Source organism: Streptomyces tagetis, assembly GCF_018069565.1.
Classification (GTDB): domain Bacteria; phylum Actinomycetota; class Actinomycetes; order Streptomycetales; family Streptomycetaceae; genus Streptomyces; species Streptomyces tagetis.
The window spans coordinates 1-45,934 of record NZ_JAGPNL010000015.1; the positions used below are offsets into that span (position 1 = coordinate 1).

Here is a 45,934-nt window from a genome sequence, read left to right on the forward strand (position 1 = left end):
TGTCGGGGTATCAACATATCTGGCGTTGACTTTTGGCACGCTGTTGAGTTCTCAAGGAACGGACGCTTCCTTTGTACTCACCCGAGACACTGTCTCCGGCTTTCCTCCGGGCGCTTTCCCTTCAGTCTTGCGTTTCCGACTCTATCAGATCTTCCCGACCCGATTTCCTCGGTGCTTTCCAGGTTCCCGCTTTCGCGTTTCCCTTTCCGGCGGACCCGACTTTAGCAGAGATTCTGCGCCGGGATTTCCCGCCCCTCGGACTCGACTCCGAGCCACGCAGTGGCCGGGTGTCCGTCGGAGCGGAGCTGTAAACGTACTGGAGCGGGTCGCCCCGATGCAAATCGAGGCGACCCGCTCCAGGTTCGCGCAGGCCGGAGCCCGACGGCGCGTCAGACCTCCACGACCACAGGGAGGATCATCGGCCGGCGCCGGTAGCGGTCGGAGACCCACTTGCCCAGCGTGCGGCGCACGAGCTGCTGGAGCTGGTGCGGTTCGACGACGCCGTCCTGGGCCGAGCGCTCCAGCACTTCCGTGATCTTGGGGAGCACGTCGGTGAAGGCGGAGTCCTCGATGCCGGAGCCGCGGGCGTGGACGTGCGGTCCCCCCGTGATCTTTCCGGTGGAGGAGTCGATGACGACGAAGACCGAGATGATGCCCTCGTCGCCGAGGATCTTGCGGTCCTTGAGGGCCGGCTCGCCCACGTCGCCGACGGAGAGGCCGTCGACGTAGACGTATCCCGCCTGGACCTTGCCCGTGATCTTCGCCTTGCCCTCGACGAGGTCGACGACGACGCCGTCCTCGGCGATGACGATGCGGTCGTGCGGGACGCCGGTCATGGCGCCCAGTTCGGCGTTGGCCCGCAGGTGGCGCCATTCGCCGTGGACCGGCATCAGGTTCTTCGGCCGGCAGATGTTGTAGAAGTACAGCAGCTCGCCGGCGGAGGCGTGGCCCGAGACGTGGACCTTGGCGTTGCCCTTGTGGACGACGTTGGCGCCCCAGCGGGTCAGGCCGTTGATGACGCGGTAGACCGCGTTCTCGTTGCCGGGGATGAGGGACGAGGCCAGGATCACCGTGTCGCCGTCGACGATGCGGATCTGGTGGTCCCGGTTGGCCATGCGGGAGAGCGCGGCCATCGGTTCGCCCTGCGAGCCGGTGCAGACCAGGACGACCTCGCTGTCCGGCAGGTCGTCGAGGGTCTTGACGTCGACGACCAGGCCCGGCGGCACCTTCAGGTACCCGAGGTCCCGGGCGATGCCCATGTTGCGGACCATCGAGCGGCCGACGAAGGCGACCCGGCGGCCGTACTCGTAGGCGGCGTCCAGGATCTGCTGGATGCGGTGGACGTGGCTGGCGAAGCTGGCCACGATGATCCGCTTGCCGGCGCCGGCGAAGACCTGGCGCAGCACGTTGGAGATGTCCCGCTCGTGCGCGGTGAAGCCGGGGACCTCGGCGTTGGTGGAGTCGCTGAGCAGGAGGTCGATGCCCTCCTCGCTCAGCCGCGCGAACGCGTGCAGGTCGGTGAGGCGGTTGTCCAGCGGGAGCTGGTCCATCTTGAAGTCGCCGGTGTGCACGACCATGCCCGCCGGGGTGCGGATGGCGACGGCCAGCGCGTCCGGGATGGAGTGGTTGACCGCGATGAACTCGCAGTCGAAGGGGCCGATGCGTTCACGGTTCCCCTCCGCCACCTCCAGGGTGTACGGGCGGATGCGGTGCTCCTGGAGCTTCGCCTCGATGAGCGCGAGGGTCAGCTTCGAGCCGATCAGCGGGATGTCCGGCTTCTCGCGCAGGAGATAGGGGACACCGCCGATGTGGTCCTCGTGACCGTGGGTGAGGACGATGCCCTCGATGTCGTCGAGGCGGTCACGGATGGACGTGAAGTCCGGCAGGATCAGGTCGATTCCGGGCTGCTCCTCCTCGGGGAAGAGCACTCCGCAGTCGACGATCAGCAGACGGCCGCCGTATTCGAAGACCGTCATGTTGCGGCCGATCTCGCCGAGGCCGCCGAGTGGGGTGACCCGCAGGCCGCCTTCGGTGAGCGGCGGCGGCGGGCCCAGTTCGGGATGCGGATGACTCAAAAGACTCTCCTCACCACACACGCCACGTACCGGTGGGGCACGTGGCGCGCGTGACGTTCGTGCAGATGCAGGGGTCCGATGGGACGCAGGTACCGGTGACCTGCCTGTTCAGTTGTGGGGCCGGGAAGCCGGCCGGTCGTGCGGATGGTGCGAAGTCTGTGGTCAGAGCTGTACCCCGCCGGCGACAAGATCGATCTTGAGCTGTTCGGTCTCCTCCGGCGTGAGCCCGACCATCGGCGCGCGCAGCGGACCGGCGGGCAGCCCCAGCAGGGCGAGCGCGGCCTTGGTGGTCATGACGCCCTGCGTGCGGAACATGCCGGTGAAGACCGGCAGCAGCTTCTGGTGGATCTCCAGTGCCTTCTGTACGTCACCGGCGACGTGCGCGTCCACCATGGCGCGCAGTTCCGGGGTGACGACGTGGCCGACGACGGAGACGAAGCCGATCGCGCCCACGGAGAGCAGCGGCAGGTTCAGCATGTCGTCGCCGGAGTACCAGGCGAGGCCGGAGCGGGCGATGGCCCAGCTCGCGCGGCCCAGGTCGCCCTTGGCGTCCTTGTTGGCGACGATGCGCGGGTGCTCGGCCAGCCGGACCAGCGTCTCGGTGTTGATGGGGACGCCGCTGCGGCCGGGGATGTCGTAGAGCATCACGGGCAGGCCGGCGGAGTCGGCGATGGCCGTGAAGTGCAGGTACAAACCCTCTTGCGGGGGCTTGTTGTAGTACGGGGTGACGACCAGCAGGCCGTGTGCGCCGGCGTTCTCGGCGGCGCGGGCCAGTTCGACGCTGTGCTGGGTGTTGTTCGTGCCGACTCCGGCCACGACGTGCGCCCGGTCTCCCACCGCCTCCACGACGGCCCGTACGAGGTCGGCCTTCTCCGCGTCGCTGGTGGTCGGGGACTCGCCGGTGGTGCCGTTGACGATCAGGCCGTCGTTGCCTGCGTCGACCAGATGGGCGGCGAGCCGCTGCGCGCCGTCGAGGTCGAGTGCGCCGTCCGCCGTGAAGGGCGTGACCATGGCGGTGAGGACCCGCCCGAAGGGGGTCTGCGGAGTGGAGGTCGGAGCCATGGGTTACACGCTACTCGTTGCTCAGGGCGAGGTCTGCCCTCGGGGGATGTGGCGGGTTGGTCTCAGGGTGGAGCCCGGCACTGCCTGCTCGGGGGTTCAAGCAGTGCCGGGTCCCTTTGATCAGGCTAGATGAACTTCTCTAAATGCCGCAATACGGACACCTCGCACGGCTGATACGCACATGTGTGCCCGGCCGGCGAAGCCGCGGGTCAGGGCGCGATCCGCCCGTTGGCGTTGAACGCCGCGTGGGTGAGCGGCATCAGCCGGGCCCACTCGGCCTCCATGCGCTCGCCGACCATCTCGATCTCGCGCTGCGGGAACGAGGGGACCTGGGCCAGCTCGTGCTGGGTGCGCAGGCCGAGGAAGTGCATGAGCGAGCGCGCGTTGCAGGTGGCGTACATCGAGGAGTACAGGCCGACCGGGAGCACCGAGCGGGCGACCTCGCGGGCGACGCCGCCGGCGAGCATCGTCCGGTAGGTCCGGTACGCCTGGAGGTACGACTCCTCCATCGACCGGCTCACCAGCTCGTGCTGCTCGGCGGTGCCCTCGACGAAGACGTACTTGCCGGGGCGGCCCTGCTGGACCAGCTTGCGCGAGGTGTCCGGCACGTAGAAGACCGGCTGGAGCTCGCGGTAGCGGCCGGACTCCTCGTTGTAGGACCAGCCGACGCGGTGCCGCATGAACTCGCGGAAGACGAAGATCGGGGCACTGATGAGGAAGGTCATCGAGTTGTGCTCGAAGGGGCTGCCGTGCCGGTCCCGCATGAGGTAGTTGATCAGGCCCTTGGAGCGCTCGGGGTCCTTGTCCAGCTCGGCCAGGGACTGCTCTCCGAGGGTCGAGACGCGGGCGGCGAACAGGACGTCGGAGTCGGTCGCGCTGTTCTTGACCAGCTCGACGGTGACGTCGCTGCGAAGGTCGATCTTGAAATCGTCGGGGGGCGTGTCGGTCACGGGTGCGGGGCCTTCCCATCTGGTCGCTTGGGACTGCCACTCTACGGGCCGCGGAAAGGGGCGTTCACGCGCGTGCCGCGATGAAGCCGGTGAAACCGGGCACTTTCCACGACGCTCGTTCGTTTGTGTCAGTGACAGTGATTCGCTCGATTCGCTCGATTTCCCGGAAGGGAGACGCACCGATGCTCCGCCGGCGCGAACCGGTCCCCTTCGCCTTCGTGGCCGAAGCCGACAGGTTCCGCAGCAATGTCACTCCCCCGCCGCGTGAGCGGCCCTCCGCCGGCCAGTTGGCCGGGCGCTGGCTGCTGGGCCTGACCGTCGTGGCCGGACTCGTGGGGTCCCTGGTGATCGGGATGCCCGCACTCTCCGCCGACCAGCCCTCGCCGCGGCACCAGCAGACACAGGCGACCGACGGCCGCTGATCCGGCACCCGGCCGGTCCTCACTCCATCCGGGGCCCCGGGTGGTGACCCGGTACGCAGGTCGATAACCTCACCGGGCACAGCCCACGCCATGGAACGAGTGAGGACCAGCCGTGCCCCTGCCCTTCCTGACGGCCGATCGCGCTTTCGACGCGGCCGACGACGTCGCGCTGCCGTACGACGACCGCGACCACTGGCGCCGGCCCTACCGGCCGGGGCCGTGGCGGGTCGGCGCGGCGGCGCTGATGCTGTTGCTCGCCTCGTTCGTGCTCTTCGCCGCGGTCATCATCGGGGCGACGGGCACCCTCTCCTCCGCCGGGGTCGTCTTCGGCCTGGCGGCCGTGGTGATCGCGGGCGCGCTGCGGCTGCTGCGCATGGGCGCCTGGGTGAGCGCGAACGGGGTGCGCCAGGTCGGCTTCCTCACCACCCGCACGCTCAACTGGCAGCAGGTCGCCAGCGTCCGCACGGTGCAGCAGCCGGTGCGCTGGCTGGGGCTGCCGCGGACGGTGCAGGGCCAGGCCCTGCTGCTGGTGAGGCAGGGCCGGTCGGCAGACCCGACGCAGCCGCTGATGACCACGCACAACGCCGACTTCCTCCAGCGGGAGGACGCCTTCGACCGGGCCGCCGACGCCGTGGAGGCGTGGGCCGACGAGTACCGGCGGGGCTGAGCACGCACAGCGTCCCGGTGGCCCGGTCCCGCGCAGGCGGGGCCGGGCCACCGGTCGTTCTCCTCGCGGTCAGGCCGCCTCGGCCCGGCGCCCCTGGTGCAGGGCGATGGCGCGCTGCATCGCCTTGCGGGCGCGCGGGGTGTCGCGGGCGTCCTGGTAGGCGACGGCGAGCCGGAACCAGCTCCGCCAGTCCTCGGGGGCGTCCTCGGTCTCGGCCTTGCGCCGGGCGAAGACCTCGTCCGCCGAGTCCCGGTCGATACGGCCGCTCGGGGTGCGCCGCAGCTCGTCGACGGGGAGTCCGCCCTCGGCGTCGAGTTCGGCGGCGAGCTGGTTGGCCCGGCGGACGAACTGGGTGTTCTTCCACAGGAACCACACGCCGATCCCGGGCAGGATCAGCACCGCGACGCCGAAGGTCACGGTCAGCGGTGTGCCGGTGGTGATGAGCAGTACGCCGCGGCTGCCGACCAGGACGAAGTAGAAGACGAGGACGGCGGCCGTGACGGCATAGGTGATCTTCGCGCGCATGGCTGTCAGCGGCTCGTCCCGGTGGTCCGTGCGGTGCCGGTCATGCGTCCAGGTCCAGGAAGTGCTCCAGGCCGATGGTGAGGCCCGGGGCGGCGGGCACCCGGCGGGCGCCGAGCAGGATGCCCGGCATGAAGCTGCTGTGGTGCAGCGAGTCGTGGCGGACGGTGAGGGTCTCGCCCTCGCCGCCGAGCAGGACCTCCTGGTGGGCGAGGAGCCCGCGCAGCCGCACGGCGTGTACCGGGACACCGTCGACGTCCGCGCCGCGGGCGCCCTCCAGGGCGGTGACGGTGGCGTCGGGGGCCGGGGCGCTGCCGGCGCGGCGGCGGGCCTCGGCGATGAGCTGGGCGGTGCGCGTGGCGGTGCCGCTGGGGGCGTCGACCTTGTTCGGGTGGTGCAGCTCGACGACTTCGACGGACTCGAACCAGGGGGCGGCGATCTGCGCGAACTTCATGGTCAGCACGGCGCCGATGGAGAAGTTCGGCGCGATGAGGACGCCCGTTCGCGGGGACTGGGCGAGCCATCCGCGGAGCTGTGCGAGGCGTTCGTCGGTCCAGCCGGTGGTGCCGACGACGGCGTGGATGCCGTGGCGCACGCAGAAGTCGAGGTTGCCCATGACCGAGGCCGGGGTGGTCAGCTCGACGGCGACCTGGGCGCCGGTCTCGGCCAGCGTCTCCAGCTTGTCGCCGCGTCCGAGGGCGGCGACCAGTTCCATGTCCTCGGCGGCCTCCACCGCCCGTACCGCCTCGGAGCCGATACGGCCCTGGGCGCCGAGGACCGCCACGCGCAGCTTGCTCATCTTCTTGGTTCCTTACCGGAGAGTGTTCAGGCGACGGCGTCGTGCAGCCGGGACGCCTGCTTGTCCTTCAGCGGGCCGATGACCGACAGCGAGGGCCGCTGTCCCAGGACGTCCCGGGCGACGGCGCGGACGTCGTCCGGCGTGACCGAGGCTATCCGGGCCAGCATGTCGTCGACGGACATCTGCTCGCCCCAGCACAGTTCGCTCTTGCCGATACGGTTCATCAGCGCGCCCGTGTCCTCCAGTCCGAGGACGGTGGAGCCGCGGAGCTGGCCGACGGCCCGGTCGATCTCCTCGTCGGGCAGTCCGTGCTCGGCGACCCGGTCCAGTTCGTCCCGGCAGATCTTGAGCACGTCGTGCACCTGGGAGGGCCGGCACCCCGCGTAGACGCCGAAGAGCCCGCAGTCGGCGAAGCCGGAGGTGTACGAGTAGACGCTGTAGGCGAGGCCGCGCTTCTCCCGGACCTCCTGGAAGAGGCGGGAGGACATGCCGCCGCCGAGGGCGGCGTTGAGGACGCCGAGGGCCCAGCGGCGCTCGTCGGTGCGGGCGAGGCCGGGCATGCCGAGGATGACGTGGGCCTGCTCGGTCTTGCGGCCGATCACCTCGACGCGGCCGGTGGCGCGGACGCCGCGCCGGCCGGAGCGCGGGGCGATGGGCTCGGCCACCGCGTCCTTGAAGGCGCCGGCCCCCTCGAAGGCGGCGCGGACCTGGCGGACGACCTTGGCGTGGTCGACGTTGCCGGCGCAGGCGACGACCAGGTGGGTCGGGTCGTAGTGCTTGCGGTAGAAGCGGCGGATGCGGTCGGCGGTGAGCGCGTTGACCGTGTCGACGGTGCCGAGGACGGGGCGGCCGAGGGCGCTGTCGCCGAACATGGTGTGCGCGAACAGGTCGTGCACGCAGTCGCCCGGGTCGTCCTCGGTCATGGCGATCTCTTCGAGGATGGCGCCCCGCTCGACGTCGACGTCCTCTTCGCGGATGAGGGAGCCGGTCAGCATGTCGCAGACCACGTCGATGGCGAGCGGCAGGTCGGTGTCGAGCACGCGCGCGTAGTAGCACGTGTACTCCTTGGCCGTGAACGCGTTGATCTCCCCGCCGACGGCGTCGAGGGCGGCGGAGATGTCCAGGGCCGACCGGCGCGAGGTGCCCTTGAAGAGCAGGTGCTCCAGGTAGTGGGTGGCGCCGTTGAGGGCCGGGGTCTCGTCGCGGGAGCCGACGTGCGCCCAGATGCCGAAGGTCGCCGAGCGGACCGAGGGCAGGGTCTCGGTGACGATGCGCAGACCGCCGGGGAGTGTGGTCTTGCGGACGGTGCCGATGCCGTTCTCTCCCTTGATCAGGGTTTGGGTACGGGCGACGGCCCGCGCCTCCGGGGAGGTGCGGGCCGTCGTCCTGGCGCTACGGGACGTCACTTGTCGGTGTCGTCCTTCTTGTCCTCGGCGGACTCGTCCTCGCCCTCGATCACGGGGATCAGGGAGAGCTTGCCGCGGGAGTCGATCTCGGCGATCTCGACCTGGACCTTGTGGCCCACGCCGAGCACGTCCTCGACGTTCTCCACGCGCTTGCCGCCGGCCAGCTTGCGGATCTGCGAGATGTGCAGCAGACCGTCCTTGCCGGGCAGCAGGGAGACGAAGGCGCCGAAGGTCGTGGTCTTGACGACCGTGCCCAGGTACCGCTCGCCGACCTCGGGCATCGTCGGGTTGGCGATGCCGTTGATCGTGGTGCGGGCGGCCTCGGCGGCGGGACCGTCGGCGGCGCCGATGTAGATCGTGCCGTCGTCCTCGATGGTGATCTCGGCGCCGGTGTCCTCCTGGATCTGGTTGATCATCTTGCCCTTGGGGCCGATGACCTCGCCGATCTTGTCGACCGGGATCTTCACGGTGATGATCCGCGGCGCGTTGGGGGACATCTCGTCCGGCGTGTCGATCGCTTCCATCATCACGTCGAGGATGTGGAGGCGGGCGTCGCGGGCCTGCTTGAGGGCGGCGGCCAGGACGGAGGCGGGGATGCCGTCCAGCTTGGTGTCGAGCTGGAGGGCGGTGACGAACTCCTTGGTGCCGGCGACCTTGAAGTCCATGTCGCCGAAGGCGTCCTCGGCACCGAGGATGTCGGTCAGGGTGACGTAGTGCGTCTCGCCGTCGATCTCCTGGGAGATCAGGCCCATGGCGATGCCGGCGACCGGGGCCTTGAGGGGCACACCGGCGTTGAGCAGCGACATGGTGGAGGCGCAGACCGAGCCCATGGAGGTCGAGCCGTTGGAGCTGAGCGCCTCGGAGACCTGGCGGATCGCGTAGGGGAACTCCTCGCGGGTCGGCAGGACCGGGATCAGGGCGCGCTCGGCGAGGGCGCCGTGGCCGATCTCGCGGCGCTTGGGGGAGCCGACGCGGCCGGTCTCGCCGGTGGAGTACGGCGGGAAGTTGTAGTTGTGCATGTAGCGCTTGCGCGTCACCGGGGAAAGGGTGTCGAGCTGCTGCTCCATGCGGAGCATGTTGAGGGTGGTGACGCCCAGGATCTGCGTCTCGCCCCGCTCGAAGAGGGCCGAGCCGTGCACCCGCGGGATGGCCTCGACCTCGGCGGCCAGGGTGCGGATGTCGGTGACACCGCGGCCGTCGATGCGCTTCTTCTCCTTGATGACGCGCTCGCGGACCAGGCTCTTGGTCAGCGAGCGGTACGCGGCGGAGATCTCCTTCTCGCGGCCCTCGAACTCCGGCAGGAGCTTCTCGGCGGCCAGCGCCTTGACGCGGTCCAGCTCCGTCTCGCGCTCCTGCTTGCCGGCGATGGTGAGCGCCTGGGCCAGCTCGGGGCGGACGGCGCCGGTCAGCGCCTCCAGGACGTCGTCCTGGTAGTCCAGGAAGACCGGGAACTCGCCGGTCGGCTTGGCGGCCTTCGCGGCGAGGTCGGCCTGGGCCCGGCAGAGCACCTTGATGAAGGGCTTCGCGGCGTCCAGACCGGCGGCGACGACCTCCTCGGTGGGGGCGTCGGCGCCGCCCTCGACCAGCTTGATGGTCTTCTCGGTGGCCTCGGCCTCGACCATCATGATCGCGACGTCGCCGTCCTCCAGGGTGCGGCCCGCGACCACCATGTCGAAGACGGCGTCCTCGAGCTCGGTGTGGGTCGGGAACGCCACCCACTGGCCGCTGATCAGCGCGACGCGGACGCCGCCGATCGGGCCGGAGAAGGGCAGGCCGGCGAGCTGCGTCGACGCGGAGGCGGCGTTGATCGCCACGACGTCGTACAGGTGGTCGGGGTTGAGCGCCATGATCGTGGCGACGACCTGGATCTCGTTGCGCAGGCCCTTCTTGAAGGAGGGGCGCAGCGGGCGGTCGATCAGGCGGCAGGTGAGGATCGCGTCCTCGGAGGGGCGGCCCTCGCGGCGGAAGAAGCTGCCGGGGATCTTGCCGGCGGCGTACATCCGCTCCTCGACGTCCACCGTGAGGGGGAAGAAGTCGAGCTGGTCCTTGGGGTTCTTGGAGGCGGTGGTGGCCGACAGCACCATGGTGTCGTCGTCCAGGTAGGCCACGGCGGAGCCGGCGGCCTGCCGGGCCAGGCGGCCGGTCTCGAAGCGGATGGTGCGGGTGCCGAAGGCGCCATTGTCGATGACGGCCTCGGTGTAGTGGGTCTCGTTCTCCACTAGTGTTTTCTCCTCGTCTTCGTCCCCGTGCCCGTGTGGCGGGGGGACGGTTGCGGAGAAGCGCTCCGTGCGGTGCGGGCCGGTCTTCGATCGAAGCACCCGGGGTGTGTCCCGGGGGCCACTACCGAGGACCGGCGGCGGCTAGGCGCGCTTCTCCTCGTCTCGTTCGTCCGCGTGGGTCTTCCGCCCGGTCCGGGCGGTGCGCCCCACGCTGTCTCGTACATCGTGTGCTACCAGACTACAAAGCCGCGGTGACACCGCGCACGTACGGCAAAGGGAGCGGCCCCCGAACGATGGGAACCGCTCCCTTCACGGTGTGCTAGCGGGCGCCCGCCGCACCGCGGCGGATGCCGAGGCGGTCGACCAGCGCGCGGAAGCGCTGGATGTCCTTCTTGGCGAGGTACTGCAGCAGCCGGCGGCGCTGGCCGACCAGGATGAGCAGACCACGGCGGGAGTGGTGGTCGTGCTTGTGGGTCTTGAGGTGCTCCGTCAGGTCGGAGATCCGACGGGACAGCAGCGCGACCTGGACCTCGGGGGAGCCGGTGTCGCCCTCCTTGGTACCGAACTCGGTGATGATCTGCTTCTTCACTGCGGCGTCGAGCGACACGCGTACTCCTCAGGTCTGGGAAAGGGCCTTCGAGTGCCCCCGGTCTGCGTCTCGGGGGATCTTCCGTGACTCGGAAGGCGGGGCTCGCCGGGCGCGGCCTCCTGAGGCTCGGGCAGAGACTCGGGGGGTGCGTACACAAACGGCCGTCACACAGCGTACCAGCCTGGAAGGGCCCTTCCGCCGGGAAGGCCGCGTGGATCACCGTCGCAGGTGAACGCGGGGGCGTTCCCCTTTTCTCCCGGTCCCGGGGCGGGGCCGGCCGGTACTGTGAGCGCCGACCGTTTGTACCGGGCGAAAGGACCCCGCCTCCATGGCTGATGTGCCGGACCAGGACCTCAAGGCGCGCAAGGACCGGGAGCGCGACGAGTTGTACGCCCTGGACATCTCGGGTGTCGAGTGGCACTGCGCGCCGGGTACGGAGCAGGAGGAGGAGCGCGTCGAGATCGCGTACCTGCCGGACGGCGCGGTCGCCATGCGGTCCTCCCTCGACCCGGAGACCGTACTGCGGTACACGGAGGCGGAGTGGCGGGCGTTCGTGCTCGGTGCCCGGGACGGGGAGTTCGATCTGGAGCCGGCGCCGCGCCGGCAGGACGGCGCCGCCGCCGAGTGAGACGCGGGCCGCCCGGGACGCGATCGTCCCGGGCGGCCCGGTCCCGCCGGTCTCACCGGCCCTGCCGGCCCCGCCGGCTCGTCAGCTCGTCAGCTCGTCATCGAGCGTACGGACGTGTACACGTCGAAGACGGCGAGGGCCAGCGGAACCAGCGTGAGCAGGACGAACCCCTCGGCGATCTCCAGGAAGCGGCCCCAGAACGGGGTCAGCCCGCTGCGCGAGGCCATCAGGCCGACCGCGGTGACCAGGGCCGCCGCCGCGGCGATGGCCGCCAGCAGCCACACCGTCCGGATGTCGAGGTCGGTCCGGTCGCCCGCCAGGGCCTGCTTCAGCAGGCTGTCCGGCGTGTGGATGGCCAGGCCGAGGCCGAGCGCGACCAGCGAGCCGAGCCCCGCGGCCAGCACGGTGGCGACCTGCGCGGTGTAGCGGAAGAGCTGCGCGCGCATCAGCAGGGCGATGCCGGTGGCCAGGGCCAGCAGCCGCGTCCAGAGCCCGTCGGAGAAGCCGAGCACCAGCGCGGAGCCGACCGCGAGCAGCGAGCAGCCGCCGACCAGGCCGACGAGCAGTTCGTGGCCGCGGCGGGCCTGCGCCTCCACGCGCACGGCGTCCACCGGCTCGTGGGGCTCGGGATCGGCGCCGTACGCGCCCCGCGCGCCGCCGGTGGGCGCCTCGAAGCCGATGGGCAGCCGCGCGAAGCGCAGGGACAGACCCGGCAGGAAGGCCAGGGCGCCGACCGCGACCGGCGCGCACAGCGCGGCGATCTCCGCCGGACCCCAGTCACCCAGGAGCGCCGCGAACGCGGCGACCAGGCCGACGCCCGAGGCGGTCACGAAGGCGACGAACGGGCCGTCGGCGCGCGGCGAGCACAGGGCGAGGACCACCGAGGCCACCAGCACGGCCGCGCAGGCCAGCAGGAACTGGAGCCTGCCCACCCCCTGGCCGTCGGACAGCGACAGCAGGCCGGAACCGGCCACCCCCACGTTGGGCAGCGCGCCGAGGCCGAGCGCGACGGCCGCGGCCCGGTCGTCGTAGACGCGGGCGCGCACGCAGCCGAGGACGACCAGCAGCAGCCCGGCGACGCCGGCGAGGACGCCGGGCAGCCCGTGCATGTCGTGGCGCGGGTCGGCCGTCCAGGCGACGAAGGCGAGCAGCGCGGAGAGGACGCCGCCGGCGGTCAGGCCCGCGGCGCGGGTGAGGTCGCCGCGCCACAGGGAGCGGTCCCGGTTCACCGCGGAGGCGACCGCGTCGGACACGTCGTCGAAGACGGCCGGCGGCAGCGACTCGGAGAACGGGCGCAGCGTGAGGAGTTCGCCGTCGAGGATGCGCTGCGCCGCGAAGGAGCGGGCGCTGTCGAGGACGGTGCCGTCCCGGCGGACGAGGTGGTAACCGACCGGGGCGCCCTCGGCGGCGGTCTGCCGGGCGAGCCGGAGGATCTCGGGATGGACGTCGGCGACCGGGACGTCGTCGGGCAGTGCCACGTCGATCCGGCTGTCCGGCGCGACGATGGTGACCCGGCAGAAGCCGAGCCCCGTCATGGCGCCGGACGGGGCGGCCCGGCCGGGTCCGCCCGGGGCCGTGGCCGCCGTGGAGGCCGTCGTGCTCACCTGCTGCTCCCCCTCGGTGCTGATGCTGTGTCCGCGGCGTGAGGGTCCCGCGCCTGTTTCCCGGTGCCCTGCGGCACGGTGTCGTGCGGGCCGGCGCGGGACCGTCCGGCCGGGCCCGGCGCCGCCGTGCCGCGCCGCACCTCGCGCCTGTCCTCGGTCCGCGGAGTCCGCGTGTGCTCACGCGGACCTCCGGCACCCTACCGCCCGTCGGCCGGCGGTGAGGTCAGTAGGATCACGCGGCGGCCCCCGTCCGCCTGACACGGGGTGGCGGACGGATAACCCCGCGGGTCCGCATGGGGATTGGTGAGCAGTGAGCCAGATCGTCGTGAAGCGTCCGCCCAGGGCGCTGCCACGGGACGTTCCCTCGGGAGAGGTCGTCGTCCAGCCGCCGCCCGAGCTGCCGAAGGGGCGTCAGGAGAGCGTGCTGATGCAGCTCCTGCCGACGCTCGGCATGGGCGGCTCGGTCGTCTTCTTCTTCACCAGCGGACAGCCCTTCATGCGCGTGATGGGCATGGTGATGATCGCCTCGACGATCGTCATGTCGATCGCCATGGTGGTCCGCTTCCGCCGCGGCTCCCAGGGCCAGATCGCCGATCTGCGCCGGGACTACCTGAGCTACCTGGCGCAGACCCGCCGGACCACGCTGGAGACGGCGCGGGCGCAGCGGGACGCGCAGTATTACCTGCACCCCTCGCCCGAGCAGTTGTGGGCGCTGGTCGCCGAGGGCTCCCGGGTGTGGGAACGGCGGCCGGGCGACGAGGACTTCGCGCAGGTCCGGATCGGCCTGGGCCCGCAGGACCTCGCCACGCCGCTGATCGCCCCCGAGACGGGCCCAGTGGACCAGTTGGAGCCGCTCACGGCCGGTGCGATGCAGCGCTTCGTCGCCGTCCACGGCACCCTGGACGATCTGCCGATGGCCGTCTCGCTGCGTGCCTTCTCCCACGTCACGATCGGCGGCGACCCGGACTCCGTCCGTTCCTGCGCCCGCGCGCTGACCTGTTCGCTGGCCGCGCTGCACTCCCCCGAGGACCTGATCGTCGCGGTCGCCGTGGGCCGGGACGCGGGCGGGCACTGGGAGTGGGCCAAGTGGCTGCCGCACGTGCAGCTCCCGGGCGTCGCGGACGGTGCCGGAGCGCGCCGGCTGATCGGCGCCGACCCGCGTGAGCTGGAGGACCTGCTGTCCGCGCGGCTGACCGGGCGGCCCCGCTTCCACCCCAACGCCGCTCCCCTGCCGGACACTCCGCACCTCGTCGTCGTCCTCGACGGGGTCTCGCTCGCGCCGGACTCGCTGCTGGCGACGCCCGAGGGCCTCCAGGGGGTCACCCTGGTCGAACTGGCCGAGGGGGAACCGGCCGGTGCCCGCGGCGACCTGTCGGTCCTCGTCCACCCCCGGTCGCTGCACCTGGAGTCGGCCGACGGATTCGGTTACGAGGGCACGCCCGACGTCCTGTCGTACGAGTCCGCGGAGGCGCTGGCCCGCCAACTGGCGCCGCTGCGCATGGCCTCGGGCGGCGACGACGACGAACCGCTGCTGGCCAACCTGGAGTTCACCGACCTGCTGAACCTGGGCGACGCCGCCTCCGTCGACACCCGGCGCACCTGGCGCACCCGTTCGCAGGCGGAGCGGCTGCGGGTGCCGATCGGCGTCGGCGAGGACGGGCGGCCGGTGATGCTCGACATCAAGGAGGCGGCCCAGGAGGGCATGGGCCCGCACGGACTGTGCGTGGGCGCCACCGGTTCCGGCAAGTCGGAGCTGCTGCGCACGCTGGTGCTCGGCCTCGCGGTCACCCACTCCTCCGAGACGCTCAACTTCGTCCTGGCCGACTTCAAGGGCGGCGCCACCTTCGCGGGCATGGCGCAGATGCCGCACGTGGCGGCCGTGATCACCAACCTGGCCGACGACCTGACCCTCGTCGACCGCATGGGCGACTCCATCCGGGGCGAGCTGAACCGCCGCCAGGAGATGCTGCGCGACGCGGGCAACTACGCCAACATCCACGACTACGAGAAGGCCCGCGCGGCCGGCGCCCCGCTCCAGCCCATCCCGTCGCTGCTGCTGGTCATCGACGAGTTCAGCGAACTCCTCACGGCCAAGCCGGACTTCATCGACATGTTCGTGCAGATCGGCCGCATCGGCCGCTCGCTCGGGGTGCATCTGCTGCTCGCCTCGCAGCGGCTGGAGGAGGGCCGGCTGCGCGGTCTGGAGACCTACCTGTCGTACCGGGTCGGCCTGCGCACCTTCTCGGCGGCCGAGTCGCGGGCGGCGCTGGGCGTGCCGGACGCCTACGAGCTGCCGAACGTCCCCGGGTCCGGGTTCCTGAAGTTCGGCACCGGAGAGATGATCCGCTTCAAGGCCGCGTACGTCTCCGGCGTCTACCGCTCCGGTTCGCGCCGCTCCGGCGCGGGGGACGGGCCGCTGCCGCTGGACCGGCGGCCGGTGCTGTTCACGGCGGCCGAGGTGCCGGTGCGGTACGTGCCGGTGCCGCGGCAGGAGACGGGCGCCGAAGAGGTCGACGACGCGCTGGCCGACACCGTGCTGGACGTCGTCGTGCGCCGGCTGGAGGCCCAGGGACCGGCCGCCCACCAGGTGTGGCTGCCGCCGCTGGACAGCCCGCCGTCGCTGGACGGCCTGCTGCCGGGGCTGACCGCCGTGGAGGGCCGGGGGCTCACCCAGCCCGGGTACGAGGGCGCCGGGCGGCTCGTGGTGCCGGTCGGCATCGTCGACAAGCCGTACGAGCAGCGCCGCGACCCGCTGTGGGTGGACTTCTCCGGCGCCGCCGGGCACATGCAGCTCCTGGGCGGCCCGCAGTCCGGCAAGTCGACGCTGCTGCGCTCGCTGATCTGCTCCTTCGCACTCACCCACACCCCGCACGAAGTGCAGTTCTACGGGCTGGACTTCGGCGGTGGCGGCATGGCCGCGGTGGCCGGGCTGCCGCACGTCGGCGGCGTCGCCTCGCGGCTGGACCCGGAGAAGGTGCGGCGCACCGTCGCCGAGGTCTACGGCGTCCTGACCCGCCGCGAGGAGTACTTCCGGTCGTCGGGCATCTCGTCCATCGCCGAGTTCCGCACCCGGCGGGCGCGGGGCGACATCTCGGTCACCGACCAGCCGTGGGGCGACGTCTTCCTCGTCATCGACGGCTGGGCCAACTTCCGTACCGAGTACGAGGGTCTCGACCAGGTGGTGCACGACATCGCCGCCCGGGGCCTCGGCTACGGCATCCACCTGATCCTGTCCGCCTCCCGTTCCATGGAGGTGCGCTCGGCGCTCAAGGACAGCCTGCTGAACCGGCTGGAGCTGCGGCTCGGCGACACGATGGACTCCGAGCTGGACCGCAAGGTGGCCGCCAACGTCCCGACCGGGGTGCCCGGACGGGGTCTGGCCCCGCAGAAGCTGCACTTCATGGCGGCCGTGCCGCGCATCGACGGCCTGACCTCCGACACCGACCTCGCGGACGCCACCGCCTCGCTCGCGGCCGAGGTGACCCGGCACTGGCAGGCGCCGGGGGCGCCGGCCGTACGGCTGCTGCCGCGCGAGTTCCCGGCGGAGCAGTTGCCGCCGGGCGACCGCTTCCCGAAGCAGGGGGTCGCCTTCGCGCTCGACGAGGACAACCTGGAGCCGGTCTTCGTCGACTTCGACCAGGACCCGTTCTTCCTGGTCTTCGGCGAGAGCGAGTCCGGCAAGTCGAACCTGCTGCGGCTGCTCATCACGCAGTTGACGACGCGGTACCCGGGCGAGGAGTGCAAGCTCTTCGTCGTCGACAACCGGCGGTCCCTGCTGGGCGTCACCCCCGACACCCACCTCGCCGAGTACATCCCCATGTCCAACGCCATGGAGCACCACATGGTGGCCCTGGCCGACCTGATGAAGCGCCGCACGCCGACAGCGGACGTGACGGCGCGTCAGCTCCGGGAGCGGAGCTGGTGGCAGGGCCCGACGGTGTACGTGGTCATCGACGACTTCGACCTCGTCTCCACGTCGAGCGGCAATCCGCTCAGCGGGCTGACGGAACTGCTGCCGTTCGCCCGGGACGTGGGCGTCCGCTTCATCATCGCCCGCTCCTCCGCGGGCGCGAGCCGGGCCTCGTACGAGGCGTTCATGCAGCGCATCAAGGAACTGGGCGCGCAGGGCGTCGTCCTGGCGGGCGACCGCGGCGAGGGCGACGTGCTCGGCGGGGTGCGTCCGCGTCCGATGCCTCCCGGGCGGGGCGTGTTCGTGTCCCGCCGCCGGGGCCGCCCGCTGGTGCAGACGGCGCTCATGCCGGAGGACGGCCTGTGAGGCCCGGGGCCGCCGGGGCGGCCCGTTGACCACGGACGCGCTCCGCGACCGGGCCGGCGCGGGCTGACTCCCGGCGGCACGAACACGCCATGCCACCGCCCGCCGTGGCATGGCGCCGGCCGGTGCACGGGCGTACGCCGTCCGAACTCATCGCCGCCCGGGGATGGCCGAGTTGTTACTGTGGCGGGTGCACGCCAACCAAGTGGACGGGGGCAGGGAGCATGGCGGAGCCGGTGGTGGGACCGTACGGCGCAGGGGCCGGGCAGCCGGTCGGGGTGAGGCTGAATCAGTACCCCGTGGAGCCCGGCGGCTCACCGGGGCCCCTGGGCGGTGGCCCGGCGGATCTCGCGTCCAGCCCCGCGCAGAAGAAGGCGGCGGCCAAGGCCATCAAGGAGCACCTCGAACCGGAGACGCAGAAGGCCGGTGCCACGGCGGACGAGTCGACCGGTGCCGCGGTCAAGGCGTTCGCCCCGAAGGACGGCGAGGGCTGGGTCACCTCCTCGGCGCTGAAGAAGGCGCACAAGACCTGGGGCGAGCAGGTGCAGAACCTGATGAACCGGCTCGGTGGCGAGAAGGAAGCCCTGCAGAACACCAACATCCTTCTCCAGAACACCGACTTCGGCGTCGGTCAGGGTGTACGCCAGTCCTCCAGCCTCGACGGCTACTGAGACGCACGCCGGGGCGTCGCCCGGCACGCCACCGTTTCGACCACGCGCACGCACCACGGGGAACCATGCCGACGTACCACGAGATCATGACGACGGACCTGGCCACGCTCACCACGGCGGCCGAGGACTGGGACGACATGGCCAAGGAGTTCCAGAAGCAGGAGAAGGCCTACAAGCGGGACGTGCATGGCATCACGACGGGGCCGCTCTGGCTGGGGCTCAGCGCGGACACCGCCAACCGCCGCTTCGACATCACCCTCAAGGAGTACCAGAGCGCCCAGACCGAGGCGAAGGCCATCGCCTCACTGCTCCGCGACGCCCACACCCAGTTCACCGACCTGCGCGGCAGGCTCACCAGCGCCCGCCAGGACGCCGTCGAAGCCGGGCTGAAGGTCTCCGACCAGGGTGTCGTGGCGTTCGACACGGCGCGGCTCTCCGAAGGCGCCCGCACCGCCTACCACCACGACCCGGACTACCAGGACAGCGTGCGCAAGAGCGTCTCGTCCTGGCAGAGCCGCATAGACCAACTGGTCAAGGACGTGACGGACGCCGACAAGGGCGTCGACATCGCCTTCACCGCCGTCGTCGTCGACACCGACCCCACCGACGGCACCCTCTACGGCTTCAACGGCCGGGCCTACGACGACATCGAGAAGTACGAGGCGGAGAACGCCCTGGACATCGCCGCCCGGCTCGCGGACGGCAAGAAGGTCCCCGCTGCCGAACTCGTCGAGCTGGAACGGGCCTTCCGCGACAACGCCGACGACGAGGTGTTCAGCCGGACCCTGTTGAAGCGCCTCGGCCCGGACGGCACCATCAGGCTCGGCAACGAGCTGAACGAACTCGCCCTCGACGGCAAGGACAAGGCCCGGTACCTGGCGTTGCAGAGCGGGCTCGCCGACACCGTCGCCAGGGCCACCCAGGTGCCCGGCTCGGTCGCCGACGCGCCCCCCGGATCGCAGAAGTTCAAGGACTGGGCAGGGAGTGAGGACGGCCGGTTCTACCGCGAGTGGACCGAGAGCCTCGACACGTACGGCACCAAGAACTACGGCTCCAACACCCAGCCGCTCTACGGCTATCAGTCCTTCGTCGCGCTGATGCAGCACGCCGACGCCACCTTCGACGACCAGTTCCTCTACCAGCTCGGCGACGACCTCATGGCCGCCGAGAAGAAGCAGTCCGGCATCTTCACCGAGTGGGGCGCCGGCCACGAGGGCATCCGGGCGGACGCCGTCGACGGACTCCTCTCCGTGATGAGCAGGAACCCCGACGCGGCCACCGCCTTCTTCGACCCCGCCGGAAACGGCTCGGGCTCCGACCACGTCGGCAACGACCACCTGAAGTACCTGCTCCACGAGCGGGAGTGGCCCCGGCACAGCACGGTCGCCGGTCCCACGGTCATCACCATGGACGACCCGCTGAGCAAGGCCGGGCTGGGCGCCGCGCTGGAGGCGGCGACCACCGGCCGGGAACCGGACTCCGAGGGCGCCTCCTTCGGCCGGCACAGCGAGGCCCAGAGCCGGGTGATGCAGGAGACGATCACCCAGCTCGACAAGGACGCCAAGGGCGACTCCCTCCCGCAGAACCTGAAGGTGCCGCTCGGCCGCGCCCTCGCCGACTACACGGCCGACACCCACGCCATCCTCAGCGGCACCGAGCCGAGCAGCCCCGAGGGGCTCTCCGCCATCAACGCCGACGGCGACGAGTCCGGCATCACCAATAGCAAGCACAGCCTCCTGCGGGTCATGCGCGGGGTCTCCGACGCCGCCTACGGGACCACACCCGACGGCGAGCCCGTCCTCGTCTACGACATGCTGTACGAGAACGAGAAGCTCTACTCCGCGCAGTACCTGGACACCGCCCGGGACGCGCCCGCCGAGCAACAGGCCAACGTCGTCGGCGACTGGGACAACAAGGCCCGCCACGTCGGCCAGGTGTACGGCGCCATGACCGCCATCGGCTCCGACATGGTCCTCGACGACCGGGACACCAAGATCGGCAACCTCAACGACACGATGCGCTACACCTACCACGGTGTCGGCGGCCTCTTCACCCAGATCCCCATCGTCGGCGACCCGGTCCAGCGCATGATCGACGCGGCGACCTACGAGTACTCCAAGGACGTGACGGCCGCCGCCGAGGACGTGGCCCGCGCCGCCGACAGCACGTCCACGTCGGCCGGCATCGGCGGCACCAAGTCCCTCGTCGACGCCTGGGGCACCACGCACGGCGTCGACGGGACCGAGGCCCACGAGCACGCCAGGGGCGAGGCGGAGCAGAGCTTCATCACCGGGCGCGAGGACGCGTACTCCGCCCTGCGCACGAGGAAGTGAGATGACGAACGGACCTCGCCGGGCCGGACTCGGACGAAAGATCATCGCCCCCGTCCTGGCGGTCGCCGTGCTGGCCGGGGGCGTGCACCTGTGGGCGGACACGAACCTCTTCGGCGACGACGACCTGTGCGGAGGGCTGGTCTCCGCCGACGCGGCCGAGGCCGCGCTGCCCGGCGCCGGGCGCCTCTCCGACCGGGGGCTGAACGGCGGCTCGAAGGCCGACGAGGCCGCCTTCACCTGCGTCGTGGAGTCCTCGTCCCTGCTCCCCTGGGCGCAGGACGGGTACCTGCGGATCTCGGGGAGCCGCGCGCGCGGCGACTTCCCCTTCACCTCCGCGGGCCGGACGGGCGCGGCCTCCGTCTCCTTCTTCTCCGGCGGCGCCACCGGCGCGGTCGCAGACGGCCACGGCTGGGTCCTGCTGCCCGAGGAGTGCACCACGGCCGACGGTCCCGCCGTCGTCGACGCGGACGCCCCGAAGGACTCGGAGGCCGCGCCGCTCGCCCGGCTCCTGACCGAGGTCGCCAACAGGGCCGCCGAACGGGCGGGCTGCGCCGGGAAGACGCCCCTGACCGCGCCCAACGCGCTCGCCGCCGCCCCGGAACCGCGCCCGGTCGGCGAGGGTTCCGTGTGCGGCCTGGACGGCCTGCCCTTCCCCGGGACGCCGGACCAGGCCCGTACCGCGCAGGAGACCGTCCAGGACACCGACGGCCCCCTCTGGGCCTGCGAGGTCACCGGCCAGGCCACCTTCACGGTGACCCGGGAACCCCGCCTCCTGGCCGGCATCCTCGCCTCGCCGGGGCTCCGGGAGCGGCCGGACGTGGGCGGCCTGAAGGTCTCCGGCTTCGACGCGAACCACGTCGTCGCGGAGTGCGGGGGCACACCCACCTACTTCTCCATGGAGACCCACCCGGGCTACACCACCGCCTTCGGGAAGCCCGGCACCCCGAAGAGCCGGGAGCTGCACGCCGACTTCGTCAGGCTCGCCGGTGAACGGTTCGGCTGCACCAGGTCCTGATCCCCCGAGCACCGAGGACACGACACGTGAGACACCCACGACACCGGCCGACGCCGGCCGCCGCCGTACTGACCGCGGTGGCCGCGGCCGTGCTGCTCACCGGCTGCCAGGGCGGGGGCGGCGCGGCACCACTGACCCTGAAGGGGCTGACCGAGACCGCCGACAAGGTCCCCGACGGCGGCACGGACACCTGCCCGCTCCCCTACGATCTGGCCGCGGCGGCGAAGGAGGCCGGCGTCGACGCCACGACCGGCCCCGGGTCCGTACGCGACACTGACGAACCCGCCGCCACCGGCGAGGGCGGCACGCGCGCCAAGCCCGGCGAACCGCTGGCCGAGAACCCGGGCGCGCTGGTGAGCTGCACCTTCCACCTCGGCGACGAGGACATACGGGTCCACACCCTCGCCACCCGCGACCCGAGCGGCGTCGCCCCGCTGGCGCCGGTGATCGTGTCCCTGACCGCCTCGTCCGTCGACGACCAGACCGGCTACATCGAGAAGGTCGCGGCTGCCGACCCCGGCGAGGTCCTCGTCACCGACAGCGGCAACGTCGCCGCCGTCCGCCTCGAACCCGACGGCGAGGGATACGCCGCCCTCCTGGTCGGCGCCGGGGAAGCGGGGCGTACCTCCCTGGACCGCGACGCGATCGGCGACCTCACGGAGGCGCTGGCGCGGCAGGTGGGGTAGGCGTACGGCACGGCAGGCAGGCAGGCAGGCGGCACAGGAACAGGGTGGACACCTCCCGTGCGTGTCCACCCTGTTCCGTGTCTCTGCGCGCCTGCCCGCTCGCCTGTCGCGGTGTTGCGGGCTCGCGGTGTTGCGGGCTCGCGGTGTTGCGGGCTCTCCGTGTCGCGGGCTACAGGAAGTAGCTGGCGCCCTTCAGGTCGCCACCGCGGTAGTCACCGCCGGCGAGACCGACGCGCTGGCCGATGCTGACCAGGGCCTGGTGGATGCCGGTGGCGTGGCTGTCCCACTCCTTGGTCTTCTTCGTGAACTCCTCGTACGCTTCACCGCCCCAGCCCGCGGCGGCGTCGAGCACGGCCTTCTTCAGCTCCTCCAGGTCGTCTTCCAGCTTCTTGGCCTGGTCGCCGAGTTCGGTGGCGAGGGCGTCCATCGTGCCGTAGGTGACGGCCAGTTCGTCGTAGTGCGGCTGAGCCATGTCGTCTTCCTCGTTTCCCTGCCGTGCGGCAGACGGTTTTCGGTGGCGTGCGCGGGGCTCGTCAGTAGCCGTTGAGCGCCGACGTCTTGCCGCCCAGGTCCTCGACGGTGATCTTGGTGACGTCCGCCTCGATCTGGTCCTCCAGCTTCCGCTTGTCGGCCTTGTTGAGCTGGATGCCTTCGAGGAAGTCGTCGAGCATCTTGCCGATCGACGCCATGTGACGGTTGATCTCCGTCTGCTTCTTGTCGAAGGCGATGGCGCCCTGACCCGTCCAGCTCTTCTCGATCATGTCGATGGTGGCCTGGAGGCGGGCCAGCGATTCCCGGATCGAGTCGTAGCGGTCGATGACGTTCGTCTGGAGCTTCTGTACCTGGGCCTCATAGAGCTTGCGCCCGTCATTCGCCATGTCGGCAATCCCTTTCGTGAGTGCGGTGCCGCCTTGTGTCACCGCGTGGGGGTGGGGGTCGGTTCCGGTTTCCGCCGGGGAATCGCTACGTGCGCCGCCGGGAGCGGACCACGGCGAAGGCGCCGCCGCCGATCACCAGCACCGCCGCGGCGACGCCGACGACGACCCCGAGCGCCGTACTGCCGAGGGAGTCGGCCTCCGCCGCGACCGCCTCGCCGCCCGGGGAACCCTTGGACGACTCGGCGGCCGAGGGCGCCGGGGAGGGCGTGGCGGGGGTACCGGACTCGGCCGTCAGGACACCGGCCTTGTTCTCCCGTGCCAGCGGGTCGGTGTCCGCCGGCCCGGGTTCGTAGTCGGCCTTCTCCAGCACCTTGCGGGGCCGGATCAGCCCGTACCCGAGATACGTACTGGGGTCGTCCCGCGCCCAGTCACGCCCGGCGGTGTCGATGAGACTGCCGAGCACCTGATACGCCGTCCAGTCGGGATGAGCGGACCAGACCAGGGCGGCGGAGGCGGAGGCGACGGCGGTGGCCACACTCGTTCCCTCACTCGGACAGTAGCCGCGGAAGGTCTCGTCACACCAGGTCGGCACGTCGAGTCCGGGCGCCGCCAGATCCACGTAGTTGCCGTACTCCGAGAACTTTCCGACCTTACCGTTCTTGTCCGACGCCGCGACACCGACAACGTACGGATAGGCGGCCGGGAAACCGATGTAGTTGTACTCCTCCGCGTCATTGCCTGTACCGGCGAACATCAACTTGCCCTTTTCATGGGCATATTGGATCGCCTCGCGAATGTCGTCGTAGTTGAGGTCGATAGTGAAGGACATGTTGATGATCTTCACGTCACTGTCGGCTACCGCTTTGATGACCGCCGACAGGTCAGGGGCCTTCTTGGCCTCCGCCTTGTCGAGCCCCGTCATGGAGACCCGGTACGGAACGATCTTGGCATCAGGGGCGAGCCCCTTCACCGTGCCCCCGGCACCCGTACCCGCGATCAGTTCGGCCATGGCGGTACCGTGGCCGAGGTAATCGTCGGTGGCCTTGTAGTTGAGGGCCTTCGGCACCTCTTCGGTGAGCACCTGCCCCTTCAGGGACTCTGTGGTGTGATTGACGCCCGAATCGACAACGGCGACCTTCACGCCCTTGCCCGTGCTCACCTTCCACATCTCTTCGGCCTTCATCGCCGACAGGTACCACTGCTGGGACTGTGTGTCCGCGACCGCGCCGGGGGCCAGACCCGCCGACAGGACGGCCACGGCGCCGAGCACGGAACAGGCGCGTGCGGCCCGTCTCTTCACGTGTCCCGGAGAGGGCACGGCCCACCTGACGCGTCGGCTGGAACCTGACATGCTTGCCTCTGCTCTCGCTTCTGTCGGGTCAGTCGGTCGCCGACGCATCGCCGCGCTGTTCGTCTCGGCGCGAACGCCGCCTGTCGGAACCCTTCTTCTTCTTGCTCGCTGCACCACGAGTGCTTCCAGGCGCCCCGATCACCCCGTCGGAGCCGGGGACGGCACGCCGAGACGACTGCTTGCCGTCCGAGGGGGTCGGTGCTCCGATCACCCCGCGCTGGGTGGGCCTCTGTCCGGTCGTTCGGGGCGCCGGGGCACCTCCGCCGCCGCCGATGACCGTGCCGCGAGGCAGCTTGGAGCCACCGCCGCCGGCCGTCGGCCCGCTGATGGGGCGGCCTCCGACCACGCCTTGAGGACCACGTCCTGAGCCGGAACCGGCGGGACCGGACGGCGACGCGCCCATGGGGCCTACGGGACCACGCGCGCCACCTCCGATCGGTCCGGGCGCAGGTGCCGCGGGCTTCGGTACCCCGCCGACGATGCCGCGCCCCATGGGGCCCGTACCCGTCTGACTTGGCATGGCCGTACGCCCCACGGGACCGACCGGTCCCGTTCCGCGGCTTCCCACCGGACCCGCGGGACCCGCGCCGCGTCCTCCGGCCGGGCCCGGGGCGGCGCCACGCGGAACCTGACCCACCGGGCCGGGCCCACCGCGTCCCTGAGCGGATGGGGGCATCCTCAGGGCGGACGTCCCACCGGGACCTCCGGCCCGCCGGCCGGCCCCACGCAGGGACGGCGGAACCATGCCGGGGGTCATGGGCGGCACAGGGCCTGCCGGCGCGGCGGGGCCGGACGTGGGCGGTGTGACGGTGTTGGGCCGCACCGCTTCCTGAGGGGGAAGCGTGCCGACACTGTCGATCTCCATGCCGACCGGGCGCGAGGCAGGAAGGTCCACGTTCTTGTGTGCCGCCAAGGGCTGGGTCGGGGTCTCCCCCCTCGTCCCGGCCGCGACCGCCCCGTGAACCACCCGATCAGTGGCGGTACCCGACTCGCCCAGTGGTGTGTCCGATGCACCACCGACGGTGGGCCTGACAGGGGCGATAGAAGGCGGCGACCCCGGGGGCACCCCCGCATCCGGCATCTTCGGAAACACCGGCTCCTCCGTGCCGCGCATCGTGCCGGCCGAGACGGTGTAGAAGGACGCCAGGCGGTACATCTGGTTGATGGCTTCCTGCCGGTGGCCCTCCGCCTTCACCGCCGCCGTGTACTCGTCGTTGGTCTCGACCTGCTTGGCCTCCGGGATGTCGGAGACCTTCTTCGGGTCGGACCGGCTGTCGCGCGGGGGCATGGACTTGCGGACGGAGGCCAGGCCCGAACCGGCGGCCATGACCTGGGTGCCGATGGTCTCCGCGTAACCCGCCACCTGCTTGGCCGTCTCGACGAGGCTGTCACCCCACGTACGGAACGCGGTGTGGGCCTCGCCTTTCCAGTCGATCTCACCGAGGTTCTGCCGCAGTTCCTCGGCCGCCTCGTCGATGGCTTCCTTGGCATCCACCAAAGCTTTGCCGGCCGACTCCAGGAGTTCCGGGTTGGCGGACTCCACGATGTCGACCATGGCGTTGAGGTCGTAGCCCTCGAAGCTGGTGGAGCCGAAGTGGATGCCGCGCAGTGGCGTGAAGGGACCGATGATCTTGGTCACCGTCATCGCGGCGTCCAGCACGCCGTTCTGCGACAGGGCTTCCTGCCGCTGTTCCTGGTAAGGGTCGGGCTTGCCGTTCTCCTCGCTCATCAGTACCCCGCATCGGTCTGGTCGGCCTTGTTGCGACGCTCTTCGACGAGACCCAGCATCACCTCACGTGCCTGGTTGACCTCGGCTCGGATTTGATGGAACCGGTCGCGCTGTTCCAACTCCAGGTTGTCGAAAGTCACGTCCACGCCGTGGACGGCGATCTGCATGGCCTCCAGTTGGAGGCCGAGCGACTTGGAGAGCGCCGTGATGCGCTCGTGGACGCGCTCGTACTCCAGGTGGAGCAGCTTGCCCTCCGGGAAGGCGCCGCTGCCGAAGGCGGACTCCGCCAGGCGGTGGGTACCGACCTTGGACGCGCCGCCCGCCGAGTCCTCGAAGGTGGTCAGCAGGTCGTCCACGCGCTTCTTGAACGTCGACAGTGCCATCATGCCGCGTCGTACGTCCGCGGCGCGGCCCCCCATCTCTGCAGGAAGCACTACGCTTTCCTCCCCGTTTTCCCCGATGTCCCCGTTGACGGCCGGTCCCGCTCGCCGCGCCGGCCGTCCCCGACGGCCCGGCGACGGTGAACCCGCCGAAGTACCAGCCTAGTAAGGGACGCCCATCGCCCCAAGCGACTTGAGCGGCCGTCATGTCGCAGGACCGTCCCAAGGTGGTGGACGTTCCTCCCGTCTTCACCCGGTCGGTGCGGTTTACACCGGGGACTCCTGGTGCCCCGTCGGTGACGGAGCGGTGTTTCTCACACCTTCGTGTCGGCCGGCGGCGCGTCGGTCACGCGGTGGCGTCGGCGTGCGTCCCGGACGGCGACCGCGGTGCCGCCGAGTCCGGCGACCAGGACGGCCGCGCCGACGGTCACGTAGGTGGCCAGGCGGGTGTTGCGCTCGTCGGGGGTCTCGCCGAGCGGGAGCGGGGCGGCAGCGGGGGCCTCGGCGTCGGACAGGCCCTCTTCGGGCCGGGGCGATTCGAGCGGCTGGTCGTCCTCGGTGAGGGCGCGGACCGGGTCGACCACGCCCCAGCCGACGAGGCGGTCGTGACCGGCGAAGGTGCGCTCCGCGGTCTGCTGGATCTGGGTGACGATCTGGCGGGCGGTCCAGCGGGGGTGCTTGGCCTTGATGAGGGCGGCGACACCGGCGACGTAGGGCGCGGAGAAGCTGGTGCCGTTGTCGGAACAGTGGCCGCCCCGGGGCACGGTGGAGATCATGTCGACGCCCGGCGCGGCGACGTCGACGAAGTCGCCGGACTGCGAGAAGGAGGCGCGTTCGTTGTTGCGGTCGGAGGCGGCGACGGCGAGGACGCCCTCGAAGGAGGCGGGGTAGGTCTTCTTGACGTTGCCGCCGAGTCCGTCGTTGCCCGCGGAGGCGACGACGACGACGTTCTTGTCGAGGGCTTCCCGGACCGCGGCTTCCAGATCGGGTGCGGGCGTGGTGGCGCCCACGGTGTCCTGGGAGATGTTGATGACGTGCGCTCCGGCCTTGACCGCGTGGCGGATGGCGTCGGCGAGGGTACTGGTGTCCCCGTTGCCGTCCGCGTCGTTCTGCTGGATGGGGACGATGGTCGCCTCGGGGGCGAGGCCGACGAAGCCGGTCCTGGCGTCGGGCCGGGCGGCGATGATGCCGGCGACCTTGGTGCCGTGGCCGACGGTGTCGGTGGTGCCGTTCTCGTCGCCCCGCTCGATGGGGTCGCCCTTGCGGTCCTTGACGGGCAGGAGGTTGCGGCCGCTCTTGACGTCGACGGCGTTCTTCAGTTGCGGGTGTTTCACGTCGACGCCGGTGTCGATGACGGCGACGCGGACGCCCTTGCCCTTGGACTGGCTCCACAGCGCGTCGAGCTGGACCCGCTGGAGGGCCCAAGGGCGCCCGGGGTAGACGGCGTTGGGGTACTCGCACTGGTCGGTGAAGGCGTCGTCGGCGGCGGCCGGGGGCGCGAGGGCCAGGGTGGCCGCCGCCGTCAGCAGTGTCGCGGCGGCTGCCGCCGGGAGGGCGCGGAGGCGCGGGTGCGGCATGGTGGCGCCCTCCGTCAGGAGCCCTGCGGCTGGCGGGCCGCGGCGGTGGACAGTCGGGGGCCGGTGGGGAGGAACGCGGACCAGGCGGCGGGGACCGGCGCGGGCCGTACGTCGGCGTAGCCGAGGCGGGTCTGGGCCTGCTGGGCCTCCTGCTCCAGGTTCTTGCGCTCCTCCTCGGACATGCCGATCCCGGCGTCGTCGGTGGCGCTGTCGGCGTTGGACTGGAGGACGTAGCGCAGGCCGGTGTCGGTGACGAGGAAGACCGGGCCGGCGCTGGTCTCGGTGCCCTGGAACTGGCGGTAGAGCTGGCCGGAGCCGGGCGTGACGTAGGCGCTGGAGGAGCCCGCGGGCAGGGCGGCGGGGAAGTCGGTGCCGGCCCAGGTGCTGAGGGTGGTGGCGCCGTTGCCGCCGACGCCGCGCAGGACGTTGCAGACGGTGTTGCGGCTGCCCTTGGCGGCCGACGCCTCGTTGACGGCCTCGGGGGTGCCGTCCGGCCAGTCGTGCTCGGTGCCGAAGGGCTTGCCCGGGACGATCGCGCCGGGGCTGGTCTCCAGCGCCTGCCCGGCCTGGCCGACCTGGGCCAGGTCCTTGCTGAACAGCAGGAGTTGGGCGACGAACGCGGAGACCGGCGCGACCCGGCCCTCCAGGACGACGTAGTACTGCTCCCTGTTGTTGTCGAACGCCTTGAGGACGGTGCCGATCCGGTCGGCGGACTCGTCGAGCCCGCCGGGGGCGCCGGCCGGTGCGCCGGGGGTGCCGTCGATGACGGGGAAGGTGACCGGGTCGCCCCGGTGGAGGGTGGCCAGCCACTCGCGGGAGACCCGCTGGGGCTCGCGCCCGGAGCCGACCACCGTGCGCAGCAGCAGTTCGAGGTCGTCGCCGGTGTCCGCCTTGTCGACCTGGTACGCCGTGCCGCCCGCGTCGACGATGTGGCGCTTGCCGTCGGGGTCGGCGACGTAGAGGAGTTCGCCACCGGACAGCTTGTCCTTGCCCTCGGTCAGCTCGCGTTCGCGGTCGGCGAGGACCAGGGCGGCCTTCTGCACGGAACGGCCTCCCGCGCTGGGGCGTTCGCAGACCACCCAGCGCTTGGCGGAGCCCGCCTCCCGCGCGGTGGGCAGGCGGTCGGGGGCGTAGGGGATGCCGATGGTGACGCCGTGCCGGATCTTGCCGCTGTCGAGGAGGGATTCTCCGACGGTGACGACGTCGCCCTTGCCGGGGTCGAGGAGGAGCTTGGCGGAGGCCATGTTGAGCACCGGGTGCAGTTGGACCTCGTCGCCGGTCTTGAGGACGACGTACCGGGTGGTCGACTCGCTGGCGATGATCACCTTCTCGTTGGGGGTGTCCCAGCCCTTGGGCGCCGTGGGTTTGAACATGCCCCAGGCGCCGAAGACGGCCATCACGATCACGCCGATGACCAGTCCGGGCACGACGCCGCGCAGGGGGCGCGGCGCTCCCTCCTCCGAGCCGTGCGGGGACGACTGGACGAATGCCGCGAGCAGTCGGCGCTTCGCGAAGGTGTAGGCGTTGAGCTGATCCCGCCGAGATGCCATTGGTGCGTGTCTCTCCCCGTGTCCCGCACGTGTCCGGCCCGTTGGGCGTCCGGGCGGTCCGGAGGACGTCCGTCCCCCGCCCGCCGTCGTCGGACGCGGCCCCTACTATGCCTGGTGCGGTGAACGGGTAGGGTGCGTGGGCTCTCCGAGGCCCGGTGCGGTGCGCCGATCGCCGTGAATCGTGAGCGAATTGGGGGGATGGAGTGATGGCTTCCGGGTCGCGGACGCGGGGTCACGACCGGACGTCGGACGGGGACCGGACCACGGACCGGGGCCGGACACGGGGTTCTGCCGCCGGGCCCCGGGCCGACGGCGCGCAGGCGGCTCCGCGAGGCGACGGCCCGCACCTGACGGTGCGTTCGGGCCGGCCGGGCTCCTTCCGACTGCGACGGATCGTCCTGGTGGAGCTGGCCGCCGCCGTCCTCCTGGTCGGCTGGGCCGCCGGTCCGCTGGCGCTGGTGCCCGCCGCCGTCGTCGCCGTCGTCCTGGTCCTGGTGGCCTTCGTGCGCCGCCGGGGCCGTTCCGTGCCGGAGTGGGTGGCCACGGCGCGGTCACTGCGCGCCCGGCGCAAGCGCGCCGCCTCGCTGGTGGTCCCGCCTGGCACCGAGCCGGGGCTCGCCCCGGCCGTGGAGTGCGACCCGAGCCTGCGGACGTACGCGTACGGCGGCCGGGAGCGGCGGCCGGTCGGCATCGTCGGCGACGGGACCTTCGTCACCGCCGTGGTGCAGGTGGAGGCCGATGCCACGGCCCTGCGCGCCGAGCGCGGCCGGCGTCCGCTGCCGCTGGCCCTGGTGCGGGACGCGCTCGACGTGGACGGCATCCGGCTGGAGTCGGCGCAGGTCGTGCTGCACACGCAGCCGGCGCCCGCGCTGCACCTGCCGCGCCAGTCCGTCGCCGTCAGCAACTACGCGCCGCTCCAGGAGCAGACCGGTGCCCCGGCGGTGCGGATCACCTGGATCGCGCTGAAGTTCGACCCGGAACTGTGCCCGGAGGCGGTGGCGGCCCGGGGCGGCGGCCTGCCCGGCGCGCAGAAGTGCGTGGTGCGCGCCGCCGACCACCTCGCCAGCCGGCTCACCGGCGCCGGGTTCCGGGCCACGGTCCTGGACGAGGAGGAGCTGACGTCGGCCATCGCCACCTCGGCCTGTGCCAACCCGCTGGTGACCGCCGAGGCGGGCCGGGCCGGGCGGCACGAGCGGCGCACCGAGGAGTCCGGCCGGAGCTGGCGCTGCGACAACCGCCGGCACACCACGTACTGGGTCCGCCGGTGGCCCTCGCTCGGCGGCCCGTCCGGGCTGACGCTGCCTCAGTTCGTCGCCCGGGTCACGGCGGTCCCGGCCCTCGCCACCACCGTCAGCCTCACCCTCGCGCACGCGGACCGGCGGGAGATGTCGCTCCGCGGCCACCTGCGGGTCACCGGGCGCAGCGCCGAGGAACTGACCGAGGCGCGGCGCGCGTTGGAGGCCGCGGCGCGGGAGGCGGGGGCGGCGCTGACCCGCCTCGACCGCGAGCAACTGCCCGGCGTCCTCGCCACTTTGCCCCTCGGAGGTGTCCGGTGACCGCTGTGACGACACATCCCGCCGACGGCCCGGACGCGCCGGACGCCGACAGCCGCCCGGCGGGTCGGGAACGCGGCCGGCCGCGGGCCGGTTTCGGCCTGCTCGGGCCGCGCCACGGCCGCCACACCCTGTCCGCGGCCGATCTGGACACGCTGTCGCTGCCCATCGGGGACGACGGCGTCGTCATCGGCGTGGACACCGAGGGGCATTCGGCCGTGCTGGGGCTCAACCGGCCCACGCCGTACGAGATCGTGCTCATCGGCGGGCTGTGGACCGCCCAGGTGTGCGCGCTGCGGGCCGCGGCGACCGGCGCCCGGGTGGCGGTGGAGACCGGGCGGCCCCAGGCGTGGACGCAGATGGTCCACGCGATGGGCGGCGGCCAGAACGGGCTCGCCGTCTACGAGGTGGGCCGGGTCCCGCCGTTGGGCGCCTCGGCCGGTACGCCGGTCCTGGTGGTGCGGGACTGCGGGATGCGCCCGCCCCGGGGCCGGGTCGTCTCCGGGCCCTGGAAATCGGTGCTGACGCTGCTGCCGTACCTCAGCCCCGTCGCGCCCCGGCTGCTCCGGCAGGCGCGGCTCGTGGGGGTGCAGCGGATCTCGCCGGACGAGGCCGGGGAGTTGGGCCGGGTGATGGCGCTGCCCTCCGCTGAGGTGGAGGCGCTGCCGACCCTTCCGGACGGGCTCACGTTGTGGTGCGCCGACCGGGACCGGCAGTACGTGATGACGCAGCCGACCGACGCGGAGGTCGGCCTTCTGGGTATGCCGCGGCGCATGGATTGACGCCTCCGGGCCGACCGCATTACCCGAAAGGTGACCGGTATGGCGTGAAAGTCCTTCGTACTTGCGTGTTTTGTACCGTCACGCGCGGGGGTGGGCGGGGGGACGGGGCCTGACGGGGCCGGGTCACTCGTGATTAGGCTGGTGTCGGACGCGACGCGAGAACCCGTGGACCGGGCGTCGGCGTCCTACGGGGAGGGCCGGGCACCGGACGACCTCGTTCACCTTCGTCAATCTCCAACATCGTCGTACGGAAACGGTCGCCCCAGCACGGCTTGAGGGTGCTCGACCACACCAGGAGGAACTGTGAGCAGCGATCGGGACGGGGACCGCGGGGGCTGGGCGACGCCCGGCGACGACCAGCCCGACGCGGAGTCCATCGAGGCGACGGGCGAGTTCACCATCGACTACGCACCGCCCGCCTGGTACACGCAGAACGCGACCGGCGGCTCCCCACAGGGCACGGGCACCTCGGGCCCGGGGGCCGGCTCCTCCTCCGCCCCTTCCGCTTCCGGCGGTCCGGTGCCGTCGTCGCCGGGGCTGACGCCGCCGCCTCAGGCGACCGGGGCGGACGGATCGTCTTCCGTCTCCGGACCCGGTACGCCGTACACGCCGCCCGCGCCGCCGGTCGGGGCGCCCTTCGCGCCGCCCGCGCCGCCCGCGCCGCCCGCGCCGCCGGTCGGCGTGCCCCGGCTTCCGGTGGACAGCGGGTTCGAACCCCAGCAGGCGGTGCGGGCCGAGCGGCAGGAACCGGAGGGCGACGACGCGCCGACGGCGGGGCCGAGCCATGGCGCGGGGGGCTTCCCGCTCCAGCCGCCGGCACCCCTCGCTCCGCCGGCTCCCGCTCCCGCCGCCGATTCCGGTTCTGTTTCTGGTTCCGGTTCCGGTTCCGGTTCCGGTGAGGAGCCGGTGGCGGAGGCGGAGAACGGCGATCTGGAGAGCGGCGCGACGATGCGGTTCTCCGCCCGGGTGCTGAAGCGGGAGTTCGCACGGCTGGACGCGGCGAAGGAGGCGGAGGAGCCCGGGACGGGCTCGGCCGGGGCCGACGAGACGGACCGGAGCGGCACGGCCGACGAGCCGGAGACCTCTGCCGAGGCCGGGGACGACTCCGGTGACAGCGGGCCGGAGAGCCCCGCCCACGACGAGGACGACATGGCCGCCGCTCCCGCCGCTCCCGTCGCGGCCGACGAGGACTCCGGGGAGACGCCCGCCGCCGACGACACGCCGGCCCCGGAGCACAGTGCCGACACGGACGCGGCCGGACACGCCGCTCCCGACGCCGAGTCCGACGCCCCCGCGGACGTACCGGAGACCACCGACACGCCCGAGGCCGCCTCCGACACCACCGACACGCCGGAACCGGAGGACACCGGCGTGTCGGTGGGCGAGGAGCCCGTCGGCACGCCCGTCGGGTCGGACGCCGTACCGCCGCTGCCTCCGTCGTACCCGCCCGTCGCGCCCCAGGCCGCCGGGCAGTGGCCCCCGCAGGCTCCGCGGCCCGCTCCGGACCAGCCGGCCGCGCCCCTCCAGCAGCCTCCGTTCCAGCCGCAGGCCCCGCAGCCGGCGCCCGCGGCGTGGCACCCGCAGCCCGCCGCGCCGGTACCGCCGCACCAGCCGCCGGCGCAGGCCGGGTACGGCTTCCCGCCCACCGGTCCGACCCCGTCCGCGCCCCCCGCGCCCCCCGCGCCCCAGCAGCCGGGCGTGCCGGTGCCCGAGGCCGCCGGATACGGCTTCCCGCACCCCGGGGTGCCGGCTCCGCAGCCCCAGGCACCCGCGCAGCCGCCCGGGTACGGCTTCCCCCAGCCCGGCGTTCCCGCCCCCCATCCGCAGGCACCCGCCCAGCCGGCCGGATACGGCTTCCCCCAGCCGCCCGCGCCGCCCCAGGCCGCCGCCGCCCAGCCGGGCTTCCCCGCACAGGCCCCGCACGCCCCGCAGACCCCGCACGCCCCGCACATCCCCCACCAGCCCCACCAGCCCCAGCCGGAACAGCCCGGCCACCCCGCCGCGCAGGCAGGCCCGCCGGGACCCCAGGGCCGGCCGGGTCCCGCCGCCCCGCACCCGCAGTCGCCCCCGGCCGCCCAGGCGCCGCAGAGCCCCCCGCGGCCCGGCCCCCACCCCGGCCCGTTCCCGCAGCAGCACGCCCCTCAGCCTCCCCAGGCACCCCAACACCCCCACCAGCAGCCGCCCGTGGACCCCCGGCTCGGCGCGGCCTGGCCGCAGCCCGTCCAGCACGACCAGCGCCAGCCGACCAACCCCGGTGCGGCGCCGCTCGGTTACACGGCCGCCGTCGAGCTGTCCTCGGACCGACTGCTCAACACCAAGCGGCAGAAGGCGAAGAGCAGCCGTCCCGCGGCGGGCGGTTCGCGGTTCAAGCTGGGCGGCAAGAAGGAAGAGGCGGAGCGCCAGCGGAAGTTGGAGCTGATCCGTACCCCGGTCCTCTCCTGCTACCGCATCGCCGTGATCAGCCTCAAGGGCGGGGTCGGCAAGACGACCACGACCACCGCGCTCGGCTCCACGCTGGCCACCGAACGGCAGGACAAGATCCTCGCCATCGACGCCAACCCGGACGCCGGTACGCTCGGCCGCCGCGTGCGCCGCGAGACCGGGGCCACCATCCGCGACCTCGTCCAGGCGATCCCGTACCTCAACTCGTACATGGACATCCGGCGGTTCACCTCGCAGGCGCCGTCCGGACTGGAGATCATCGCCAACGACGTGGACCCGGCGGTGTCCACGACCTTCAACGACGAGGACTACCGGCGCGCGATCGACGTCCTGGGCAAGCAGTACCCGATCATCCTGACCGACTCGGGTACGGGTCTGCTCTACAGCGCCATGCGCGGGGTGCTCGACCTCGCCGACCAGCTCATCATCATCTCGACGCCGTCGGTGGACGGGGCCAGCAGCGCCAGTACGACGCTGGACTGGCTCTCGGCGCACGGGTACTCCGACCTGGTCGCCCGGTCCCTCACGGTGATCTCCGGGGTCCGCGAGACCGGCAAGATGATCAAGGTCGACGACATCGTCGGCCACTTCCGTACGCGGTGCCGGGGCGTCGTGGTGGTGCCCTTCGACGAGCACCTCGCCGCCGGTGCCGAGGTCGACCTCGACATGATGCGGCCCAAGGTGCGGGAGGCGTACTTCCAGCTCGCGTCGCTGGTCGCCGAGGACTTCGTCCGCCACCAGCAGTCGCACGGCCTGTGGACGTCCGACGGCAACCCGCCCCCGGTCGCCGCCCCGCCCCTGCCCGGCCAACCCGTGCCGGGACAGCCGGGCCCCGGACAGCAGGGACCGGGACAGCCCGTGCCGGGCGTCCCCGGCCCGTACGTACCGGGTCAGCCGGGACCGTACGGCGGCGGGCCGGGCCCCTACGCACCCCAGCCACCGCAAACCCCACAGCACCCTCAGGCCCCACAGCACCCACAGGCCGCGCACGCACCCCAAGCACCCCCGCTCCCGCACCAGCCCCAGGTACCCCACCAGCCGGGCCACCCCACTGCCCAGCCCCAGCCCCCGGCCCAGCCCGGTCAGCCCTATCCGCAGCCCGGTCAGCCTTACCCGCAGGCGTACCCGCCCGGCTACGGATACCCGCAGGCGCAGCCGGGCGACCGGCCGGAGGGGCAGGCTCCTCCCCCGCCGCCGCAGCAGTGATCCGGCGTTCCCCGAACGCCGAAGGGCGGCCGGTGCTCCTCGGCACCGGCCGCCCTTCGGCGTCGTAGGGGGGTCTCCCGGAGGGAACCCCGGCGGGGCTACGCCGACGGCGGCTGTGCCCCGGCGATCAGTTCACGGCAGCGCTGGACGTCCCGGGCCATCTGCTCCAGGAGCGCTTCGAGCGTGTCGAACTTCGCCTGCCCCCGGACGAAGGCGAGGAAGTCCACGGCGACGTGGAGCCCGTACAGGTCGAGGTCGACGCGGTCGATGGCGTACGCCTCGACCGTGCGCTCGGTGCCCTCGAACTGCGGGTTCGTCCCGACGGAGATCGCGGCCGGCATCACCTCGCCCTGGGCGTGCAGCCAGCCGGCGTAGACGCCGTCGGAGGGGATCGCGGTGTGCGGCAGGGTCTCGAGGTTGGCCGTGGGGAAGCCCATCTCCCGGCCGCGCTGCGCGCCGCGGACGACGACGCCCTCCACGCGGTGCGGCCGGCCCAGGATCTCCGCGGCGCCCCCGACGTCGCCCTCGGCGACCAGCCGGCGGGTCAGCGTCGAGGAGAACGGTTCGCCGCCGCCCGCCTCGCCGCTCACGTACAGGTCGACGATCTCGACGTCGAAGTCGTAGACCGTGCCCTGCTCGGCGAGGAATTCCACGTTCCCGGCGGCCTTGTGGCCGAAGCGGAAGTTGGGTCCCTCGACGACCGCCTTGGCGTGCAGCCGGTCGACGAGGACCTTGACCACGAAGTCGGAGGCGGACAGCCTCGAGAACTCGGTCGTGAAGGGGAGGATCAGCACCGCGTCCACGCCCAGGCCCGCCATCAGCTCGGCGCGGCGGTGGTGCGGGGCGAGCAGCGGCGGGTGGCTGCCGGGGCGGACGACCTCGCTGGGGTGCGGGTCGAAGGTGACCACGACGGCGGGAACGCCCAGCTCGCGGGCGCGGTCCACGGTGTGCTTGATGATGAGCTGGTGCCCGAGGTGGACCCCGTCGTACGACCCGATGGTGACGACGCTGCGCCCCCAGTCCTCTGGGATGTCCTCCAAGCCACGCCAGCGCTGCACAGTGTCTGCTCCTTGTCGCAAACTCGTCGAGTCGAACCGTGTCCGCGGTTGCCCAGGTTGCCTTTTTTCGCAGGACTAAGGGTGCCATGCCCGCCGCCGCCCGCCCGCATCGGCATGGATGCTGTGACAGGGTGCACGCGCGCACCCGGCGGGTCCGGCCGGTCGGACGGCGATCGGACAGCGATCGGACAGCGATTGGACGGCGATCAGACGGGGATCAGACGGGGATCAGACGGGGACGCGGGAACCCGCCAGGTGCTCCAGGGTGCGGCGGGTGCTGGGCCCGACGAGCACCGCCCACTCCTCGGGGGCGTCGGTGAGCCAGCCGGTCAGACGGGTGCCGAAGGCGGGCCGGCGGCGGGCCAGGTCGACGAGGGCGCGGTCGAAGCGGGCGGCGCCCTCGGGGGTGCGGACGAGCAGCAGGCCGGTGCGGTGGACGAGGGTGCGCAGGTCCGGTCCGTCGCCGCGGACGGCGGCGTGCAGCAGGGCCTCCAGGACGGCGGGGTCGTGTTCGTGGGCGAGGAGGTGTTCGCGCAGCTCGCGGCGGAGGAAGCCCGGTGTGGGGCCGCCGTCCGCGGCGAGGACGGCGGCGAGGGCGGACCGCACGGGCACGGGGCCGCCGTCCAGCAGGCCGGTGACCAGCGGGAGGAGCACGGCGCGGGCGGCCGGTCCCCGGCCGAGGGCGCGGTCGACGTGCCCGGCGACCGACAGCGCGGTCCCGGGTCGCTCCGCCGCCGCCTCGGCGACGGTCCTGGCGACCCGGCGGGCCAGTTCCGGTGTGGTGGCGTCGAGCAGGGAGCGCAGGGCCTCCCCCGCGTCGGGGCCGCGCAGCCGGGTGCGGAAGGCGTCGAGGACGGGCTCCGGATGGGTCGGCAGGGCGGCGGCGACCGCGCGCGGCGGCAGGTGCGGGTCGCCGGTGGCGAAGTGGCCGAGGGCCCGCGGCAGATGGCGGTCGCGGCTGCCGGGGTCCTGGATCAGCAGGGCGAGCGCGCCCCCGTGCAGCGGGCTGCCGGTGGGGTGGGCGAGCAGGAGCAGGGCCGCGTGGCGCAGGCGGGCGCGGTCGGCGGCGGTACGGGCGTACGGGGCGGCGCGCAGTCCGTGGGCGAGGGCCGCCGCGTGCCGGCCGGGGTGGTCGTCGCGGGCCCAGCGGTCGACGGCCCGGCACAGGGCGGCGGGCTCCTCCTCGGCGAGGACGGCGAGGAGTTCGTCGGCGCGCGGGTGCGGGCTGTCGGCCAGCACCTCGACGAGGCCGTCCAGACGACGGTGGCGGTGGGTGTGCAGGAGGGCCTGCGCGGCGGTGGCCACGGTGGCGTGGGGCGTGGCGGGCAGCGGGCGGGTGTCGTCGAACCAGCGGACGAGCAGGGGCTGTACGGCGGCGGGGTCGGCGGCGAGCAGCCGGGCGACGGTGTCCAGGTGCCGTGGTCCGGGGGCGTGCGGGGGGCCGTCGGCGAGGACGAGGCGGCGCAGCAGGTCGAGGCGGGTGCTCGGCGGCAGGCGCAGGGCGGTCCAGAACCCCGGCCCGAAGGGTCCCGGCGTCGCGCGCCCGTCGCTGCCGCGCTCCGCGATACCGTCCGCGAGCAGCCGGAGCACCTCCGTGTACGGGGTGGCGTCGGGCAGCCCGACCAGCGTCCGGGCGAGCAGCCGGGCGGCCCACCAGGAGTGCGGCTCGGCGTCCAGGGCGTGCACCAGCTCTTCGAGGGTCAGCGCGAGCTGGGGGACGCCGTGCTGCCGTCCCCGGAGCAGCAGGGCCTCGGCGACGGGGCCGATGCGGTGGTGCGGGACGGGCAGGGTGCGGGCGTCGGGCGGGGTGCGGCGGTCGTGGACGAGGACGCGCAGGGCCTCGTCCAGGTCGAGGTGCGTGCCCTGGAGCCAGTCGGCCACTTCCTCGTGGGCGAAGCGGTAGCCGCTGCCGGCCGGGACGAGGACGCCCTCGGCGAGGACGGCGGAGGCCCAGCCGGTGCCGCCGCCGAGCCGTGCCGGGGCCGGGCCCCACGGGAACACCGCCTCGAACGACTCCCGGTCCAGCTCGCCCTGTCCGGGGCCGAGGCTGCGCCGGGCGGCCTCGTGCACCTGTCCGGCGACCTTGGCGGCGAGCCGGCGTACGGCGGTGCCGCGCTGCCCGTTCTGCGCGGCGACGCGGGTGGCGACGCGCAGGCAGGCCAGGTCGAGCCAGGCGGCGAAGACGGCGTCCCGGTCGACGGGGTCGGTCGGCACCGGTCCGGGGAGCGCGGCCAGGACCTCGGAGAACAGGCGCAGGGTGAGCGGATGGCGGCCGTCGGCGTCCGCGAGGGCGCCGTCCGGGACGCGGTGGCGTGCGCGGGCCTCCTGGGCCTCGTCCTCGCCGAGGTCGCCGATCAGCACACAGGGCGGCAGCGCACCGGGGGCGGGGGCGGACCAGGCCGGGGCGGGGACGGAAAGGTTCTGGGCGGGAGCGGACCGGTCCTGGGGGGCGGCGGGAGGGCCCTGGGCGTCGGCGGACCAGGCCGGGGCAACGGCGGAAGGGCCCGGGTCGGCGGGGGAAGGGCCCGCGTCGGCGGCCGTCCGCTCGTGCGGCGGTGCGTCGTCGATACGGGGCCGGTCGGGGGTACGGAGCCGGTCCGAGGTACGGAGCCGGTCCGGGGTACGGAGCCGGTCCGGGGTACGGAGCCGGTCCGGCCCGGCGTCGGCCGGGCTCGGGCGGACGGTGCCGGGTACGGCGATACGGTCCTGCGGCGTGGTGGGGGCCTCCGCCGCCTGCCCCTCGGACCAGCCGTCACCGTCGGCGGCCTCCGGGCGGGCGTCCGGCTCGGCCTCGGCCCAGGGGTCCCGTACCCCCGCCCAGGGGTGGGCGACGCCGGTCCCCGGCCCGGCCGCGAGGACGCACCCCGCTCCGTGGGCGTGGCCGCCGAGGTCCTCCTCCGCCCAGGGGTCGCGGCCGGCCAGGCCGGGAGCGAGGCCGTCGGCCACCTCCGCCGCCTCCGCCACCCCGTCGACGCCTCCCGGCACCTCCGCCTGGCCACCCAGACCCTCAGCGCCCTCCGTGTCCCCCGTGCCCTCCGTGCCCTCCGTGCCCTCCGTGCCCTCCGCGCCCCCCGCGCCCTCCGCGCCCTCCGTGCCCTCCGGCCAGGGGAAGGGACCCGTCCCGCCCTCCCCGTTCACCAGCCCCAGGGCCTCCCCCACCTGCTCCTCGCACCAGGCGTCACCGTCGGCCGGGTCCGCCCCGGCCTCCGGGAGCGGCGCCGGTCCGCCCGTCGCCGGCGTGTGCAGCAGCTCGCGGGGGAATTCGGCGCCCGCGTGCTCCCAGAACTCCGCGCGGCACGCCACCACCAGCCGGGCGCCCGTCTCGCGGAGCCACACGGCCGTGCCCTCGGTCCACTCGGGCAGGCGGTGGGCGAGCAGCGGCGGCATCTCCTCGGGGCCGTCGAGGAGGAGCAGCAGGGGGCGTCCACCGGCGCGGGCGAGGCGGGCGAGCCGGCCGGGGCCGACATCGCCGAGGCCGGCGGGCCGGGAGCGGTCCGAGGCGGCGACGATACGGGCGGCCCGTGTCAGCGCGCGGGCGGCGGCGTCGGCCACCGAGGTGTCGTCGTCGCGCAGGTCGGCGCCGCGCAGCCACAGGGTGGGCGCCGGTTCCGCGCCCCGTGAACGGCGGGCGGCGAGGGCCGCCAGCTCGGTGGTGCGGCCGGTGCCGGGGGCGCCGACGAGGCCCAGCACGGGGGCCGTACCGGCGGCGAAGGCGGCGAACTCGTGGGCGTGCGCGGGCCGTTCGACCGGCTCCACCGGGCCGGGGACCTCTCGGGCGCCGCCCGCCGGGCCGTCCTGGCCGACGGAGGTGGCGGTGAGCTGGAGGACACCGGCCAGGTTGAGGTCGGGGCCGTAGGCGGGGACGGTGGCCGCGTTGGCGGCGAGGAGGTCGGTGAGGGGGCCGGGGGCCGGGCGGAGCGGTACGGCGAAACCGGCGTCGCGGTGGCCGGAGCTGAGGGCGGTGCCGAGGACGCCGAGGACGGCGCCGGTGGCGGCGTCGAGCACGGGGCCGCCCGCGGCGCCGCCGCCGAGGCGCAGGGCGTCCAGTCCGGAGGTGCCGACCGCCAGTTCGAGGGCGGCGAGCCGGTGGAAGCGGTCGGTGGCGGTGTAGGTGACGTCGGCGGTGCCGAGGAGGCGGGCCTCGCGCCAGCCGCCGGCGGCGATGCGTACGTAGGCGCCGGGCTCGGTGCGGTCCCGGACGGTGATGGGCAGCGGAGGGGTGCCGAGGCCGTCGGCGTGGACCAGGGCGAGGCCGAGGGCGGGCAGCGGGGTCACCTCGGCGGCGCTCACGACCCGCCGGCGGTCGTCGGCGGTGCGCAGGACGAGCCGGGTCAGGCCGTCGACGGCCTCGTGGCTGGTGACGAAGGTGCCGTGGTGGTCGGCGGCGAAACCGGTGCCGCGAGGGCGCCCGGCGAGATCGTGGACGCGGACCAGGCACTCCTCCGGCCCGCGCCCCTCCGGGACCGGAAGAGCGGCCTCCTGGAGCCCCCGCCCCACACCACCAGGCCCCTCCTGAAGCCCCCGCCCCACACCACCAGGCCCCTCCTGACTCCCCCGCCCGGCCCGGCCGTCCGCCCCCTGGCGTACCCGCACGGCACCGCCAGGCGTCGCGTGACTCCCCCGCCCCGCGCCACGGTCCGCCTCGTAGGCCCCCCGCCCCGCACTGCCGTCCGCCTCCCGTGATCCGTCCCGCGACGCCATCGTCGGTCCTCCCCGCCATGCACCCGTGCTCCGGGTCCGACGGTAGGACGGTGATGATCAGCGGCAAAAGGTCTCGTGGCGAACGCGCCCCCTTCCGCTCCCCCGGTTCACTCCGAGCGCCTGCCCGGTCGGGTGAACCACGGGGGGCGGACGGATACACCTATGAGGTGGGGGAACCGAGGGGAACCCGTGGGCGGCGGCGCGCGGTCCCCGTGACCGCCGCTCCACGGGGTGGCCCGTGGAGCGGGCGCCGGTTCAGCCGAAGACGGCCAGGCTCTTCGCCTTGCCCTGGTGTTCCTCGACGAGCGCGAGGAAACGGCCGTCGGGCGCGTAGACGCCGACGGCGCCTGCCCCGGCGTACGTGTCCGGCATCTCCAGGCGGACGCCGTTGCCGAGCAGCCGGGCCCGCCTGGTGTCGATGTCCCAGCGGGGGAAGGCGGCTGCCGCGGCCTCCGCGACCGGCATGACGGTCAGTTCCTGCTGGAGCTGGTCGAGGGTCCGGGCGGTGTCCAGCTTGTAGGGGCCGACCCGGGTACGGCGCAGCGCGGTGAGGTGGCCGCCGACGCCGAGGTCGGCGCCGAGGTCCCGGGCGAGCGCCCGGATGTAGGTGCCGGAGGAGCAGACCACCGACACCACGAGGTCGAGCACCGGCGTGCCGTCGTCGGCGACGGCCTCGCGGACGTCGTGCACGGCGAAGGAGGAGACCGTCACCGGACGGGCGGGGATCTCGAACTCCTCGCCCTCACGGGCCCGCTTGTAGGACCGTACGCCGTTGATCTTGATGGCGCTGACCTTGGAGGGGACCTGCATGATGTCGCCGGTCAGCTTGGCGACGGCGGTGTCCAGGGCGCCCCGGTCCACCGCCGAGGCGTCCGTGGACGAGGTGATCTCGCCCTCGGCGTCGTCGGTGAGGGTGTTCTGCCCGAGCCGGACGGTGCCGACGTACTCCTTCTCGGTGAGGGCGAGGTGCCCGAGGAGCTTGGTCGCCCGCTCCACACCGAGGACCAGGACGCCCGTCGCCATCGGATCGAGCGTGCCGGCGTGCCCGACGCGCCGCGTGCGGGCGATGCCCCGCATCTTGGCGACGACGTCGTGCGAGGTGAAGCCCGACGGCTTGTCGACGATGACGAGGCCGTCGGGCGTGGTGTGCTTCTCGCTCATTCGGCGGTGTCGTCCGTCTCGGTGTCCCCGTCGGCCTCGGTCTCCGGCTTGCGGTACGGGTCCGCGCCGCCGGCGTACGTGGCGCCCGCGGACGCCTCGCGCACCTTGGCGTCGGACTCCCGCGCCCGGTCGAGGAGGTCCTCGATGGTGCGCGCGTTGTCCGGCAGGGCGTCCATCACGAAGGTGAGGGTCGGCGTGAACTTCACGCCCGCCGCCTTGCCGACCTCGGAGCGCAGGATGCCCTTGGCGCTCTCCAGTCCCGCCGCGGCGGCCGTGCGCTCCTCGTCGTCGCCGTACACCGTGTAGAAGACGGTCGCCTCCCGCAGGTCACCCGTGACCCGGGTGTCCGTGATGGTGACGTGCGTGCCGAGCCGCGGGTCCTTGATCCCGCGCTGCAGCTTCTCGGCCACCACCTCCCGGATGAGGTCCGCCAGCCTTTTCGCCCGCGCGTTGTCGGCCACTGGTCCGTCTCCCGTTCTTTCCTGTCAGAGTTGTTCAGTCGTCGTCGCCGTGGAAACGCCGTCGGACCGACAGCAGTTCCACCTCGGGGCGGCCGGCGACCAGCCGCTCGCACCGGTCGAGCACGTCGGTCAGGTGCCGCGCGTCCGCCGAGACCACGGCCAGTCCGATGCCGGCCCGCCGGTACAGGTCCATGTTGTCGACCTCTGCCGCGCTCACGGCGTACTTCCGCTGGAGCTCGGCGATGATCGGGCGGACGACGGAGCGCTTCTCCTTCAGCGACCGCACGTCGCCGAGGAGCAGGTCGAAGGACAACGTCCCCACGTACATGTGTGTGCCGGATGACCCGCCGGTACGGGATCGACGGCCCTGCCGTCGGTGCGGGCAGGGACATCACGAACGGTACCCCGAACGGGGAGCCCGCTCGACGGGGTTTCCGTGCCGTCCCGGCACCGGACGGCCGGGCCCGGACAGCGGCCGGCCGGCCGACGGGACTGATCCCGTCGGCCGGCCGGAGCCGGGGTGTGTCACACCCGCGGCTTCTCGCGCATCTCGTACGTCGCGATGACGTCGTCGACCTTGATGTCGTTGAAGTTGCCGAGGTTGATACCGCCCTCGAACCCTTCGCGGATCTCGGTGACGTCGTCCTTGAAGCGACGCAGTCCGTCGATGGAGAGGTTCTCCGCGATGACCTTGCCATCGCGCAGCAGGCGGGCCTTGGTGTTCCGCCGTACCTCGCCGGAGCGGATGAGGACACCCGCGATGTTGCCCAGCTTGGACGAGCGGAAGACCTCGCGGATCTCCGCCGTGCCCAGCTCGACCTCTTCGTACTCGGGCTTGAGCATGCCCTTGAGGGCCGCCTCGATCTCCTCGATCGCCTGGTAGATGACCGAGTAGTACCGGACGTCCACACCCTCGCGCTCGGCCATCTGCTGTGCCCGCCCGGCGGCGCGCACGTTGAAGCCGATCACGATGGCGTCGGAGCCCATCGCCAGGTCGATGTCGGACTCCGTGACCGCACCGACGCCGCGGTGCAGGACGCGGATGTCGACCTCTTCGCCGACGTCGAGCTGGAGCAGCGAGGACTCCAGGGCCTCGACCGATCCGGAGGCGTCACCCTTGATGATGAGGTTGAGCTGCTGGATCTCGCCGGCCTTGAGCACCTTGTCCAGGTCCTCCAGCGACACGCGGCGCGTGCGCTTGGCGAACGCGGCGTTGCGCTCGCGGGCGGCGCGCTTCTCCGCGATCTGACGGGCCGTACGGTCCTCGTCGACCACGATGAAGTTGTCACCGGCACCCGGGACGTTGGTCAGACCCAGCACCTGGACCGGCGTGGACGGACCCGCCTCGGCGACGTTGTTGCCGTTGTCGTCGAGCATGGCGCGCACGCGGCCGTAGGCGTCGCCCACCACCATCGTGTCGCCGACCCGCAGGGTGCCTCGCTGGACGAGGACCGTCGCCACGGCACCACGGCCGCGGTCGAGACGGGACTCGATCGAGATGCCCTGCGCGTCCTGGGCCGGGTTGGCCCGCAGGTCGAGCGAGGCGTCCGCGGTGAGGACCACGGCCTCCAGCAGGGAGTCGATGTGCAGACCCTGCTTGGCGGAGATGTCGACGAACATGGTCTCGCCGCCGTACTCCTCGGCCACCAGCCCGTACTCGGTGAGCTGGCCGCGCACCTTGGTCGGGTCGGCGCCCTCGACGTCGATCTTGTTGACCGCGACGACGATCGGGACGTCGGCCGCCTTGGCGTGGTTGAGCGCCTCGACCGTCTGCGGCATGACGCCGTCGTTGGCCGCGACGACCAGGATCGCGATGTCCGTCGACTTCGCACCACGGGCACGCATGGCGGTGAACGCCTCGTGACCCGGGGTGTCGATGAAGGTGATCTTGCGGTCCTCGTCGTTGACCTCGGTCGTGACCTGGTAGGCACCGATGTGCTGGGTGATGCCACCGGCCTCGCCGGACGCGACGTTGGTCTTGCGGATCGCGTCGAGCAGTCGGGTCTTTCCGTGGTCGACGTGACCCATGACGGTGACCACCGGCGGACGGACGACCAGGTCCTCCTCGGAGCCCTCGTCCTCGCCGAATTCGAGGTCGAAGGACTCCAGGAGCTCGCGGTCCTCCTCCTCCGGGCTGACGATCTGAACCGTGTAGTTCATCTCGCCGGCCAGCAGCTCCAGCGTCTCGTCGGAGACGGACTGGGTGGCCGTGACCATCTCGCCCAGGTTCATCATGACCGCGACGAGCGACGCCGGGTTGGCGTTGATCTTCTCCGCGAAGTCGGTGAGCGACGCACCGCGCGACAGGCGAATGGCTTCGCCGTTGCCGCGAGGCAGCATCACGCCGCCGACCGACGGGGCCTGCATGGCCTCGTACTCCTGGCGCCTCTGCCGCTTCGACTTGCGACCGCGACGCGCGGGACCGCCGGGACGGCCGAAGGCGCCCTGCGTGCCACCACGGCCACCGGGACCGCCGGGACGGCCGCCGAAGCCGGGACGGCCACCGCCGCCGGCGAAACCGCCGCCGCCACCGGGACGGCCGGCGAAACCGCCGCCGCCACCGGGACGACCGGCGCCGCCACCGCCACCGGGACGGCCGGCGAAGCCACCGCCACCGCCGCCGGGACGACCGGTGCCGGGACGGCCGGCACCGGCCGGACCGCGACCGCCGGGACCGGGACGCGGGCCGGCAGCGGGACGCTGCGGCATCATGCCCGGGTTGGGACGCGGGCCGCCGGGACGGGGACCGCCCGGACCGGCCTGCGGACGCGGCATCGAGCCCGGCGTCGGACGGGAACCGCCCGGAGCCTGGGGACGAGGACCGCCCTGACCGCCAGTGGACTGCGGACGCGGACCGGCGCCGGGGGCACCGGGGCCGGGACGCGGACCGCCCTGCGGGCGCGGGGCCTGCGGACGGGCCATGCCGGCGTTGCCGCCGGAGGTGAAGGGGTTGTTGCCCGGACGCGGACCGGAGGAACGTCCACCGGGACGCGGCGCCGCGGCGCCGGGACGCTGCCCGCCGCCGGGACGGCCCTGGCCGCCGCCCTGCTGTCCCTGGCCGGGGGCCGAGGGACGGGCGCCGGGCTTGGGGGCGCCGGGACGCGCGGCGGGCTTGGTCACGTAGCCGAGGGCGATGCCCGACTCCGGGTCGGCGAAGCCGAGGGAGCCGCCCCTGCCGGGGTGG

The 45,934-nt window shown here is 72.8% G+C and carries 32 protein-coding genes and 1 pseudogene; 11 read left to right on the forward strand and 22 right to left on the reverse strand.

Annotated features, from left to right (window positions below):
- Window positions 1-389: 389 nt before the first annotated feature.
- The 3 genes from J5Y05_RS31275 to thyX all read right to left on the reverse strand — a co-directional run bounded on the left by J5Y05_RS31275 (window position 390) and on the right by thyX (window position 4,087).
- The gene (locus J5Y05_RS31275; RefSeq protein ID WP_210876687.1) at window positions 390-2,075 is read right to left on the reverse strand and encodes a ribonuclease J; all 1,686 of its coding nucleotides are present in this window, start codon (window positions 2,073-2,075) and stop codon (window positions 390-392) included.
- Window positions 2,076-2,237: 162 nt separating this feature from the next.
- Window positions 2,238-3,137 (reverse strand): 4-hydroxy-tetrahydrodipicolinate synthase, encoded by a 900-nt coding sequence (gene dapA, locus J5Y05_RS31280; protein ID WP_210876688.1) that lies wholly within the window; start codon window positions 3,135-3,137, stop codon window positions 2,238-2,240.
- Between the two features lie 209 nt (window positions 3,138-3,346).
- On the reverse strand, window positions 3,347-4,087 hold the full coding sequence (gene thyX, locus J5Y05_RS31285; RefSeq protein WP_210876689.1) for an FAD-dependent thymidylate synthase: 741 nt from the start codon (window positions 4,085-4,087) through the stop codon (window positions 3,347-3,349).
- A 182-nt stretch (window positions 4,088-4,269) separates the two neighbouring features.
- Here thyX and J5Y05_RS31290 point away from each other — a divergent pair, with 182 nt between their 5' ends.
- Together J5Y05_RS31290 and J5Y05_RS31295 are read left to right on the forward strand one after the other, a co-directional pair.
- Window positions 4,270-4,509, forward strand: coding sequence for a hypothetical protein (locus J5Y05_RS31290; protein WP_210876690.1), 240 nt, complete (start codon window positions 4,270-4,272; stop codon window positions 4,507-4,509).
- A 112-nt stretch (window positions 4,510-4,621) separates the two neighbouring features.
- The gene (locus J5Y05_RS31295) at window positions 4,622-5,176 is read left to right on the forward strand and encodes an SCO5741 family PH domain-containing membrane protein (protein WP_210876691.1); all 555 of its coding nucleotides are present in this window, start codon (window positions 4,622-4,624) and stop codon (window positions 5,174-5,176) included.
- Window positions 5,177-5,245: 69 nt separating this feature from the next.
- Here the strand turns inward: J5Y05_RS31295 and J5Y05_RS31300 are convergent, their stop codons facing one another.
- The 5 genes from J5Y05_RS31300 to rpsO all read right to left on the reverse strand — a co-directional run bounded on the left by J5Y05_RS31300 (window position 5,246) and on the right by rpsO (window position 10,729).
- On the reverse strand, window positions 5,246-5,701 hold the full coding sequence (locus J5Y05_RS31300; protein ID WP_210876692.1) for a hypothetical protein: 456 nt from the start codon (window positions 5,699-5,701) through the stop codon (window positions 5,246-5,248).
- 40 nt (window positions 5,702-5,741) lie between these two features.
- Window positions 5,742-6,497 carry a 4-hydroxy-tetrahydrodipicolinate reductase gene (gene dapB / locus J5Y05_RS31305; protein ID WP_210876693.1) on the reverse strand — a complete coding sequence of 252 codons (756 nt, stop codon included), beginning with the start codon at window positions 6,495-6,497 and terminating at the stop codon, window positions 5,742-5,744.
- A 26-nt stretch (window positions 6,498-6,523) separates the two neighbouring features.
- On the reverse strand, window positions 6,524-7,903 hold the full coding sequence (locus J5Y05_RS31310; RefSeq protein WP_210876694.1) for a M16 family metallopeptidase: 1,380 nt from the start codon (window positions 7,901-7,903) through the stop codon (window positions 6,524-6,526).
- On the reverse strand, window positions 7,900-10,122 hold the full coding sequence (locus J5Y05_RS31315; RefSeq protein ID WP_210876695.1) for a polyribonucleotide nucleotidyltransferase: 2,223 nt from the start codon (window positions 10,120-10,122) through the stop codon (window positions 7,900-7,902). The genes J5Y05_RS31310 and J5Y05_RS31315 overlap by 4 nt, the downstream gene beginning before the upstream one ends.
- Window positions 10,123-10,441: 319 nt before the next feature.
- A complete protein-coding gene (rpsO, locus tag J5Y05_RS31320; RefSeq protein WP_030423122.1) occupies window positions 10,442-10,729 on the reverse strand; it encodes a 30S ribosomal protein S15 in 288 nt (95 codons plus the stop codon).
- Window positions 10,730-11,039: 310 nt separating this feature from the next.
- Here rpsO and J5Y05_RS31325 point away from each other — a divergent pair, with 310 nt between their 5' ends.
- A complete protein-coding gene (locus tag J5Y05_RS31325) occupies window positions 11,040-11,339 on the forward strand; it encodes a DUF397 domain-containing protein (protein WP_210876696.1) in 300 nt (99 codons plus the stop codon).
- 89 nt (window positions 11,340-11,428) lie between these two features.
- Here the strand turns inward: J5Y05_RS31325 and eccD are convergent, their stop codons facing one another.
- A complete protein-coding gene (gene eccD / locus J5Y05_RS31330) occupies window positions 11,429-12,943 on the reverse strand; it encodes a type VII secretion integral membrane protein EccD (protein ID WP_210876697.1) in 1,515 nt (504 codons plus the stop codon).
- Window positions 12,944-13,253: 310 nt separating this feature from the next.
- Between eccD and eccCa the strand changes: the two genes are divergently transcribed.
- The 5 genes from eccCa (at window position 13,254) to J5Y05_RS31355 (ending at window position 21,921) form a co-directional block, all read left to right on the forward strand.
- Complete coding sequence (eccCa, locus tag J5Y05_RS31335) at window positions 13,254-17,219, forward strand: type VII secretion protein EccCa (RefSeq protein WP_210876698.1); 3,966 nt, start codon at window positions 13,254-13,256, stop codon at window positions 17,217-17,219.
- 275 nt (window positions 17,220-17,494) lie between these two features.
- Window positions 17,495-17,887 (forward strand): hypothetical protein, encoded by a 393-nt coding sequence (locus tag J5Y05_RS31340; protein ID WP_307854169.1) that lies wholly within the window; start codon window positions 17,495-17,497, stop codon window positions 17,885-17,887.
- Between the two features lie 65 nt (window positions 17,888-17,952).
- A complete protein-coding gene (locus J5Y05_RS31345; protein ID WP_210876700.1) occupies window positions 17,953-20,220 on the forward strand; it encodes a hypothetical protein in 2,268 nt (755 codons plus the stop codon).
- Between the two features lies 1 nt (window position 20,221).
- Window positions 20,222-21,235: a hypothetical protein gene (locus J5Y05_RS31350; RefSeq protein WP_210876701.1), complete on the forward strand. Its 1,014-nt coding sequence runs from the start codon at window positions 20,222-20,224 to the stop codon at window positions 21,233-21,235.
- A gap of 26 nt (window positions 21,236-21,261) precedes the next feature.
- A complete protein-coding gene (locus J5Y05_RS31355; protein ID WP_210876702.1) occupies window positions 21,262-21,921 on the forward strand; it encodes a hypothetical protein in 660 nt (219 codons plus the stop codon).
- A gap of 169 nt (window positions 21,922-22,090) precedes the next feature.
- Here J5Y05_RS31355 and J5Y05_RS31360 read toward each other — a convergent pair whose 3' ends face one another.
- The 7 genes from J5Y05_RS31360 to eccB all read right to left on the reverse strand — a co-directional run bounded on the left by J5Y05_RS31360 (window position 22,091) and on the right by eccB (window position 29,386).
- Window positions 22,091-22,393: a WXG100 family type VII secretion target gene (locus tag J5Y05_RS31360; protein WP_210876703.1), complete on the reverse strand. Its 303-nt coding sequence runs from the start codon at window positions 22,391-22,393 to the stop codon at window positions 22,091-22,093.
- A 61-nt stretch (window positions 22,394-22,454) separates the two neighbouring features.
- Window positions 22,455-22,799, reverse strand: a complete 345-nt coding sequence (locus J5Y05_RS31365; RefSeq protein WP_210876704.1) for a WXG100 family type VII secretion target — start codon at window positions 22,797-22,799, stop codon at window positions 22,455-22,457.
- Window positions 22,800-22,884: 85 nt separating this feature from the next.
- A complete protein-coding gene (locus tag J5Y05_RS31370; protein ID WP_307854171.1) occupies window positions 22,885-24,099 on the reverse strand; it encodes a S8 family serine peptidase in 1,215 nt (404 codons plus the stop codon).
- A 79-nt stretch (window positions 24,100-24,178) separates the two neighbouring features.
- Window positions 24,179-25,879 carry a WXG100 family type VII secretion target gene (locus J5Y05_RS31375; RefSeq protein WP_210876706.1) on the reverse strand — a complete coding sequence of 567 codons (1,701 nt, stop codon included), beginning with the start codon at window positions 25,877-25,879 and terminating at the stop codon, window positions 24,179-24,181.
- Window positions 25,879-26,262, reverse strand: a complete 384-nt coding sequence (locus J5Y05_RS31380; RefSeq protein ID WP_247615639.1) for a DUF2563 family protein — start codon at window positions 26,260-26,262, stop codon at window positions 25,879-25,881. Before J5Y05_RS31380 ends, J5Y05_RS31375 begins: the two co-directional genes overlap by 1 nt.
- A gap of 311 nt (window positions 26,263-26,573) precedes the next feature.
- Window positions 26,574-27,836: a type VII secretion-associated serine protease mycosin gene (gene mycP, locus J5Y05_RS31385; protein ID WP_210876707.1), complete on the reverse strand. Its 1,263-nt coding sequence runs from the start codon at window positions 27,834-27,836 to the stop codon at window positions 26,574-26,576.
- A 14-nt stretch (window positions 27,837-27,850) separates the two neighbouring features.
- Window positions 27,851-29,386, reverse strand: coding sequence for a type VII secretion protein EccB (gene eccB / locus J5Y05_RS31390; protein ID WP_210876708.1), 1,536 nt, complete (start codon window positions 29,384-29,386; stop codon window positions 27,851-27,853).
- Window positions 29,387-29,592: 206 nt separating this feature from the next.
- Between eccB and eccE the strand changes: the two genes are divergently transcribed.
- The 3 genes from eccE (at window position 29,593) to J5Y05_RS31405 (ending at window position 35,369) form a co-directional block, all read left to right on the forward strand.
- The gene (eccE, locus tag J5Y05_RS31395; RefSeq protein WP_210876709.1) at window positions 29,593-30,942 is read left to right on the forward strand and encodes a type VII secretion protein EccE; all 1,350 of its coding nucleotides are present in this window, start codon (window positions 29,593-29,595) and stop codon (window positions 30,940-30,942) included.
- Window positions 30,939-31,721 (forward strand): hypothetical protein, encoded by a 783-nt coding sequence (locus J5Y05_RS31400; RefSeq protein ID WP_210876710.1) that lies wholly within the window; start codon window positions 30,939-30,941, stop codon window positions 31,719-31,721. Before eccE ends, J5Y05_RS31400 begins: the two co-directional genes overlap by 4 nt.
- 303 nt (window positions 31,722-32,024) lie before the next feature.
- Window positions 32,025-35,369, forward strand: a complete 3,345-nt coding sequence (locus J5Y05_RS31405; RefSeq protein ID WP_210876711.1) for an SCO5717 family growth-regulating ATPase — start codon at window positions 32,025-32,027, stop codon at window positions 35,367-35,369.
- A 98-nt stretch (window positions 35,370-35,467) separates the two neighbouring features.
- Here the strand turns inward: J5Y05_RS31405 and J5Y05_RS31410 are convergent, their stop codons facing one another.
- From J5Y05_RS31410 to infB, 6 genes and pseudogenes are all read right to left on the reverse strand, one after another.
- Window positions 35,468-36,427, reverse strand: a complete 960-nt coding sequence (locus J5Y05_RS31410; protein ID WP_210876712.1) for a bifunctional riboflavin kinase/FAD synthetase — start codon at window positions 36,425-36,427, stop codon at window positions 35,468-35,470.
- Window positions 36,428-36,655: 228 nt separating this feature from the next.
- Entirely contained in the window at window positions 36,656-40,924 is a 4,269-nt protein-coding gene (locus J5Y05_RS32100; protein WP_443742830.1) for a trypsin-like peptidase domain-containing protein, read from the reverse strand.
- Between the two features lie 459 nt (window positions 40,925-41,383).
- Window positions 41,384-42,289, reverse strand: a complete 906-nt coding sequence (truB, locus tag J5Y05_RS31425) for a tRNA pseudouridine(55) synthase TruB (protein ID WP_210876713.1) — start codon at window positions 42,287-42,289, stop codon at window positions 41,384-41,386.
- Window positions 42,286-42,750, reverse strand: a complete 465-nt coding sequence (rbfA, locus tag J5Y05_RS31430) for a 30S ribosome-binding factor RbfA (protein ID WP_210876714.1) — start codon at window positions 42,748-42,750, stop codon at window positions 42,286-42,288. Before rbfA ends, truB begins: the two co-directional genes overlap by 4 nt.
- 34 nt (window positions 42,751-42,784) lie before the next feature.
- Entirely contained in the window at window positions 42,785-43,078 is a 294-nt protein-coding gene (locus J5Y05_RS31435; protein WP_210876715.1) for a DUF503 domain-containing protein, read from the reverse strand.
- A gap of 197 nt (window positions 43,079-43,275) precedes the next feature.
- Window positions 43,276-45,855: pseudogene (gene infB, locus J5Y05_RS31440) on the reverse strand (translation initiation factor IF-2); the annotation flags it as partial.
- Between the last annotated feature and the right edge of the window lie 79 nt (window positions 45,856-45,934).

What these genes read in the sequence shown, in the direction of transcription:
- J5Y05_RS31300 (WP_210876692.1), bottom strand. Translation starts at nt 5,701, where the DNA reads ATGCGCGCGAAGATCACCTATGCCGTCACGGCCGCCGTCCTCGTCTTC.
- eccB (WP_210876708.1), bottom strand. Translation starts at nt 29,386, where the DNA reads ATGGCATCTCGGCGGGATCAGCTCAACGCCTACACCTTCGCGAAGCGC.
- J5Y05_RS31375 (WP_210876706.1), bottom strand. Translation starts at nt 25,879, where the DNA reads ATGAGCGAGGAGAACGGCAAGCCCGACCCTTACCAGGAACAGCGGCAG.
- J5Y05_RS31435 (WP_210876715.1), bottom strand. Translation starts at nt 43,078, where the DNA reads ATGTACGTGGGGACGTTGTCCTTCGACCTGCTCCTCGGCGACGTGCGG.
- dapB (WP_210876693.1), bottom strand. Translation starts at nt 6,497, where the DNA reads ATGAGCAAGCTGCGCGTGGCGGTCCTCGGCGCCCAGGGCCGTATCGGC.
- eccE (WP_210876709.1), top strand. Translation starts at nt 29,593, where the DNA reads ATGGCTTCCGGGTCGCGGACGCGGGGTCACGACCGGACGTCGGACGGG.
- mycP (WP_210876707.1), bottom strand. Translation starts at nt 27,836, where the DNA reads ATGCCGCACCCGCGCCTCCGCGCCCTCCCGGCGGCAGCCGCCGCGACA.
- truB (WP_210876713.1), bottom strand. Translation starts at nt 42,289, where the DNA reads ATGAGCGAGAAGCACACCACGCCCGACGGCCTCGTCATCGTCGACAAG.
- J5Y05_RS31325 (WP_210876696.1), top strand. Translation starts at nt 11,040, where the DNA reads ATGGCTGATGTGCCGGACCAGGACCTCAAGGCGCGCAAGGACCGGGAG.
- J5Y05_RS31350 (WP_210876701.1), top strand. Translation starts at nt 20,222, where the DNA reads ATGACGAACGGACCTCGCCGGGCCGGACTCGGACGAAAGATCATCGCC.
- dapA (WP_210876688.1), bottom strand. Translation starts at nt 3,137, where the DNA reads ATGGCTCCGACCTCCACTCCGCAGACCCCCTTCGGGCGGGTCCTCACC.
- J5Y05_RS31365 (WP_210876704.1), bottom strand. Translation starts at nt 22,799, where the DNA reads ATGGCGAATGACGGGCGCAAGCTCTATGAGGCCCAGGTACAGAAGCTC.
- J5Y05_RS31290 (WP_210876690.1), top strand. Translation starts at nt 4,270, where the DNA reads ATGCTCCGCCGGCGCGAACCGGTCCCCTTCGCCTTCGTGGCCGAAGCC.
- J5Y05_RS31345 (WP_210876700.1), top strand. Translation starts at nt 17,953, where the DNA reads ATGCCGACGTACCACGAGATCATGACGACGGACCTGGCCACGCTCACC.
- J5Y05_RS31380 (WP_247615639.1), bottom strand. Translation starts at nt 26,262, where the DNA reads ATGGCACTGTCGACGTTCAAGAAGCGCGTGGACGACCTGCTGACCACC.
- J5Y05_RS31360 (WP_210876703.1), bottom strand. Translation starts at nt 22,393, where the DNA reads ATGGCTCAGCCGCACTACGACGAACTGGCCGTCACCTACGGCACGATG.